This is a genomic window from Erythrobacter sp. NAP1 (genome assembly GCF_000152865.1).
Taxonomy (GTDB): domain Bacteria; phylum Pseudomonadota; class Alphaproteobacteria; order Sphingomonadales; family Sphingomonadaceae; genus Erythrobacter.
In genome coordinates this window covers 3217468-3265065 of the sequence record NZ_CH672390.1, presented here as the reverse complement: position 1 = coordinate 3265065, position 47598 = coordinate 3217468, and the positions used below count along the sequence as shown (strand labels likewise).

At 61.3% G+C, this 47598-nt stretch carries 37 protein-coding genes, 1 tRNA gene, 2 rRNA genes and 1 pseudogene (1 of these 41 only partly in view); 17 read left to right on the top strand and 24 right to left on the bottom strand.

Annotated features, from left to right (window positions below):
* A pseudogene (locus NAP1_RS15700) lies at positions 1 to 331 on the bottom strand (lipoate-protein ligase B); the annotation flags it as partial.
* Positions 332 to 403: 72 nt separating this feature from the next.
* Between NAP1_RS15700 and NAP1_RS15695 the strand changes: the two are divergent.
* Entirely contained in the window at positions 404 to 1234 is an 831-nt protein-coding gene (locus NAP1_RS15695; RefSeq protein WP_007166311.1) for a hypothetical protein, read from the top strand.
* A 56-nt stretch (positions 1235 to 1290) separates the two neighbouring features.
* A complete protein-coding gene (locus NAP1_RS15690) occupies positions 1291 to 2673 on the top strand; it encodes an MFS transporter (protein ID WP_007166310.1) in 1383 nt (460 codons plus the stop codon).
* Between the two features lie 10 nt (positions 2674 to 2683).
* Here the strand turns inward: NAP1_RS15690 and arsC are convergent, their stop codons facing one another.
* A complete protein-coding gene (arsC, locus tag NAP1_RS15685) occupies positions 2684 to 3028 on the bottom strand; it encodes an arsenate reductase (glutaredoxin) (RefSeq protein ID WP_007166309.1) in 345 nt (114 codons plus the stop codon).
* 196 nt (positions 3029 to 3224) lie between these two features.
* Between arsC and NAP1_RS15680 the strand changes: the two genes are divergently transcribed.
* From NAP1_RS15680 to NAP1_RS15670, 3 genes are all read left to right on the top strand, one after another.
* Positions 3225 to 5471, top strand: a complete 2247-nt coding sequence (locus NAP1_RS15680) for a TonB-dependent hemoglobin/transferrin/lactoferrin family receptor (protein ID WP_007166307.1) — start codon at positions 3225 to 3227, stop codon at positions 5469 to 5471.
* A gap of 20 nt (positions 5472 to 5491) precedes the next feature.
* Entirely contained in the window at positions 5492 to 6496 is a 1005-nt protein-coding gene (locus tag NAP1_RS15675) for a DUF6607 family protein (protein WP_007166306.1), read from the top strand.
* A 120-nt stretch (positions 6497 to 6616) separates the two neighbouring features.
* Positions 6617 to 8773, top strand: a complete 2157-nt coding sequence (locus tag NAP1_RS15670; protein ID WP_156777300.1) for a TonB-dependent siderophore receptor — start codon at positions 6617 to 6619, stop codon at positions 8771 to 8773.
* Positions 8774 to 8779: 6 nt separating this feature from the next.
* Here NAP1_RS15670 and NAP1_RS15665 read toward each other — a convergent pair whose 3' ends face one another.
* On the bottom strand, positions 8780 to 9343 hold the full coding sequence (locus NAP1_RS15665; protein WP_007166304.1) for a (2Fe-2S)-binding protein: 564 nt from the start codon (positions 9341 to 9343) through the stop codon (positions 8780 to 8782).
* A gap of 25 nt (positions 9344 to 9368) precedes the next feature.
* Positions 9369 to 10145 carry a class II aldolase/adducin family protein gene (locus NAP1_RS15660; RefSeq protein ID WP_040465169.1) on the bottom strand — a complete coding sequence of 259 codons (777 nt, stop codon included), beginning with the start codon at positions 10143 to 10145 and terminating at the stop codon, positions 9369 to 9371.
* 115 nt (positions 10146 to 10260) lie between these two features.
* Here NAP1_RS15660 and NAP1_RS15655 point away from each other — a divergent pair, with 115 nt between their 5' ends.
* The 8 genes from NAP1_RS15655 to NAP1_RS16155 all read left to right on the top strand — a co-directional run bounded on the left by NAP1_RS15655 (position 10261) and on the right by NAP1_RS16155 (position 20583).
* Positions 10261 to 11646 (top strand): MATE family efflux transporter, encoded by a 1386-nt coding sequence (locus NAP1_RS15655; protein ID WP_007166302.1) that lies wholly within the window; start codon positions 10261 to 10263, stop codon positions 11644 to 11646.
* A gap of 94 nt (positions 11647 to 11740) precedes the next feature.
* A complete protein-coding gene (locus NAP1_RS15650) occupies positions 11741 to 14158 on the top strand; it encodes a chemotaxis protein CheA (RefSeq protein ID WP_007166301.1) in 2418 nt (805 codons plus the stop codon).
* Entirely contained in the window at positions 14158 to 14598 is a 441-nt protein-coding gene (locus NAP1_RS15645) for a chemotaxis protein CheW (RefSeq protein ID WP_007166299.1), read from the top strand. The genes NAP1_RS15650 and NAP1_RS15645 overlap by 1 nt, the downstream gene beginning before the upstream one ends.
* Before the next feature lie 55 nt (positions 14599 to 14653).
* On the top strand, positions 14654 to 15019 hold the full coding sequence (locus NAP1_RS15640) for a response regulator (RefSeq protein WP_007166298.1): 366 nt from the start codon (positions 14654 to 14656) through the stop codon (positions 15017 to 15019).
* A gap of 38 nt (positions 15020 to 15057) precedes the next feature.
* Positions 15058 to 16200 carry a chemotaxis-specific protein-glutamate methyltransferase CheB gene (gene cheB, locus NAP1_RS15635; RefSeq protein ID WP_007166297.1) on the top strand — a complete coding sequence of 381 codons (1143 nt, stop codon included), beginning with the start codon at positions 15058 to 15060 and terminating at the stop codon, positions 16198 to 16200.
* Between the two features lie 6 nt (positions 16201 to 16206).
* On the top strand, positions 16207 to 17070 hold the full coding sequence (locus NAP1_RS15630; protein ID WP_007166296.1) for a protein-glutamate O-methyltransferase CheR: 864 nt from the start codon (positions 16207 to 16209) through the stop codon (positions 17068 to 17070).
* 127 nt (positions 17071 to 17197) lie between these two features.
* Positions 17198 to 18772: a bifunctional diguanylate cyclase/phosphodiesterase gene (locus NAP1_RS15625; protein ID WP_241761232.1), complete on the top strand. Its 1575-nt coding sequence runs from the start codon at positions 17198 to 17200 to the stop codon at positions 18770 to 18772.
* Positions 18772 to 20583 (top strand): methyl-accepting chemotaxis protein, encoded by a 1812-nt coding sequence (locus NAP1_RS16155; protein WP_007166294.1) that lies wholly within the window; start codon positions 18772 to 18774, stop codon positions 20581 to 20583. The genes NAP1_RS15625 and NAP1_RS16155 overlap by 1 nt, the downstream gene beginning before the upstream one ends.
* Positions 20584 to 20587: 4 nt before the next feature.
* Here the strand turns inward: NAP1_RS16155 and hemN are convergent, their stop codons facing one another.
* The 11 genes from hemN to NAP1_RS15565 all read right to left on the bottom strand — a co-directional run bounded on the left by hemN (position 20588) and on the right by NAP1_RS15565 (position 30811).
* The gene (gene hemN, locus NAP1_RS15615) at positions 20588 to 21898 is read right to left on the bottom strand and encodes an oxygen-independent coproporphyrinogen III oxidase (RefSeq protein ID WP_007166293.1); all 1311 of its coding nucleotides are present in this window, start codon (positions 21896 to 21898) and stop codon (positions 20588 to 20590) included.
* Between the two features lie 45 nt (positions 21899 to 21943).
* A complete protein-coding gene (locus NAP1_RS15610; protein WP_007166292.1) occupies positions 21944 to 22156 on the bottom strand; it encodes a hypothetical protein in 213 nt (70 codons plus the stop codon).
* A complete protein-coding gene (gene ccoS, locus NAP1_RS15605; RefSeq protein WP_007166291.1) occupies positions 22153 to 22308 on the bottom strand; it encodes a cbb3-type cytochrome oxidase assembly protein CcoS in 156 nt (51 codons plus the stop codon). The genes NAP1_RS15610 and ccoS overlap by 4 nt, the downstream gene beginning before the upstream one ends.
* Positions 22305 to 24428: a heavy metal translocating P-type ATPase gene (locus tag NAP1_RS15600; RefSeq protein WP_007166290.1), complete on the bottom strand. Its 2124-nt coding sequence runs from the start codon at positions 24426 to 24428 to the stop codon at positions 22305 to 22307. Before NAP1_RS15600 ends, ccoS begins: the two co-directional genes overlap by 4 nt.
* Positions 24425 to 24886 (bottom strand): FixH family protein, encoded by a 462-nt coding sequence (locus NAP1_RS15595; protein WP_007166289.1) that lies wholly within the window; start codon positions 24884 to 24886, stop codon positions 24425 to 24427. Before NAP1_RS15595 ends, NAP1_RS15600 begins: the two co-directional genes overlap by 4 nt.
* 2 nt (positions 24887 to 24888) lie before the next feature.
* Complete coding sequence (gene ccoG / locus NAP1_RS15590; protein WP_007166288.1) at positions 24889 to 26436, bottom strand: cytochrome c oxidase accessory protein CcoG; 1548 nt, start codon at positions 26434 to 26436, stop codon at positions 24889 to 24891.
* Positions 26423 to 27385 (bottom strand): cytochrome-c oxidase, cbb3-type subunit III, encoded by a 963-nt coding sequence (gene ccoP / locus NAP1_RS15585; protein WP_007166287.1) that lies wholly within the window; start codon positions 27383 to 27385, stop codon positions 26423 to 26425. The genes ccoG and ccoP overlap by 14 nt, the downstream gene beginning before the upstream one ends.
* The gene (locus NAP1_RS15580) at positions 27378 to 27539 is read right to left on the bottom strand and encodes a cbb3-type cytochrome c oxidase subunit 3 (protein WP_007166286.1); all 162 of its coding nucleotides are present in this window, start codon (positions 27537 to 27539) and stop codon (positions 27378 to 27380) included. The genes ccoP and NAP1_RS15580 overlap by 8 nt, the downstream gene beginning before the upstream one ends.
* Positions 27536 to 28318 carry a cytochrome-c oxidase, cbb3-type subunit II gene (gene ccoO, locus NAP1_RS15575; RefSeq protein WP_007166285.1) on the bottom strand — a complete coding sequence of 261 codons (783 nt, stop codon included), beginning with the start codon at positions 28316 to 28318 and terminating at the stop codon, positions 27536 to 27538. The genes NAP1_RS15580 and ccoO overlap by 4 nt, the downstream gene beginning before the upstream one ends.
* Before the next feature lie 6 nt (positions 28319 to 28324).
* The gene (gene ccoN / locus NAP1_RS15570) at positions 28325 to 29995 is read right to left on the bottom strand and encodes a cytochrome-c oxidase, cbb3-type subunit I (protein ID WP_007166284.1); all 1671 of its coding nucleotides are present in this window, start codon (positions 29993 to 29995) and stop codon (positions 28325 to 28327) included.
* A gap of 117 nt (positions 29996 to 30112) precedes the next feature.
* A complete protein-coding gene (locus NAP1_RS15565) occupies positions 30113 to 30811 on the bottom strand; it encodes a helix-turn-helix domain-containing protein (protein WP_040465162.1) in 699 nt (232 codons plus the stop codon).
* 299 nt (positions 30812 to 31110) lie between these two features.
* On the opposite strand from NAP1_RS15565, the gene NAP1_RS15560 reads away from it, so the two are divergent.
* Positions 31111 to 31785, top strand: coding sequence for an OmpW family protein (locus NAP1_RS15560; protein ID WP_007166282.1), 675 nt, complete (start codon positions 31111 to 31113; stop codon positions 31783 to 31785).
* A gap of 24 nt (positions 31786 to 31809) precedes the next feature.
* Positions 31810 to 32586 carry a DUF2189 domain-containing protein gene (locus NAP1_RS15555; protein ID WP_156777298.1) on the top strand — a complete coding sequence of 259 codons (777 nt, stop codon included), beginning with the start codon at positions 31810 to 31812 and terminating at the stop codon, positions 32584 to 32586.
* Between the two features lie 83 nt (positions 32587 to 32669).
* Here the strand turns inward: NAP1_RS15555 and NAP1_RS15550 are convergent, their stop codons facing one another.
* A complete protein-coding gene (locus NAP1_RS15550) occupies positions 32670 to 34070 on the bottom strand; it encodes a DcaP family trimeric outer membrane transporter (RefSeq protein WP_241761231.1) in 1401 nt (466 codons plus the stop codon).
* Positions 34071 to 34221: 151 nt separating this feature from the next.
* On the opposite strand from NAP1_RS15550, the gene acs reads away from it, so the two are divergent.
* A complete protein-coding gene (gene acs / locus NAP1_RS15545; protein ID WP_007166279.1) occupies positions 34222 to 36147 on the top strand; it encodes an acetate--CoA ligase in 1926 nt (641 codons plus the stop codon).
* Positions 36148 to 36151: 4 nt separating this feature from the next.
* On the top strand, positions 36152 to 36787 hold the full coding sequence (locus NAP1_RS15540) for a response regulator transcription factor (protein ID WP_007166278.1): 636 nt from the start codon (positions 36152 to 36154) through the stop codon (positions 36785 to 36787).
* On the opposite strand, the gene NAP1_RS15535 is transcribed toward NAP1_RS15540, so the two are convergent.
* The 8 genes from NAP1_RS15535 to NAP1_RS15500 all read right to left on the bottom strand — a co-directional run.
* Positions 36757 to 40140, bottom strand: coding sequence for a PAS domain-containing hybrid sensor histidine kinase/response regulator (locus NAP1_RS15535; protein WP_007166277.1), 3384 nt, complete (start codon positions 40138 to 40140; stop codon positions 36757 to 36759). The genes NAP1_RS15540 and NAP1_RS15535 overlap by 31 nt on opposite strands.
* A 111-nt stretch (positions 40141 to 40251) precedes the next feature.
* The gene (locus NAP1_RS15530; protein WP_007166276.1) at positions 40252 to 42027 is read right to left on the bottom strand and encodes a sodium:solute symporter family protein; all 1776 of its coding nucleotides are present in this window, start codon (positions 42025 to 42027) and stop codon (positions 40252 to 40254) included.
* Positions 42028 to 42040: 13 nt separating this feature from the next.
* Positions 42041 to 42400, bottom strand: a complete 360-nt coding sequence (locus tag NAP1_RS15525) for a DUF4212 domain-containing protein (RefSeq protein ID WP_007166275.1) — start codon at positions 42398 to 42400, stop codon at positions 42041 to 42043.
* Between the two features lie 123 nt (positions 42401 to 42523).
* Positions 42524 to 43195 carry an exonuclease domain-containing protein gene (locus NAP1_RS16150; protein ID WP_007166274.1) on the bottom strand — a complete coding sequence of 224 codons (672 nt, stop codon included), beginning with the start codon at positions 43193 to 43195 and terminating at the stop codon, positions 42524 to 42526.
* Positions 43192 to 45054: a putative nucleotidyltransferase substrate binding domain-containing protein gene (locus NAP1_RS15515; RefSeq protein ID WP_007166273.1), complete on the bottom strand. Its 1863-nt coding sequence runs from the start codon at positions 45052 to 45054 to the stop codon at positions 43192 to 43194. Before NAP1_RS15515 ends, NAP1_RS16150 begins: the two co-directional genes overlap by 4 nt.
* A gap of 134 nt (positions 45055 to 45188) precedes the next feature.
* Positions 45189 to 45265, bottom strand: a tRNA-Met gene (locus tag NAP1_RS15510).
* A gap of 113 nt (positions 45266 to 45378) precedes the next feature.
* A 5S ribosomal RNA gene (gene rrf, locus NAP1_RS15505) occupies positions 45379 to 45493 on the bottom strand.
* 139 nt (positions 45494 to 45632) lie between these two features.
* A 23S ribosomal RNA gene (locus NAP1_RS15500) occupies positions 45633 to 47598 on the bottom strand (it continues 824 nt past the right edge of the window).

The window sequence follows — 47598 nt, the reverse complement described above, 5'->3', positions numbered from 1 at the left end:
GCACGTCCTTCCCGCGCTTGCCGAGGTCAAGCATCAGGTAGCCCACACGCTGGCCGGGCCCGTGATAGGTGTAGCGCCCGCCGCGACCCGCTTCGACAACCTCGAAGCGGGGGTCTGTGAGTTCGGCCGGATCGGCGCTGGTCCCAGCGGTGTAGACCGGCGGATGTTCGAGCAGCCACGCAAGCTCACCTGCCTCGCCTGCGGAAATCGCCTCGTTTCGCGCCTGCATCTCCTTGAGCGCATGCGTGTAGGCCACGGGCGCACTCTCTCGCTGCCATTCAATGCTGGCTGCGGATATGTCGCGCGGGAGATCGGGGGCGATGCTTGCCATAGCTTCCCGGTGGAGGCATTGATCGGCCAGATCAAGAGCCAATCGCTCAAGTGTGGGGCGCGGGGAAGACATATGAATTTCGACATGAATGCCTGCTGGGCCCGTGCAATCGACCTCGTTCGCAGCAATTTCCAGCTCCTCGTGGTGATCGCCGGCGTGTTTGTACTGCTCCCGTCGATTGCGACCTATCTGCTCGTGCCCGATGTCCAGATGTTCCTCGACCCCACCGCCGACCGAGAGGTCATCGCCGAGAAACTCGCCGAGATTGCCGGACCGATGCTCGGCTTCGGGGCGCTTTCGCTTGCGGTGCAGTTCACCGGCTATGGCGCGATGGTCGCCCTGATGGGTGATGGCAGGCCAACCGTTGGCCAGTCGCTGGGCACCGGGATCAAGACTGTCCCGAGCCTGTTTGTGGTCCTCATCCTCTTCATGCTGATGTACCTTGTCGGAGGGTTCCTGATCGCGCTCCCGATTTCGCTCCTGGTCGGTGTTGGCGGCGTCCCAGCTCTTGGGCTTATCGCGATTTTCCCGGTCTTGCTTTTTGTCGTGTGGCTGATGGCGCGCATGTCACTGGTCATGCCAAGCCTGATTTTTGGCGGGACCCTGAACCCGTTCAAAGGCATCGCGGGCAGCTTCCGCCTGACCAAGAAAAGCCAATGGATGATCGTGATCTTCTGGGTGGTACTCGGCGCGATCTTCGTGCTCATCAGCCTGCTTTTTAACGGCGTCTTCAGTCTAATCGCGGCGGTTTTCGGAGGAGGCACGACGAGCCTGCTCATTCTCGGTACCGCAAATGGCGTGCTTGGAATGGTGAGCGGGATCATGCTGTGTGCGGTCGCGGTCGCGATGTATAGCCAGCTTTCCGGCCCGAGCGCGAAGAGCGTTGCCGAGACTTTCGAGTAAGCAATCAGGTCAGTTCGTGATTGAAACCGTAACCGCGCAGGCTTAGCGCGGTTGCGATGGCCGACGCCGATCCCTCTCGCGACTCGATCCCTCGCACTGAAAACGCCTCGGCCTCGGGCGCGATTTCCAATGGGCGGATGGCGCTGCTTTTCACCGTCATGCTGGTGACGGCAGCGGGCAACACCGCGATGCAATCGGTCATGCCTTCGATCGGCACCGCGCTGGAGGTGAGCGACGTCTGGATCAGTCTCGCTTTCAGCTGGTCCGCGCTGTTATGGGTCGTATGCGCGCCGATCTGGGCGAGGCGGTCCGACCGGCGCGGGCGCAAGGCGATGATGTCGCTCGGCCTTGTCGGCTTTGTCGCGTCCATGGTGATTTGCGGGATGGTCTTGTGGGCAGGCCTTGCAGGATGGCTCGGAGCCTTCGCTACTCTGATCCTGTTTGCCGCGGCCCGCAGCCTCTACGGCGGGTTCGGCAGCGCCGCCCCGCCAGCAGTACAGGCCTATGTTGCCTCGCGCACCCCGCGCGCAGAGCGAACCAACGCGCTGTCACTGATCGCGTCGAGCTTTGGACTTGGTACTGTCATTGGCCCTGCGCTGGCTCCCCTCATGGTGTTGCCGTTCATGGGGCTTGGCCTGACGGGGCCGTTCATCGGGTTTGCCCTGCTTGGGATCGTGGTCCTCGTATTGCTCCACCTTCAATTGCCCAATGACCAACCGCAGTTTGCCGCCCGCGGTATGGCGACCAGTTATTCAGGCCCAAGCGAAACGCTTAGCGAGGAAGAACTCGAGGACGAGGCCGAGACCGGCGGAGTGACGGGCGAAATGGTTGGAGAGCCACCGCGCCTCAAATGGACCGACCCGCGAATCCGGGCCTGGATAATAGCGCAGCTTTTGGGCGGGCATGCGCAAGCGATGGTGCTCGGTATCACCGGGTTCCTCGTTCTCGACAGGCTGGCCCTGCGCGACACGCCTGCTGAAGGCGCAGGGCCTGTGGGGCTGGTGCTAATGGCAGGCGCAATTGCCTCACTGCTGGCGCAGTGGGGGATCATCCCGCGCTTCAATCTGGGGCCGCGAGCAGCGACCCTGGCGGGCGTGCTAACCGCTGCTCTGGGGACGGCGCTCCTTGCGGCAGGCACCCAGCTTCACGTCATCGCGCTTGGCTATGCCATCGCCTCGCTAGGCTTTGGCCTGTTCCGGCCCGGCACCACCGCAGGAACGTCGCTCGCCGTGACGCGCGCAGAGCAAGGGCAGGCATCGGGCGTGGTCGCGAGCCTTGCAGGCTTCAGCTACATCTATGCGCCTGCGCTGGGCGTGTGGCTCTACGGCTATTCGGACTGGGGCGCGTTCGGGCTGATCATCGCGCTGTGCCTTGCGGTTGCCGTACATGGCTGGCGCGGGCTGCAGGCCGACGAGGACCTGACCACCGAGCGCCGCTAAGCGGGCGCACTCAAAGCAGCTTCAGCACTTCGTCCTGAGGTCGGCAGATCGCAACGCCCTTCTCGGTCTCGACCAGCGGTCGGTTGATCAGGATCGGGTCGGCCACCATTGCATCGAGCACCGTGTCAGCGTCCGCGTCGGGCAAGCCGCGCTCTTGCGCATCGGTTCCGCGCAGGCGCAGGCCCTCGGCAGGGGTGATTCCGGCATCCTTGTACAGCTGCTCAAGCTTCTCGCGGGTCGGCGGATCCTTGAGATACTCGACGACGGTCACATCGACCTTCGACAGGTTCTCCAGGATCGCGAGCGTCTTGCGAGACGTCCCGCATTTGGGGTTGTGCCAGATCGTCGCCTTCATCGCGTCATCCTTCAATTGTGAGCCACCCGGACGGGGTTTTTCCGCCGAGCACGGCTAACCGATGCGGAAGGGATTCGCCACCCGGTTCATAGGTGATCTTGAGCGGAAACCCATCTTGCGAGTAATTCTCAATTTCCTTGTTGCGTTTGCGAGTCATTGTCATTAGCAGAATCGACCGACGCAAGAGAGGAAACACATGACACGCAACTTCGCCCGCAGCGCTCTGCTCCTTTCAGCTGCGAGTCTCGCCTTTCCCGCCGCCGCTGATGATTCCGAAGCCAGCGCCAAGGCCGAATCCTACGATGGGCTGATCACGGTCACGGCGACGCGCACTCCCGTCCAGGAGGAAGAAGCGCCCGCGACCATCACCATCATCACCGACGAGCAGATCGCGGATGAACTGGCGACCGACGTGCGCGACCTCGTTCGTTACGAGCCCGGCGTCACGGTGCGCCGTGCGCCCGCCCGCTTTGGCGCTGCGCTTGGCTCGACTGGCCGTGCCCGGAACGAGGATTTCGTCATTCGCGGCATCGGCGGCAACCGTGTGCTGATCCAGGTCGACGGCATCCGCTCGCCGCAAGGCTTCAGCTTCGGCGCACAGGAAGCGGGGCGCGGCGGCTTTTCCGATGTGAGCCTTGTGAAGCAGGTCGAGATCCTGCGCGGCCCCGCCTCCGCGCTTTATGGCAGCGACGGGCTTGCGGGCGCGGTCAGCTTCACCACTGCCGACCCGGTCGATGTCCTTCGGGCAGACAAAGTCGGCGGGTTTGTCCGCTCGCACTATTCGAGCGAGGACGAGGAGTTCGCACAGACCGCGACGCTAGCTGCTCAATCAGGCAACTTCTCTGGCATGGTCGCCCACACCCGCCGCGACTTCTCGGAGCTTGAAAACCAGGGTGAGATCGGCGGCGTCGGACAAGCGCGCACCCTGCCCAATCCACAGGACGGCGAATCCAACGCGGTGCTTGGCAAGCTCGTTTGGGACAATGGCGATCATCGCCTGCGCCTGACCGGCGAATGGCTTGAAACCGAAGTCTTTACCAACGCACTCACCGGCCTTGGCCCAGCGTTCCTGTTCGGCCCGGCGCCGGTCTGGACCGTCGACCGCCTTGAAGCCGAGGACACGACCAGCCGCGCGCGCGTTTCTGCAGACTGGACGTATGAAGGCGAGGCCGACGACCTCATCGAATACGCCTTCCTCGCAGCGTATTATCAGGACGCCGAAGACCGCCAATTCACCGAAGAAGACCGCACCGCACTGGGCTTCATTCCCGCGCCCGACCGCACGCGCCTCAACACGTTCGAGAACGAGGTCTACGGCATCAACGCCGAGACGCGCAGCAGCTTTGCAACCGGTCCGCTCTCGCACACGATCGCTTTCGGCGGCGATGTCAACTGGACCCGGCAGGAAGGCGTTCGTGACGGCACCTTCCCCGGCCGCGGCGAGAGTTTCCCAACGCGCGCCTTCCCCGTCACCGACTTCACGCTTGGCGGCGTGTTCATCGCGGATGAGATCACCTTCGGCGACGGAGCTTTCACGCTTTACCCGGCTCTGAGGTTCGACTTCTACGACCTCAACCCGACCGACGACCCACTGCTCACCGTGTTCAACCCACAAGGCCAGTCGGACAGCCGCCTCTCACCCAAGGTCGGCGCGACCTACAAGTTTGCCGACGACTTCCTGATCTTCGCCAATTACGCGCAAGGCTTCCTCGCGCCGACGCCGTCTCAGGTGAACAACTTTTTCGAGTTTATCGCGGGCGGATACACTTCGCTTCCCAACCCTGATCTCGGCCCCGAAACCAGCGAGAGTTGGGAGATTGGCGCGCGTTACATCGGCGATGTCTTCGGCCTCGAAGTCGTGGGCTTCAAGGGCACCTACGACGACTTCATCAGCCAGCAGGTCGTTGGCGGATCGTTCACGCCGCAAGACCCCGCGATCTTCCAGTTCGTGAACTTCACCGAGGTCGAGATCGACGGCTTCGAGGTAAAGGGATCGATGGAGCTCGACAGCGGCGTCAATGCCCGCCTCGCCATCGCCTATGCCAACGGCGACATCATCAACGCCGACGGCAGCCGCACCCCGCTCGACACGGTTGACCCGTTCAACTTGATCGCCGGGCTCGGTTACCGCGACCGGCAAGGTCGCTTCGGCGCGGAACTGATCCTCACCCACAATGCGCGCAAGGACGCGAACGAGCTCGAGCGCGCGGCGGACGGAGCCGACCTCTTCATCCGCCCAGAGGCCTCGACCGTGTTCGACCTCACCGCTTTTGTTGAGGTGACCGAGGCGCTGAAACTGCGCGCCGGGATCTTCAACCTCTTCGATGAACGATACGCCGTGTGGTCCGACGTGCGCGGCCTGCGCGTCGAGGATCGCGGCATCGCCGGTGCCTTCACCCGTCCGGGACGCAACGTGAGCGTTTCGGCGAGCTTCCAATTCTGACGTTGAAAGGGAGATTACCCATGATGAAATTTGCCAAGACCACCCTGCTTGCTAGCCTCGCCAGCGTGGCATTCGCCGCCGCCTCGGCCCCCGCGCTCGCCGACGATCCGATCGAACGCAGTGCGGCTGCCGAACAGGCCGCATTTCAGGCCGACCGCGAAACGATCCTATCCATGGCAGGCGACTTCAAGGTCACTTTCGACATGCGCGAATCCACCGCCTGGATGGAGGGTTACGAAGCGCTCGAGCCAAAGCTGTCGGGCGGCTATGAAAGCGTGCGCGTGATCGAGGATACGGGGACCAAGATCGTGCTCCAGCACCTTCTTGTCGTGGGTGATGAAGAGAGCCCTTACGTCGTCAAGCACTGGCGGCAGGACTGGCAGTACGAGCCCGATACGATTCTTACCTATGAAGGCGGTGACCGCTGGGAGATGACGCCGGTGCCCGAGGCGATGCGCGCTGGCCGCTGGTCGCAAACCGTTTGGCAGGTCGATGACAGCCCGCGCTATGCCGGTTGGGGCCAGTGGGAGACCACCAATGGCGTGAAGCGCTGGCGCTCGAACTGGACCACCCGCCCGCTCGCCCGCCGCGATGCCGTGCGCGATCCCATCTACGACCGTTATGTCGGCATCAACCGCCACCAGATCACGCCCTCGGGCTGGATCCACTGGCAGGACAACACCAAGATGATGCCAGCCGAAGACGGCAGCGGTGAACTGGTCCCGGTCGTGCAGGAATATGTGCTCAACACCTACGAGCGGTTCGACGACTACAATGTCGCAGCTGCCGAAGCCTATTGGGAGCAGACCGCAGATTACTGGGAAGCGGTGCGCGCCGAATGGGACAAGGTTGCCGAGGCCAACGGCGGCATCCGCATAGCACAACAGGCACAGTACGGCACCGAGATCGCGGCGAAGCTGCTCGAACTCGCGGATGCCATCAGGACAGGCGAGGCCGAATCGGATGAGGCAACCGCTGAGGCCGTGGCCCTGATCGAGGCGGGCACCGCCCGCTCGGGTGGCTGAATTGCCACACAAATCCGGCTTCTAGAGGGACAGATCGCGCTTTGAGAACAATTCTCAATTTTCGGGTTGAATATGAGAATAGTTTTCAATAGCGCGATTTTGTCAATCGGAAGGGACATGATGAACCGTACACTTTCGCGCGCCGCGCACCTCCTCTCCTGCGCCGCGCTCGCTTTCCCGGCAGCTGCCGAAGAAACAGCACCGCAAAGCACCGACCTGCTGTCTGAGGCAGGACCAATTCTGGAGACGCAGGGCGACGATATTCTCGTCACCGGAGACGTGCTGCAATCGAGCGTGGTCGCGTCGGTCAAGACCCCCACTCCGATCATCGACGTCCCCCAAAGTCTCACGATCACGACCGAAAAAGAGATCGTCGATCGCGGCTTCACCAGCATCGGCCAGATCGTCGATTACACGCCGGGCGTGAACACCTCACAAGGCGAAGGCCACCGCGATGCCATCGTGTTCCGGGGCGTGCGTTCGACCGCAGACTTCTTCATCGACGGCATCCGCGACGACGTTCAGTATTATCGCGGGCTCTACAACCTCCAGCAGGTCGAGATCCTGCGCGGCCCCAACGCGCTGCTGTTCGGACGCGGCGGTACGGGCGGCGTGCTCAACCGCGTGACCAAGAAGGGCGAGCTTAACGCCAACTTCGCGGGCGGTCAGGTTGCGCTCGACACGTTCGGCGAATTCAGCGTGCAGGGCGACATCAACCTGTCCTCGTCCGAAACCTTCGCCTTCCGGCTCAACGCGTCGTACGAGAACCTGAACAATCACCGCGATTTCTATGACGGCGAGCGCATCGGCATCAACCCGACCGCGCGCATCGCGCTGGGCGAAGACACCACGCTCGACCTCGCTTACGAATATGCGAACCACGACCGTTTCGTCGATCGCGGCATCGTGACCGGCACCGATGGCCGTCCGGTCGAGGCGTTTGAGGAAATCGTCTTCGGCGATCCCGAACTGAACTTCCTCGACCTCGAAGCGCACTTGCTGCGCGCCAACCTCCAGCACAATTTCTCCGACAACTGGAAGGGTGTCGTTAGCGCGTTCTACGGCGATTACGACAAACTCTATTCGAACTTCTACGCATCGGGCTACGATCAGGCGAACACGCCGGGTCAGGTGACGACCGATGGCTATGTCGACACGACGACGCGCGAGAACCTGATCCTATCGGGCAACCTCGTCGGCGAGTTTGAAACCGGCAGCGTCGGGCACACGCTGCTGATCGGCGCGGAATACATCAACACCCAATCGGTGAATGACCGCTTCAACCCCGTCTGGGACCAGACCAATGACGACAACGAAATCTTTGCGGTCCAGCGCCCGCTGGCGCTGCGCGGCGGCGTTGGCGTCAACGCTTCGGGTCAGGTCACGACGGTTGCCTTCAGCGACCTCAACGACTTCACCGACGGCGATCTCGATGTCTTCTCGATCTTCATTCAGGATGAAATCAAGCTGACCGAATGGCTGAACGTCGTAGTCGGTGGCCGCTTCGACAGCTTCGACCTCACCGTCATCGATCTTGCCAATGGCGGCGCGGTTCAAAGCCGCAAGGACGAGGAATTCTCCCCGCGTGGCGGCCTCATCATCAAGCCGCAGGACAACATCTCGATCTATGCGAGCTATTCGGAAAGCTTCCTGCCGCGCTCGGGCGAACAGTTCGCGAGCCTTGGCGGGAACGCCGCAGCGCTTGATCCCGACGAGTTCGTGAACCTCGAAGCCGGGGTGAAGTGGGATATCCTCGACCGCCTCAGCCTGACCGCAGCGGTGTTCGAGATCGAACAGAGCACGCCTGAAGTCGACGACACCGACCCGGCGCTGCTTGTCGTGGTGGATTCGACCATTTCGGGTTTCGAGTTCCAGCTTCAGGGTGAAGTCATGCCTGGCTGGCAGGTTTCGGCTGGCTACAGCTATCTCGACGGCGAGCAGGTCGACCAGACCGGCCCCACTGGCCTTCGCCCGCGGGAGCTCCCTGAAAACATGTTCTCGATCTGGAACCAGATCACCGTCACCGACCGCTTCGGCATCGGCGTTGGCCTGACGCACCAGGACGAGAGCTTCATCAACAACTCGAACAGCGCGATCCTGCCAAGCTACACCCGCATCGACGCGGCAGCTTACTACGAAGTCAGTGAAAACTGGCGCGTACAGGTCAATGTCGAAAACCTGACCGACACGCTGTACTTCCCAAACTCGCACTCGACCCATCAGGCGAGTGTCGGCGCGCCGCTCAATGCGCGCTTTGCGATCAACGGGCGCTTCTAAGCGAAATCAATCCTCGGGTGCTTCGGCATCCGAGGGCGTTCGCAGCGCGGGCACCATCGCGGCGGCGTCTTCGGGCGCAATGCCGGGTGCGGGCGCTGCGCCGATGCTTTCGCCGCGCTGGGCGACGCGCCCCGCTCTCTGGATTGCGCTCACCAGCCGCGGATAGACGCCGCAGCGGCACATGTTCTGGATCGCATCCTCGATCTCCGCGCGAGAGGGAACGGGATTGCGTTGGAGCAGCGCGGCCGCCGCGATCACGATACCCGGAGTGCAATAGCCGCACTGGATCGCCTGTTCGGCCACCATTGCCTGCTGCACCGGATGCGAGCGGTCGCGCGACACGCCTTCGATCGTAGTGATGAAGCGTCCCTCGGCCTCGGCCAGAGTGATCCGGCACGAACGAAGCGCCGCTCCATCCACCAGCACCATGCACGCGCCGCAGTCGCAATTGCCGCCGCCGCCCGCTTTCGTCCCGGTAAGGTTCAACGCCTCACGCAGCGCGTAAAGCAGCGGCATTTCGGCATCGAGGTCGAACTCGACCGGCCGGTCGTTGACGGTCATGCGCGGCATGCGCTGGCCCTATCTCTTGAAAGAATCAGTTGCGCCAGCTGTCGTCGATCTTGTCGATCCGGCGCTTCCACGCCTCGAAATCGAACACGCCTGCGCCGCCCTGGCTCGCCATGACGGAGAGGTCGCGCTGGTGCACGTCGATCACTTCCTGAGGCACGACACGCGGCTCGCCCTGCGAAAGCGTGGCGACCTGGATCTCGCAGGCGCGCTGAAGCGCCCACATCTTCACGAACATGCCCTGGATCGTGCCATCCATGACAACCGGGCCGTGATTGCGCAGCATCAGGATCGAGTGATTACCAAGGTTGCGCACCAACCGCTCGCCTTCCTCGGCGCGAACGGTCACGCCCTCGAAGTCGTGATAGCCGATCTGATCCTGAAAATTGCAGGCGTAGAAGCTGATCGGGAGCAGGCCGTCCTTGTGGCTGCACACCGACATGGTTGCGGTCGTGTGAACATGGCAGATCGCATCAGCTCGGCTGCCAAGATGCTTGTGGAAATAGCCGTGCTGAGTGAAGCCGGCCTTGTTCACCATATATGGCGATCCGCCTACATTATTCCCCTCTACGTCGATCTTCACGAGGTTCGATGCGGTCACTTCGTCATAGAGCAGCCCGAACGGGTTGATGAGGAACGTGTCCTTTTCGCCCGGAACCTTGAGAGAGATGTGATTGTAAATCGATTCCCCCCAGCCAAGATGGTCGAAAATCCGGTAGCACGCCGCAAGGTCGAGCCGCGCCTGCCATTCTTCCTTGCTGACCTTCCCTTCAAGGCTGTTGTCGGGCTTGAGCTGGGTTGCCATGATTTGATGCCTCTCCATGTCTGAGCTTTGGCAACTCTTATCGCATGTCAATTCGCTCAGGCAAAAGGATTTCACTTTGCGCCGGGCCCCTCGCGCGGCTAGGCGCTGATCAGCGATGAGCGACACGGACAATTCAGCGGAGAAATCCGCGAGCGCGAAGCTCACGCAAGGCAGCATCACCGGCCACCTTGTCGGACAGACCTTGCCCGCGATCATCGGGGTCGCGGCGATCATGTCGATCGGCCTCGTGGATGCATACTTCATCGGGCAGCTGGGGTCAGACGCGCTCGCGGCGATCTCGTTCATCTTCCCGATTTCGGTCGCGCTGACCTCGCTCGGCGTCGGCGTCATGGTCGGCATCAATTCGGTCGTTGCACGCGCGCTGGGTGAAGGCGACAGCGAACGCGCTGCGCGAAGGGCCAATTTCGGACTGGTCTTTGCAGTTGGCGCGGGCGGCGTCATCGGCCTTGCCCTGTTCGCTCTGCACGATCCGCTGTTCCGCCTGATGAATGCGCCGGACAACCTGATGCCGCTCATTCGCACCTACATGCAGCCCTTCGCCCTCGGCTTCCCGCTGATCCTCGCGATTATGGGCTTTAACGGCATTCTTCGCGGACAAGGCGAAGCGCGTCGGACTAGCATCGTGAGCATCACCTATGCCGCCGCGAACTGGGTGCTCGATCCGATCCTGATAACCGGCTCACCCGATTTCCTGTTCGGCGGCTTTGAAGGCTTCGGCATTGTCGGCGCAGCCTATGCAACGATCATCGGATGGGGCTGCGGCGCGGCGATGGCGCTGGTTTTGGTGAAGCAGACCGACATACCGCTCAACCCCTCGCTCCTTGCGAAATCGAACCTTGCCGATTCCGCGTCGAGCATTGCCAAGGTCGCAGGACCTGCAGCATTTTCGAACGCGATTAACCCGATCGGCCTTTCGATCCTGACCGCTCTGATCGCCACAGCTGGGCAGGATGCGGTCGCAGGGTTCGGAGCCGCTGGCCGGTTGCAGAGTTTTGCCACAGTGCCCCTGCTCGCGCTTTCGGGAGCGATCGGTTCGATCGTTGGCCAGAACTGGGGTGCAAGAGAGTTCGGACGAGCGCGGAGCGCGGCTCTCTACGCGGGGATTTTCTGCGTTGTCTGGGGCCTTGGCACCGCGGTTCTGCTGACGTCGGCAGGCGAGACATTTGCACGGGCCTTCACCGACGAGCAGCCCGTGATCGAAGAGTTCGCGCTCTACTTGAAGATCGCGGCATGGGGTTATGCGGGCTTTGGCATCCTGATCGTTGCCAATGGCATTCTCAATGCGATCGACAAGGCCTCTTTTGCGCTCGGCCAGTCCGTTGCCCGCGTCTTTCTCGTAATGTTGCCCGTCGCCTGGTTGCTTCAGGAATCGTGGGGCAGTTCTGCGATCTACACCGCCGAACTTGCGGCGAATATCTTTGGCGCCCTGACCGGCGCCGTCCTTGTCTGGCTGGTGCTTGTGCGCCGCGCTCCCAAATAAGGCGAACTCGCCGCGCCAACCGGAGCTTCGGGTAGGCAATCATTAACCATCTGTGTCCATACAGACTTTCAAGTCTAAGAGGGGCACGCGCGTCATGGATGACCTGCTGGCGGATTTCGTCGCAGAGACACGGGAAATGCTGGAAGCCAGCGCAGGCGAGATCGTTGCCTGGGAAGCCGATCCGGCTGACCGCGCGCGGCTCGATACCATCTTCCGTTTCGTACACACGGTTAAAGGCAATTGCGGCTTTTTCGACTTTCCGCGGCTCGCTGGCCTCAGCCACGCAGCCGAAGACGCACTCGCCGATTGCCGCGCCGGACGCCGCACGCCTGATGCGGAATTGGTTACCGCCGTGCTCGCAATCATCGACCGGATTGCGCAGATGGTCGACGTTATTGAAGCGGGCGAAGAGTTTCCCGAAGGCGGCGATGAAGAACTGATCGCAGCGCTTGAGCCGGGCGCCGAAGGCGTGACCGGCGATGCCGTTGCCGCGGAGTTGGAGCCGGAAGTAGGCCCCGCTTCAACAGAGGACGGCAATTCGCCTGCTCCCAAGAAGACCGAAGCACCAGCTGCGCAACGTTCGATCCGTTTGCCGGTTGACCTGCTCGACCGGGTGATGAGCGGCGTTTCAGACATGGTGCTGGCGCGCAACGACCTCGCTCACCGCCTTCGTCAGGCGGGCACACAGCCGACGATCGACGGTCCGTTCGAGCGGCTCACCACCATCCTTTCCGATGTCCGCGACGCGATCACCCGTATGCGCATGCAGCGGATCGAAACCCTATTTAGCGCCCTGCCCCGGCTTGCCCGTGACTTGTCGAATGAACTCGGCAAGCAAGTCCTGATCGACCTTGAAGGTGGGGACGTGGAACTTGATCGCGAGATGATCGAAATGATCCGCGATCCGCTCACGCACATCATCCGCAATGCGATCGATCACGGGATAGAGAAACCGTCCGACCGCCTTGCCATGGACAAGCGCGAAACCGGGCTTCTTTCAATCGCAGCTCGCCAGGCGGGGAACACGATCTCTATCGTGGTCAGCGACGATGGACGCGGGCTCGAAGAGGAAAAGATTGCAGACAAGGCGGTCAAGACCGGACTGATCTCCGCCGCTCACCGGTCAGAAATGAGCCGCGATGCGATCCTGCAACTGGTCTTCGAACCCGGTTTTTCAACTGCCGAGGAAGTGAGCAACGTGTCAGGGCGCGGCGTCGGCCTAGACGTGGTGCGCGACAACCTTGAGCGCGTCGGTGGCTCGATCAAAGTGAGCTCGACGCCGGGGGTCGGCACGCTCTTCACACTCCAGATTCCACTGACGCTCAGCATCATCGCCGGGCTTACCGTCGAGATCGGAGAGCAACGCTTCGCGATCCCGCAAAGCTACGTCGAAGAGATCATCCACGCATCATCCAAGGCGCTCGACTTCACCCGCGCTGGAGAAAACGCGCTCGTCACTTTCCGCGACACGCGCGTTCCGTGCCTTATGCTAACCGACGTGCTCGGTGCCGAAGAGGGTGAAATACCCGCTGAGCAGCGCACGATGGTGATGCTCCGCCTTGCGAGCGGCGACCTGTTCGCGCTCGCGGTCGACCGCATCCATTCGCATGGCGACCTCGTCGTCAAACCGCTTGCACCTGCCGTGATGAAAGCCGGGGTCTATGCGGGCTCTACGTTGCTCGACGACGGCCAGCCGGTTTTGCTGCTGGATGTGACCAATATCGCATCGCAGCACCAGCTTGCCTCCGATGCCCGCAGCCGCGTTTTCCGCGGTGCGGAGGAAGAGAAAGCCAAATCCGAAAAGCCCGCGTCTCGTGCCATGCTGTTCACCGATTTCGATGGCCGCCGCTGCGCTGTGCGCCTTGAATTGGTTCAGCGCATCGAAACGGCGCCTGTGTCCGCCATTGACCTCACCGGCGATCGTCCGCGCGCTGTTATTGACGGGGTCATTCTACCGCTGGTCGGTCTGCCTGACGGGCCGCTTCCGGCAGAAAAGGTACGCTTGCTGCGCCTGACCGATGGCTCAGGGCAACTGGTCCACGCCGTGCGCGAGATCGACGATGCGGTCGAACTGACCGACACGCTCAAGCCGGTCGACACTGACCCGATGATCGAGGCGGTCACTCTGGTCGAAGGCAAGACTGTCACCCTCATCGACGGCCACGCCCTGTTTGCCCGGCACGGAGAGGTTCCGGAAGCAGCGATCAAACCTGTTTGCCGCATCCCTCAGACCGAATGGGCCAGCACCATCCTTGCACCGCTTGTCGCCGCAGCGGGCTACGAAATCGCTGATGACCAGGAAACCGACGAAGACGTCGCTATCCTGTTCGACGATGAATACCAGGCCGCCCTCGCGCTCGACGTTGAATTTGCTGCGCCTGTTATCCGGCTTCGGGACATACCCGAAGGCGCGAACATGGAAGAGACGGTCTATCGCTACGATCGCGAAGGGCTGGTCGCAGCACTACGTTCCGCATCGGGTGCGGCGCGCGCAAGCGGGAGCAATCGCTGATGAACGAGCTGTTGGTCATGTGCCAGATCGCTGGTCGACGCTGTGCCTTCAGGGCCAATGACGTCCAATCCGTAATCGAGATCGGGGCCATCACGCCCGTGCCGCGAACGCCCGATCACATTGCCGGTCTTACAGCCCTGCGCAGTCAGGCGCTGACTGTGATCGATTGTCGCCGCGCCATCGGGTTCGATCCGCAAGCCTATTCTCTCGATCACCGCGCCATCGTGGTAGCGTCCTCGGGCTATTCCTACGCGCTTCGCATCGATTCCATCGAGGACATCACCTCTGCCATTGGCGAGCCCGGCACCGTGCCAGGAGGGTTCGGCGCTGAATGGTCCAATGCGGCAAGCGGTCTTGTTGAAACGCGCACCGGCCCCGCACTGATGATGGACCTCTCTGCGCTGATCGCCGGGCAGGTTTCAATCGAAAATGCCGCTTAATCCAAAACTTACCTTCTGAGCCTATCAAACTGGCGTTCAGAACCGAGGAACCTTCATGAAAAGCTGCCTAGTCGTCGATGATTCCCGCGTAATTCGCAAAGTTTCGAGGCATATCCTCGAAACGCTGGGCTTCGCGGTTGAAGAAGCCGAGAATGGTCGGGAAGGCCTCGAGGCGTGCGAGGCGTCAATGCCTGACGTCGTGCTGCTCGACTGGAATATGCCGGTGATGACCGGGATCGAGTTTATCACTCAGCTGCGCAAACGCCCCGGCGGCGACAAGCCCAAGGTGGTCTTCTGCACGACCGAGAACGATGTCGCTCACATCCGCGAGGCGATCAGTGCTGGCGCCGACGAATACGTGATGAAACCGTTCGATCACGAGACCCTGCAAATCAAACTGCAGTTGGTCGGCTTCGCGTGAACGCAATGTCTTCTTCCCCTTCCCGGATCTTGCGAAAGGTGGCGAATGAGCCATCGGCCCGCGAGAGCGCGCCTTCGTGCGAAAGTGCGAGCGATGCAATCAGGGTGATGATCGTCGACGATTCGCTGACAGTTCGCACGGTTCTGAAACGCATCGTCGAAAGCGATGGCGCGATGGAAGTCATCGCCACCGCATCTTCGGGCGAGCGCGCCATCGCCCAGCTTGGCACGACCGATGTCGATGTCCTTCTGCTCGATCTCGAAATGCCCGGTATGGGCGGTCTCGAAGCGCTGCCAACAATCCTTTCCACCGCGCCCGACCTCCAGGTGCTGGTGGTTTCCTCTCTGACCGACGACGGAGCGGAAGCCACGGTCCAAGCGCTTTCGACCGGCGCTGCCGACACGATGCTCAAGCCTCGGCCGGGCGGTTTCAACGAGGATTATCGCAGCCAGCTCCTTGGCAAAATCCGTGCTCTTGGCACGAAGAGCGATACTCCTGCTGCAAACGCCAATGCGCAAGTCGCCAATCAACACGCCAAACCGGCAGCAACGCCGCGCGTGCCTCAACGTCCCGAGTTGATCGCGATCGGCGCATCGACGGGTGGCATTCACGCGCTCAATCTGATGCTGCGCGAACTTACGCCGGACTTCGACCTGCCGATCCTCATTACCCAGCACCTGCCAAGCTCCTTCATCCCCGTGTTCGCACGTCAGGTTGAGGTTGCGAGCGGCCGTCCGACGCACATTGCCGATGACGGGACCGAAATCCGCAAAGGCGAAATCGCGATTGCGACCGGTCAGGGCCACATGACCGTACGCCGCATGGGCGAGCGTCTGGTGGCGCGCACGTCGAACGAACCTGCGCGCAGCGGCTGCCTGCCCTCGGTCGACCCCATGCTGCGCAGCGCTGCCGACGCCTGCAATGGCCGCGTTCATGCGATCATCCTGTCGGGCATGGGCCGCGATGGCTTCGACGGAGTTCAGCACCTGCGCGAACTGGGCGGGACTGTCTGGACGCAGGACGCGGAAACCAGCGCCGTATGGGGCATGCCGGGAGCCGTCACGAAAGCGGGCCTGAGCGATTATGTCGCAGCGCCTCCCGCTTTGGGCCAAGCGCTCATGACGCAGGTCAGTGGAACCGGCGGCAGGGCAGCGGCGTCACGCGAGAACGCGGCGACCTGACCCGATATGGAAGTTAGCCAGGCCTCTTACCAGATCATCGCCGACCTTTTGGCCGCCCGGACAGGGCAGCATCTCTCCGAGAGTCGTCGATGGCGCGTTGGAACAGCGCTCTCAGGCGTTTTCCGCGAGCACGGGATCAGCAATCTCGACCAACTCGTCTGCCTGCTCGATGAGCCGCGCCGTCGTTCGCATGATCGCGACCTTGCGACCGAGGTGGTCGAAGCGCTCCTCAACAACGAGACATACTTCTTTCGGGACAAGCCGACTTTCGATCAGATACCCGACGATATTCTCCCCGAACTCGCTCAGCGCAGGCGGCATACCAAGCGGCTTTCGATCTGGTGCGCGGGGTGTTCGACAGGGCAGGAAGTGCACAGCCTTGCCATGCTCTTCGAAGACCAGAAGGCCCTGTGGGATGGCTGGACGATCGACATTCTCGGAACCGACGTATCGCACCGCGCAATTCGCACGGCTCGCACCGGGCTTTACAGCCAGTTCGAGGTTCAGCGCGGCCTCGGGGTGACGCAGATGCTACGCCACTTTGAAGAGACGCCCGGCGGCTGGCAAATCCTTGATCATGTGCGACAAATCACTCGGTTTCAGCAGCACAATGTCCTGGCCGAACCGCCCGCCAGAGCGCGCTTCGATCTCGTTCTTTGTCGCAATGTGCTTCTCTATTTCGATGCAGACACCCGCGCCATCGCATTTGAAAGGCTTGCCTCGGCCATGGCGCGCGACGGTTTCCTTATGCTCGGCGCTGGCGAGACGGTGGTGGGCCAGACAAGAGCCTTCTCTCCATCGGGCAAACGCACAAGCATCTACGAATTGCCCGAGCAGGTGGCTCGCAGCGCAGCTCTGAGTGTGGGGTAGGATTAAGCAAAATTTACGCGATTTCCCCCAGTCGGACGATCCGAATTTTACGCTTCGTTAGCCATTCATATTTAGACACCCGGACATCGCTAAGCCCACGTTTTCGAAGCGAATTGAAGGAATTTGCGTGCCCAAGCCGAGCAAACCTCTGCGTCTCACACCCCTCGGGATTGTGCTGGCTCCGCTCGCCACGCTTAGCCTTGTTTTCGGCGGCATCGTCTTTGTCATCAGCTTCAGCAAGACAATCGACATCGTTGATCCCGAACTGCTTTTTATCGCAGGCGCGCTCGTTTACGCCGCCACGATCTTCCTGTTGAGCCGCCACGGCATCAACAATGTTCACGAACTCGAAGAGCTCAGCGAAACGGACACCCTGAGCAAGCTGCCCAATCGGCGCGCACTGCATGGCGATCTCGAGAGCTTCTCAAAAGGTGACGAGGAGGTCGCGATCGCGCTCATCGATCTTGATCGGTTCAAGCAGGTCAACGACCACTTTGGTCATGCGATCGGCGATCGGTTGATTCAGGAATGCGCCGCAATGCTTCAAAACATCTGCGGCGATGAGGCGCGCTGCTACCGGCTGGGCGGCGACGAATTCGCCGTGGCCATGGCTGGTCGTGTTTCAGGCACAATCCTTGAAGGCATGTGCCGGTCGTTGCTTGAACAGCTGCAAGCCCCTGTTCCGGTCGGCAAATACGACATCTCTGTCGGGGCAAGCATCGGACTGTCACGTTCAACCGCCGATCGGCGCCTGCCCTCCTCTGAAATGCTGCGCCGCTCGGACGTCGCTATGTCGGTGTCGAAGCGCGATGGAAAAATGCGCTGCACCTGGTTCAACGAGAGCTTCGACCAACGCCGCGAAGCGGTACGCGAACTCGAAGACGAACTGCGTGCTGGCCTGACTAAAGGCGAATACGAGGTCCAATATCAACCACTCGTCGCTGCCGATTCCGGGTCTGCTGGCCCGCGCATCGTTGCGGTTGAAGCGCTGCTCCGCTGGAACCGTGAGGATGGTCGCAAGGTTGGCCCGCACGTTTTCATTCCGGTCGCGGAAGATTCGGGCATCATCAATCCGATTGGACTGTGGGTCCTGCGCAAATCCATGACGGATGCGCGCCGCTGGAAGGACATCACGCTCTCGGTCAACATCTCCGCAGCGCAGCTCAGGAACCCCGAATTTCCGATCAAGCTTGGTGAAATTCTTGAGGATACCGGCTTCCCGGCAGAGCAGCTTGAGCTTGAAGTCACCGAGACCTGTCTCGTGCTTGATCCAGTGGTTGCCGAGCGCAGCCTGGACGTGATCCGCAAGTTTGGCGTGAGGATTTCGCTCGATGACTTCGGCACCGGCTATGCCTCTATCGGCTTCCTGCGCCAGTTCCGCTTTGAAAAGCTCAAACTCGACCGCAGCCTTGTCGTTAAGGCGGGTGAGGATGAAGGCAGCCGCGCCATGATGCTCTCCAGCATCGCGGTTGCGCGCGCGCTCAAGATGGGTGTGACCGCAGAGGGCGTTGAAACGACCGAACAGGCTGACATGGTCCGGCTTGCCGGTGCAGATCAAATCCAGGGTTGGCTCTACTACAAGGCCATGCCCGCATCCGACATCGATACGCTGATCGATACGCAAGTGAGCGCCACGATCAGTGCTGATGAATTCAGCGAGCCTGCAAGCGCAGCTCGGACAGGGACGAATGGGGACGCATAATGAGCGCTTTGCAGGAAATCGCAGTAGACCTGGAAGCAGAACGGATCACCGCCAACCACACAACCGCCTCCAAACCCCGGACTGTGTTCGGCTCTTTCGGAGAGCGGTTCGAGGCGTTGTCGATAGGCCGCAAAATCTCGACATTCTACGGGTTCAATCTCGTACTCGCCCTGTTTGCGGGATTGGTGCTGATTGGTTTCTTCGTCGAGCTGGGCAACCGCGCCGAACAGATCAACGTCTCGCACGACCTCGCGATCGATGCCGAGCGCCTCGTGACAGACATGTCCGAAGCGCAGCGCCACGCGGAAATGCTGGTTACCACAGGCGATGCTTCGCGGGCCAATGAGTCGCTGGCGCGGATCACGATAGCCGATGCAAAACTTGACGATCTTCGCGATGCCACCGCAGGCCAAGACATGGAAGCGACCGATCGCATCGGGCTTATCGCTGCGTCTATCGAAGATTTCCGCCGCCAGATCGGCCGCTTCAATCCCGATGCCGCGACGGCAAGCCGTGAAGCGCAGGCGAGCGAAGTGACCGCCACCGGAAGCGCCGCTCTGGAGGCCGCTCGCGATCTTGCTGCGCGCATGGGAACCGAAGCCGACCGCATGTCGGATTCGGGAGCAAGCCTGCTTTCGACCCTGCTCCTCATCTGGGTTGCGCTCGCAGTCCTTTTGGTTCTCACAACTCTCATTGCACAGCGCTACTTCGACCGCTCGGTCGGTGGCACTATCAAGCAGCTTGCCAATCAGATGACCCGCCTCGCGAAGGGCGAGAAGGAAATCGACATTCACGGCGAGGACCGCACGGACGAAGTTGGCGACATGGCCCGCGCCATGAGCATCTTCCACAAGGCCGGCATCCGGCTAGAGCGCCTGAGCCGTGAACGCTCCCAAAAGGCAAAGGCCGAGCTTGAAGAGCAGACCCGCCTTCAGATCCAGCAGGAAGAGGCTCGCCTCGAACGCGAACGCACGCTTCAAAGCTTCGCCGACCAGTTCGAACGCACCGTTGGTGACGTCGTGGGCGGCGTTGCGAGCGCATCGAGCCAGCTGCAGACCACATCAACCGCGATGGCTGCGAGTGCGGAGCAATCGTCCAATCGGACCGCCGAAGTGGCAACTGCGATGGAAGAGGCGAACACCGGCGCGACCGCAGCCGCTGCCGCTTCGGACGAGTTTGCCATGTCAATTGGCGAGATCAGCCGTCAGGCCGCTTCGTCTGCCGAACTCGCCCGGAAAGCGACCTTGTCTGCCAACGAAGCGGACTCGACCATTTCAGAGCTCGCCAACAGCGCAGAGCAGGTCGGCCAGATCGTCGAGCTTATCCAGACCATCGCCCAGCGCACCAACCTTCTCGCGCTCAACGCCTCGATCGAAGCCGCTCGTGGCGGTGAAGCGGGTCGTGGTTTCGCCGTGGTCGCAAGCGAGGTAAAAGAACTCGCCATGCAGACCAGCCGCGCCACCGAACAAGTGGCAGAGCAGATTCGCACTATGCAGGATACGACCGGTGCCAGCGTCAACGCGCTGCGCTCAATCGCTAATGAAGTCGCTCAGCTCGAAACAACCGCCGTCTCGATCGCAAGTGCGGTCGATCAGCAATCGGTCGCGGGCCAGGATCTTGCGCGCAGCATCGACCTCGCCGCGCGCGGGACCGAGCAGGTTTCCGGGCACATCAAGGAAGTGCGCGAGCTGTCGATCTCGACCGGCGCCGCCGCCAGCCAGGTGCTCACCAGCGCGACCGCGCTCGAGCAGCAGGCTCAGACCCTGCGAGTGCAGGTCGATGGCTTCCTCGCAAAGGTCCGCGTGGGCTGACCGATCAGATCGCTGAACTGAATTGCGGCTTCGTCTCTGCGCGGAACTGATCGAACTTCGAGGCGATCACGCGCGCATAGGGCAGGCCCTGCGGCGTGATTGACAGGTCGAGACCGCTCAGCGTCATCAGTCCGCGTTCGAGGAATGGTATGAACTCTTCCTCATGCCTCAGCAATAGACACGGCGAAAGTGCCGCCCTGCCCTTGCACAAGAGCTCTTCGATCACGCGCGCTCGCAGCTGATCCTCGGCGCTGCGCGTGATGCCGACCGAGGCGGTTAGGAGCCCTTGCGAGGCCATCATCCGATAGCGGCCATTGTTCTTTTCGTTCTGGGCGATGAGGCCGGGAAATCCACTGATCGCGCTGGATCCTAACCCGATCAGCACCTCCGACTGGTCATCGGTGAAACCCTGGAAGTTGCGCCTAAGCGTGCCAGTGCGCGCAGCCTCGGCCATCGGATCGCCGGGCAAGGCAAAGTGGTCGAAGCCAACCTCCTTGTAGCCCTTGCGAGTGAGGTATTCGAAAGCCTGGTTCGCCATCGCGAAGCGTTCGTCGCGGCCCGGCAAGTCGTCGGCGGGGATCATCTTCTGACGCGGCACGATATGCGGAACATGGGCGTAACCGAACACCGCAATCCGGTCCGCGCCCAGCAAGGCGGTGTAGGAAAGGCTAACGGCAAGGTCCTCGCGCGTTTGGCCCGGCAGACCATACATCAAGTCGAAATTGAGCGATGTGACCCCGGCAGAGCGAAGCCAGTCGATGCTGCGGCAGATCATCTGGTCGTCCTGCACGCGCCCTATGGCCTGCTGACAATGCGCGGCGAAGGTCTGCACGCCCATGCTCGCCCGGGTTACGCCCGCCTCGGCGATGGCCTCTCCCCAGACGCTGTCCATTGAGCGCGGGTCGAGTTCGATGGACCACTCGGTTTTGTCGAGCCAGAAGTTGCGGTGCAGCGCGTCGACCAGGTCGATGAACTCGGCAGGCTCGATCGCGTTGGGACTGCCTCCACCGAATGCAACGCGCCTGACGCGTGCGTCCCGGGGGAGCAGAGTCGCTACGGTTTCAATCTCGGCATGGAGCGCTGCAAGATAGCTCGCCACCCGCTGCCGTCTGCCAGCCGCGCCGGTGTTGCAACCGCAATAGAAGCAGATCTTCTCGCAAAACGGGATGTGGAGATAGAGCGATATGTCGCCGCTCGCCTCCCCAATCGCTTGCGCCAGAGCGGATGTGGGAAGCTCGCCAAAATCGGCAGCGGTCGGATAGCTCGTGTAACGCGGTACGGGCGTTTCGAGCAGGTCTGGATGATAAGGCCACATGCCAAAGCTTAAAGACGCAGGGTTAGCAAGCGTCTTTGCGCCAGATCAAATCGCGCGCTTGGCCCGCTTCGTTTTCTCGCGGCAGGAGCCCGCGTGGCACCCTTCTTGGTGGCAATCGCGCTTTGGGCTCTTTTCCTTGTTGCCCAGCGGAATGATAATCTCCCCGCCGAGGCACAGGGCAATGGTGAGCGAGCGCTCCTCTTGCGGAAGCGGCCCGATCGCAACGGGAATAAGCGCGATGAGAGCGAGAAGCTTCATGGGTTTGCCTCATCCTCTTCGTCGATCAGAATGCGGTGCGCTGCACCGTCCATGTCCTCATACTGGCCAGAGCGCATCGCCCAGAAGAACGCGGCAAGGCCTGCGGCTCCCATTAAGAGCGCGATAGGGATGAGAAAGGTGAGCCCGGTCATTTCGCGCTCCCCGCAAGCCGCAGCGAATTGGCGACCACGACTAGGCTGCTCAGCGACATAGCAATGGCTGCGATGAGCGGGGTGACAAAGCCGAACAGCGCAAGCGGCACGGCAAGCGCGTTGTAGCCAATCGCAAAACCGAAATTCTGGCGCACGATCACCATCGTGCGCTTCGCTACCCGCACCGCCAGCGCAACCGGCATCAGCTTCTCGCCGATGAACACAGCATCTGCCGCCTGCTGGCTTGCGTCACTCGCCGTACCCGGAGCGATGGAGGCGTGCGCTGCGGCAAGCGCGGGGCCATCGTTCAGGCCATCGCCGACCATCAGCGGATAGCGCCCGCTATCGCGCAGAGCTTCGAGCGTCGCGAGCTTGTCATGCGGACTGGCTTCAGCGCGTGCCGGGATGCCGAGTTGGTTTGCGATTTCCTCGACCGGGGCGTTGCGGTCGCCTGAGAGAATGCTGGCTTCGATATTCTCGCCGCGGAGCATTGCGAGGGTGCGAGACGCGTCCGGACGCAACGGATCCTCGAATGTGAGGGTCGTCTGTTCCGTTCCGATCTTGAGCGTGACAGCCAACCTGTCCGTTTCGATCTCCGGACGCTCAAGAGCGACGCGAACACCCGCGCATTCGCCCGAGACACCCTGCCCGCTTATCTCTTCGACGCTGACGATTGCTGCGGGTTCCACACCCTCATCCAAGAGGCGCTTTGCAAGGCCTTGGCTGAGCGGGTGGCGGCTTGATTGGGCAAGGCCGAGCGCCACCTTTCGCTCTGTCGCATTGAGTGCCCCGATATCCGGCCGGGGCTCTCCCAAGGTCAGCGTGCCGGTCTTGTCGAACAGCGCGACGTCCACTTCGGCCAGGCGCTCAAGCGCACTCCCATCCTTCACCAAAAGCCCGCGCTTCAAGAGAGCGCCGGAGGCCACCACCTGCGCAGTCGGCACCGCCAGCCCCATGGCGCAGGGACAAGTGATGATGAGTACCGCAATCGCGATAACGAGCGACTGGTGCCAGCCTGCTCCAGCGATCATCCAGCCCACGAAAGCAAGCGCGGCGAGCGTGTGGACGATCGGCGCGTAGGCCCGGCTCGCCCGGTCGGCAATACGGACATAGGTGCTGCGCGATTGCCCGGCTTCGTCCATCAGTCGCGCGATCTCTGCAATCGCCGTGTCGTCGGCAGTCCGCGTCAGGCGCATGCGAAATGGCGAGCCCAAATTGATCGCGCCCGCATGGACCACAGCGCCCTCACCGACGCTTTCAGGCGCGCTTTCCCCGGTCAGCATCGAGTTGTCGATTGTAGTGCGCCCCTCCTCTATCTCGCCATCGGCGGCGAGCGCTTCTCCGGCAGCGACCAGCACCAGCATTCCCGGCTCGAGCGCGTTGGCGGGCACGCGCCGGGTCGAGCCATCAGGGGCAATGACACTCGCGCTTTTGCCCATCCGGCCCAGCAATGCGCCAATCCCTGCGCGGGTCCGGGTGCGCATTTCGGCATCGAGAGCACGGCCTGCGAGGAGGAAGAAGAGCAGCATGACGGCGCTCTCGAAATAAGCGTGCTCTCCGCCGGTGATCGTCTCGTAAAGGCTGAGCGCGGTCGCGAGGATCACGCCGATGCTGATCGGCACGTCCATGTTGGTGCGGCGATATTTGAGCGCCATCCAGGCGCTGGAGAAAAAGGGCCTGCCCGAATAGGCGATCACCGGCATCGCGATGAGTGCGGAAAGCCAATGAAACAACTCGCGGGTAAAGCCTTCTGCGCCCGACCATATGCTGACCGACAGCAGCATGACGTTCATCATGCCAAACCCCGCGACGCCGAGCGCGCGGGTCAGCTGCTTGCGTTCTGCCGCTTCGGTGCCGAGCGGGTTTTCGTCGATGGGCCGCGCTTCGAAGCCAAGCTTCAGAAGCGCGTCGGTGAGGGCATCCTCACCGATTGCTGGATCGTGCTCGATGGCGACGCGCTTGGAGGAGAAGTTCACCCGCGCTGCGACGATCCCGTCGGTCTTAGGGAGCTCGCGCTCGATCTTCGCGATGCACCCCGCGCAGCGCATGCCGGGCACGGTGAAGCGCGTGCCCTTCGTGGGTGTTTCGCCCCGGTCGATCGAGAGTTGGGGTGCGTTCACCGGGGCAACTCGCTTTCATTCGACCACCGCTTGCCGTCAGCCTCGATGAAGAGGCGCATGGTCCAGCGGCCCGATGCGACCGTCTTTGTCGAACGGTAACGGCCATCGCCGAGCGGCTCGAATGCGAGGTTTGCGTATTCGCGCGTGCCGATCGGGCGGCGCAACTCGGCTTTCAGCGTGGCGCTTGCCGGAACTTCGCGGGTTTCGACGACCACGTATGCCGCTTCGTCGCGCACCGAGACAGCTTCCCAACCAAGCGCTTTTGAGGCCTCCGCTTCGTCGAGCCAATCGTTGAAGTGCTGGCTGGCGATGTAGGAATTATCGACGACGGTACCGTGGAAGCCGCCCACCGCACGGCTCGCCATGTAGAAATTGACGGACATGACGACAGCGAAGCCTGTGACGAGGATCGCTGCGAAGTGTTTTCCGGTGAAGGGCTTTTGTGGTCTGCTCGCCATTTTTAGTCTCCGGGTCCGGAAAAGGTGGTTTCTTCGCTATCGCTTTCGCCCTGCTCGTCGAGCGAGGTGAGGACGAAGCGGAAGCTGTCGATGTCGCTGCCCGCCGGAACGACAACGTAGGCGCGCACCACGCGGGTTTCGTCGGCGGGCACGGTGAGGGTTTGGCTGGGTGCGGCGTCCTCGCGGCCGATCCGGTCGGTCCACATAACCGATCCTTCAGGCAGCCCGGCAAGCGAGACTTCCATCTCGCGCGGCCGCGCTTCCATGTTGCGCAGGCGCAGCGTGTAGGAATTGCGCACCGAACCGTCCTTCATCAGCATGAAGGGCGGGTTGCGATCGGGCGAGACCGTCAAGTCGGTGTGGCTGCGCGTGCCGAGTGCGAAGAGCATGGCGAGCCCGATCGCGCCCCAGATGCCGAAATAGATGAAGGTGCGCGGGCGAACGAGCGCCTTCCACGCCGGCTGTGCGGGTGCGCCTGCCGCTTCGGCTTCGCATTGTTCGAGGGTTGCGTAGTCGATCAGTCCCCGCGGGCGTCCGACCTCCGCCATCACCCTGTCGCAGGCATCAATGCAAAGGGCGCAGGTGATGCAGCCAATCTGCTGGCCCTCGCGGATGTCGATCCCGGTCGGGCACACCGCTACGCATTGGAGGCAGTCGACGCAATCGCCGTACTCGTCCGGGTTCTTGAGCGATTTCTTGAGGCTGCCGCGCTTTTCCCCGCGCCAGTCCTTGTAGGTGACGATCAGCGACTTCTCGTCGAGCATCGCCCCCTGAATGCGCGGCCACGGGCACATGTAGATGCAAACCTGCTCGCGCATGAACCCGCCGAGCCAGAAGGTCGTGCCGGTCAGGATCGCAACGGTCATGTAAGCGACCGGGTCGGCCTCAAGCGTGAAGAAGTCCACGAACAGCGTTGGCGCGTCGGCGAAGTAGAGGATCCAGGCCCCGCCCGTCAGCATGCTGATGAGGAGATAGATTGACCATTTTGCGCCGCGCCTTGCCGCTTTGGCAGGGCCCCATGGCGCCTTGTCCAGCCGGATGCGCGCATTGCGATCGCCGTCGATCAGGCGGTCGACATGCTGGAAAAGGTCGGTCCAAACGGTCTGCGGGCAGGCATAGCCACACCACGCGCGCCCGACTGCGCTGGTCACGAGGAACAGCCCGATCCCCGCCATGATCAGCATGCCGGCAACGAAGTAGAATTCGTGCGGCCAGATCTCGATATCGAACATGTAGAACCGGCGGTTCGCAAGGTCGATCAGCACCGCTTGGTCGGGCGCATAGGGGCCGCGGTCCCAGCGGATCCAGGGCGTCACGTAATAGATCGCGAGCGTGACTACCATCACCAGCCACTTGAAGCGGCGAAACGGCCCGTCGATGCGCTTGTTATGGACCGCCTTGCGCTTCTCGTAGAGCTTGGGCGGCGGCTGGTGCGGCAGACGACGCGCGGCGATGGGGTCGGTCTCTACCTGAGGCAGAGCTGCACCCCAATCGCGCTTGGTCGCATCCCCGTTCTGGGGAGGCCGTTCGAGTTCGTCAGGATCGGCCATCGTCTCCGACCTGCTCCGCAGCGGCGACCTCGTCGGCGCTCTCGGTTTCGATCTCGGGCGCGACCTCTTCGGTTGCATCGCCTTCGAATTCACCGCCACCGCGCGAATGTACATATGCGGCGAGCATCTTGATCGTGACCGGATCGAGTTTGTCGCTCCAGCCCGGCATCGCGCCGTGGCGTGGATAGGCGATCTGCTGGCTCACCTGTGCGCGCTCGCTGCCATAGAGCCAGATCGCATCATTCAATGCAGGCGCGCCAAGATCGCGATTGCCCGCGCCGTTTGCCTCGTGACAGGCGGCGCAATTGTCGGCGTATAACTGCGCGCCAGTCGCGCTGCTTTGCCCCTCGCCGCTCAGCGACAGGACATGGCTCGTCACGGCGTCGAGCTCGGCGCGGCTAAAGATGTCGCCGAAGGCCGGCATGTAGTTCGAGCGCGTCTCGTCCGAGCCTTCCCAACGGATGCCGTGGATGAGCGTGTATTCGATATCAGTGAGCGTACCGCCCCACAACCAGTCATCGTCGTTGAGGTTGGGGTAGCCATATTGCTCGTACCCCGCCGCGCCCGCGCCGTGGCACTGGACGCAGTGCTGTTTGAAGGCAGCCGCGCCGCCCGAGATTGCCTGTCCCATCAGGTCGGCATCGGCGGGCAGCTTGGTGATGTCGGTCGCCGCAATCCGCTCGAACGTACCGGCGCGCGCCATGTCGGCGGCGCTCATTTCTTCGGCAAGGTCACTACGGCTCGACCAGCCAAGCACACCCTCGGTCGCTTGGCTCACCATCGGCCATGCGGGGTAGAGCACCACGTAAACCGCCGCCCAGGCGATCGTCGCATAGAAGGTCCACAGCCACCAGCGGGGAAGCGGTGTATTCAGCTCCTCGATCCCGTCCCATTCGTGGCCGACAAATTCAGTGCCGGTGGGTTCGTCGATACGATATTTGTCAGACATGATCGTCTTCCTTGAAAATCGAGGTCTTGGCCTCCTCCACGCCGTCTCTTGAGCGCGGCAGGAAGTGCCAGCCACACAGGACGAGGTAGAGGCCGAAGATCATCACCAGACCGTAGCTGTCGGCGAAGTGTCGAAAGGCGTCGTAGAAGCTCACCGGCCCTTCTCCTCAGCGAGTTCGGTCTGCGCCGCGGCGCTGTCGACATCGACCAGGGTGCCCAGCATCTGGAGGTACGCGACCAGCGCATCCATCTCGGTCACGCGGGAGGGGTCGCCGTCATAGTCGCGGATCTGCGCTTTGGCGTAACGCGCCTCTAGATCGCCGGGATCCATGTCGGGATTGGCCTGCGCGAAAAGGTCGTTCTCAGCCGCTTCGATGTCGGCGGCCGAGTAAGGCACTCCGACGTTGGAAAGCGCGGTGAGATTGGCCGACACATCGGCGATCTGAAGCTCCGTCTCCGCCAGGAAGGCGTAGCTCGGCATAATGCTCTGCGGCACGACGCTTTGCGGGTCTATCAGGTGCTGGACATGCCATTCATCCGAATAACGCCCGCCCACGCGCGCCAGGTCCGGCCCGGTGCGCTTCGATCCCCATTGAAAGGGATGGTCGTACATGCTCTCCGCCGCGAGGCTATAATGGCCGTAGCGTTCAACCTCGTCACGGAATGGGCGGATCATCTGGCTGTGGCAGGTGTAGCAGCCTTCGCGAATATAGATGTCGCGGCCAACCAGCTCGAGCGGGGTGTAGGGACGCATGCCGTCCACTTCCTCGATCGTGTTCTCGAGATAGAACAGCGGCGTGATCTGGACGAGCCCGCCAATCGCGACCGTGATGAAGGTCGCGATGGCCAGAAGCGTGATATTCTTCTCCAGCCGCTTGTGCCCTTCGAAAACGCCCTGCGGCGGGCTTTCCGGGTGTGTGTCACTCATCGTCATGGATCCCTATTCCGCAGGTTGAGCTTGAGGTTGGATACCGGCCAATGGACGGTCGGTTTCTTCGTCGTATTGGGTGTCGCCCATCGGCGCTTCGTCGCGCTGGTGGCCCGCAATCGTCATCCACATGTTGTAGGACATGATGATCGCGCCAGAGAGGTAGAGGAGGCCGCCAAAGGCGCGCATCCAGTACATCGGCTCCAGCGCTGCGACGGTGTCGACAAAGCTGTTCACGAGGTAACCGTCAGAGCCGTATTCGCGCCACATCAGGCCCTGGGTGATCCCGGCAACCCACATGCTTGCGGCGTAAATCACGATACCCAGCGTCGCGAGCCAGAAGTGCCAGTTGATCATGCGCAGTGAGTACATCCGCTGGCGTTTCCACAAACGCGGCACGAGGAAGTAGACGCAGGCGAATGTGATCAGCCCGTTCCAGCCCAGCGCGCCCGAGTGGACGTGCCCGATGGTCCAGTCAGTGTAGTGCGACAGCGAATTCACCGCCTTGATCGACAGCATCGGCCCTTCGAACGTGCTCATCCCGTAGAAAGCGAGCGCCATCACCATCATGCGGATGATCGGATCGGTGCGGATCTTGTCCCATGCGCCGTTCAGCGTCATCAGGCCGTTGATCATCCCGCCCCAGCTCGGCATCCAAAGCATGATCGAGAAGACCATGCCCAGCGTCTGCGCCCAGTCGGGCAGCGCGGTGTAGTGGAGGTGGTGCGGACCTGCCCAGATGTAGAGGAAGATCAGCGACCAGAAGTGGATGATCGACAGACGGTAGGAGTATACTGGCCGGTTCGCCTGCTTCGGGACGAAGTAATACATCATCGCCAGGAAGCCCGCGGTGAGGAAGAACCCGACCGCGTTGTGGCCGTACCACCACTGGATCAGCGCATCCTGCACTCCTGAGTATGCGGAGTAGCTGCGCGCACCCAAGAGGCTCACCGGGATCGCGATATTGTTGACCACGTGCAGCATCGCCACAGTGACTATGAAGGCGAGGAAGAACCAGTTCGCGACGTAGATGTGCGGCTCTTTGCGCTTGAGGATCGTCGCCACGAAGACCGCGAGATACGCAACCCAGACCACGGTGAGCCAGAGATCAACATACCATTCGGGCTCGGCGTATTCCTTCGATTGGGTGACGCCGAGGAGGTAGCCAGTCGCCGCCAGCACGATGAACAGTTGGTATCCCCAGAACACGAACCGCGCGAGGCCCGGAAGCGCCAGGGTTGTGCGGCAGGTGCGCTGCACGACGTAGAAACTGGTCGCGAGAAGCGCATTGCCGCCAAAGGCGAAGATCACCGCTGAGGTGTGAAGCGGGCGCAGTCGCCCAAAGTTCAGGTAAGGCTCGAAATTGAGCGCAGGATAAGCCAACTGCAGCGCGATGTAGACGCCCGCAAGAAGGCCTGCGAGGCCCCAGAACATCGTCGCAATGACGCCCCAGCGCACAATGTCATCATCGTAGCGGCTCTCGCCCGGTGGCATGCGGAAAATGCTCTGCGCCTTGGCCATCGGGTCAAAGCGCGCGGTCGTCACGATCGCAAGCCCGAAAGCGACGATCGCCACGATAAGCGCGTGAGCGGCAAACCCCGCGTCCTTGGCCCCCACCATCGCGGCGAGCGCCAGAAGCGCGAGAACCAGCCAAAGGCCTGCGCGGCCAACTACAGCTTCCATGATTTCGATCCCTTGTTGTCGTGAACCCGGTTAGGGCCTCGCCGACTTCGTGTGTTTGACTCAGATCAAGTTGGCGCCACTCGGCTTCACTTTTTTCGATTAACAGGCGGCGCTTGCTTATGCCGGCTCAAACAGATGGCCCGCGCGCGCGGCCAGGCCTTGCAGGTCGAGCAGCATCACCTTCGAACGGCCCATGGTTTCAAGGAGGCCCGCATCGCGCAGCTCGCCGAACTGGCGGCTGACTGTCTCGATGGTCAGACCAAGACTGTCGGCAACGTCACGCCGCGACATGGGAAGATCGAGCAAGCGTCCGCCATCGTTGTCGGCGCCGATCCGCTCGTCCATCGTGAGCAGGAAATTCGCGAGCCTTTCCTGCGCGTTCTTTCGTCCGAGCGTGATGGTCTTTTCGCGGCAACGCGCGAGCGCTTTCATGACGCGTTCGAGCACTTCGTCGACCATGCCCGCCTCGAACCGGGCGAGCTTGTAGAATTCCTCCGCCGGGAAATAGATGAGCTCGCAATCTTCGAGCGCGCACAGTGTATATGCATGCGCCGCGCGCGCGGGGACCGAGACGAGATCGCCTGCGAAATGAAACGCCACCACCTGCTCGCGCCCGCCTGAGGCATGCGCGACCAGTTTGGTGCTGCCGCTGGCAACAAAGGCGATTTGATCTGAGCCATTGCCGGTGAACGGCGCATCGCCCGCCCGCGCGCTCGCGTAGCGGGCCACCGCCTGGAAGCGCAGATGAGTCGCATCAGACGTCCCCAGCGGAAGGATCGTCATTGAAAAGCGTTCAAACAGGTCGGGAAAGGTCATGGCCGCAGGCGCTCGTGATTTGATCAGGATGCCAGTCTGATGAGCGCAACCATCTGCCTGCGCATTGACCTGGATCAATGCGCAGGCCCGCCGGGCCGGGCATTTGCCGGTCAGCAGCAAAAATCCTGGGCCGCATCGGGTGGCCACTGCTGCTCTTTGAGAAGGGGCGAATGCTGAGAAAAAGGCCCGGCGGCATAGGCCGCTCGGCTCACCGAGTGGCTGATTTTCCAACGCGCCAAGCGGTTATCGCATCAGGCATTCCTTCGCTTGAAGGACCAACGTTTCAAGGAATACGGACAATGAAAAAGACGAATGCCCTTCTCGGCCTCGCAGCCGCAGCAATGGTAGCTTCGCCCGCCGTGGCACAGGACCGCGCCGGAGATGTACAGTTGAAAGTGCTCGGTACAGCAGTGCTTCCGGATGGCGAAATCGAGGACGTCAATGTCGATCTCGTAGGTCTGCCTGCCGGAACCGACACTCGCGCTACCGACAATTTCGTGCCGACCGTTGCGGTCGAATACTTTTTCACCGACAACTTCTCGCTCGAAACCATCGCCGGTGTGACCCAGCATGATGTCGACACCGTTTCGGGCTTTCCTCCCGGAACCGAGCTCGTTTCCGACGCTCTGCTCTTGCCAGCTACTGTGACCGGCAAAGTCCATTTCGATGCCGCAGGGTTTAAGCCCTATCTTGGCGCGGGCGTCGCCTACTTCATGTGGCTGAGCGATGAGCCGGGTGCTGCAACCCTGCCGCTGGGCGTGACCGACACTGATCTTACCGACGAATTCGGATTTGTCCTGCAAGCCGGTGTCGATGTGCCCGTTGGCAATGACGGGTTTGGCGTGACGCTCGATGCAAAACGCTATTTCATTGGCACCACCGCTCAGTGGTTTGCCGGAAACACCCTGGTGATCGAAACCGACCACAATCTCGACCCGTGGGTCCTGAGTGCCGGTGTTTCTTATCGGTTCTAGGAGCAAGGAGAGGAAGGGGGAGATTTGACGCAAGCGACCAATCCGCCAGAGCAACTCACACCGCCAGTGATTGCGCACGATCTCACGACCGGAGATCTGCGCGCAGCGCTGGCGGCTGGCTGGCGGGATTTCGCGGGCGCTCCCCTTTTCGGTCTCTTCTTTGCAAGCATCTTCGTCATCGGCGGGCTTGCGCTAAGCTATTTCCTCCTCGCGCGCGGGGAGTACACCTGGGCGATCCCCGCAGCCGCCGGTTTTCCGCTGCTTGCGCCCTTCACAGCCGTCGGGCTCTACGAAGTCAGCCGCCGCCGCGAGCTCGGCCTGCCGATGAGCTGGTCAGCGGTCCTTGGCGCGGTCAGGGGGCGCGGGGACGAGCAGATTCTGGCGATGGGCGTCATCATCTTCGTGGCGTTCGGTTTCTGGGTGATCGTTGCCCACGTCATCTTTTCGATCGCGATCGTGGAAGCAGGTGCTGGCTCTGAATCGCTCGCATTTCTCGCGACGCAGACGGGGCTCATCATGCTCGCGGTCGGAAGTGCGGTCGGCGCATTAATGGCGCTCGTGTTCTACGCAGTCACCGTCTTCAGCCTGCCTATGCTGGTCCACCGCGAGATCGATTTCCTGACCGCAGTGATCGCTAGCCTCTCCTGCTTCAAGGCCAATGCCCGCGTGCTCCTGATCTGGGCCGCGATCATTGCGGCCGCGCTCTTCGTGAGCATCCTTGCGGCCTTCCTAGGCCTATTTATCGCACTGCCTTTGTTCGGGCATGCGACCTGGCATCTTTATCGGCGCGCCATACAATAGCCCCGCCGGCACTGGGGACCGGCGGGGCAGAATGGCTGCGCGTATTGGAGAGAGAGACCCGCGCTGCCTGAAAGGTGTTGGTCCTAGAAGTTGTACCGGGTCGAAACCTGCACCCTTTGAAGGTTGCCGCTGCGCCCGTCTTCAAGCGTGCGCTCCGCGTACATCAGCTCGATCCCGATATCGATCGGATCAACCGGGCTCCAGATGAGGTTGGCAAAGGCGTTCCAGCTTTCGTCCGTCACTTGGTTGGTGGTGAGGAGGACCGGGTTGTCGGCCTTGAAATAGGAACCGGCGAGGGTGGAGCGCAGATCATCCGCCCATACATGGCGATAGGCGGCGAAGCCCGAATAGGTGAAGATCGGATCGAGCTCGCCCGCATTAGTGATCGCCGCATCGTTGACGAGGTTGAGGCCGATATAGCGCCCAAGCCCGTCACCCGCTGTCGCCATGAAGCGGAAATCGTCGCGCGGGCCGACTTTGAGCTTGCCCGAGACGCTCAGGCCATAGCCGAACGCGCTGTCATCGACGCCCTGCAAGTCGTCCTTCGAGACGTGTAGCTGGCGAACGATGCCGGTCGCAGTGAGCGAGCCCCAATCGCCGCCCCAATTGTAGCGCGCCACCACGTCGGGCAGTTGGTCATCGCCTGCAAGAACGCGCGAACCGTTCTGGTCGGTCACGACCGTCTCCGGCTGCTCGACGGCAAGCTGCAATCCGCCATTGGTGTAGCGGATCAGCGGCTGGCGGTCGAAGACCGTGCCCGGCGTCACACCGATGAAGTCGAGACTGTCGGGAAGCGCGCCGACATTCTGGAAGGTCGACCAGGCTTGGCCGAACGTCCAGTTGTCATAGGTTATGAATGCCTGCCGGATACGCGGCACGAAGCTGTTCGAAATCCGTTCGTTCCCGCCTTCGGTAACGTTGAAATCGAGCTCGATATGGCTCTTGAGCGTATGCTCGGACCCCACATCGGTTTCGGTCTTGAATAGAAAGCGCGTCTGGCGGGCGCTGAAGTCGGTATCGAAGCCGCTCGCATCACCGCCTACCGGAATCGCCACCGGAATGAGGAAGTCGCGCAGGATCGAGTTATTCGGCAATTGACCGCCGCTGGTGCGCTGGCTGATCGCGTCGAGTTTGACGTAGCCGCCATAGCTGAAAGTCGTCTTGCCGGGGCTTGAACCGCCGCCCGACGGCGGAGCGGCTGCGATCTGCTGCGCAAGATCGTTCTGCCGGGTCTGGAGGTCCTGGGTCGCTGCGAGCAGCGCCTGGCTTTGTGCGCGCATCTGTTCGCGCTCTGCCATCAAGGCATTTTGCTGCTGCTCGCTCGCGCCCTGCTGCGCATCGAGGCGCTGGATCAGGCCCTCGACCAGCGCTTCGAGCCGGTCCAGCCGTTCCTCGACGTTGCCATCCTGCGCGAGCGCTGGCGATGCTGCCATCATGGTGCTGGCAAGCAATGCTGTTCGAAAGGCTAGCTTCCCCATTGTCATCTTATCCCCTCCCGATCCTTTTTGGATTTGTCGGATCAGAATGACGCGGAGCATCGCGGGCGCACAGCTAGCGGATAGTCGTACGACCTTTGTCGCACAGCGCTGTGCCCTCGCCTTGCGGTAAAAGCGCCGGCGTGAAGGGAGAATCGACATGATCCACGCCGTCCAACGCCCGCTATCGAGCAACGCCACGCATTGTGTGACCGAGCAATATGGCGAGCTCTACCGCCGTTCGGTGGAAACGCCCGATGCGTTCTGGCTCGAACAGGCAGAGCGGCTCGACTGGTTCACCAAGCCAGCCAAGGGCGGCGAGTGGTCGTATGATCCGGTCGACATTCAGTGGTTTGCCGATGGAACTCTCAACCTTTGCTACAATGCAGTGGACCGTCATCTGGAGACGCGCGGGGACGACACCGCGATCATCTTCGAGCCAGACGATCCCGCATCCCCCTCGCGCACGCTGACCTATCGCGATTTGCACGGCGAGGTCGTGCGGATGGCGAATGCGCTGATGGCGATGGGCGTCAAGAAAGGCGACCGCGTTACGCTCTACATGCCGATGGTAGTCGAAGGCGTGACGGCAATGCTCGCCTGCGCCCGGATCGGCGCGATCCACTCGGTGGTGTTTGGCGGCTTCTCGCCCGAAGCGCTCGCAGGCAGGATCGAGGATTGCGGCAGCCGCTTCGTCGTTACCGCCGACCAGGGGCTGCGCGGCTCGAAGCGCGTCCCGCTCAAAGCCAACGTCGATGCCGCGCTCCAGATCGAAGGCGCAGAGGTCGACGGCGTTCTGGTCGTCGCGCATACCGGTGCCGACGTCGCTATGACTGAAGGCCGCGATCACTGGTTTAGCGATCTAGCCTCCGATACGGACGTGCCATGCGAGGTGATGCAGGCCGAAGACCCGCTCTTCATCCTTTACACCTCAGGATCCACCGGAAAGCCCAAGGGCGTGCTTCATACGACCGGCGGATATGGCGTGTGGACTGCGACGACGTTCAACTACGTCTTCGATTACCAGCCGGGCGAGGTTTACTGGTGCACTGCCGATATCGGCTGGGTCACGGGGCACAGTTATATCGTCTACGGCCCCCTGATGAACGGCGCGACGAGCGTCGTTTTCGAAGGCGTGCCCAACTATCCCGATCATGGGCGCTTCTGGGACGTGGTGGACAAGCACCAGGTCAATATCCTCTACACTGCCCCCACCGCAATCCGCGCCCTCATGCGCGAGGGTGATGAGTTCGTGACGAGCCGGGATCGCTCGTCACTGCGCCTGCTCGGGTCGGTCGGCGAACCGATCAATCCGGAGGCATGGCGCTGGTATTTCGACGTTGTCGGCGAAGGGCGCTGCCCGATTGTCGACACATGGTGGCAGACCGAAACGGGCGGCGTGATGATCACTACGCTTCCTGCCGCACACGACATGAAGCCGGGCAGCGCAGGCCTCCCCTTCTTCGGCATTCAGCCGCAGTTGGTCGATAATGATGGCGGCGTTCTCGACGGAGCGGTCGAAGGCAATCTCTGCATCACCGCCAGCTGGCCCGGCCAGGCGCGCAGCGTCTATGGCGATCACGAACGCTTCGAGCAGACGTATTTCTCGACCTATCGTGGCAAGTATTTCACCGGCGACGGCTGCCGGCGCGACGAGGACGGGTACTACTGGATCACCGGCCGCGTTGACGACGTCATCAACGTCTCGGGCCACCGCATGGGCACTGCCGAGGTCGAAAGCGCCTTGGTATTGCACGACAAGGTCGCCGAGGCCGCTGTTGTCGGATACCCGCACGACATCAAGGGCCAGGGCATCTATTGCTACGTCACCCTGAATGCAGGCGAGGAAGGCTCCGAGGAACTGTTCAGGGACCTGCGCATGCATGTCCGCAAAGAGATCGGTCCGATCGCAACGCCCGATCATATCCAGTTCACAGATGGACTGCCCAAGACACGCTCGGGCAAGATTATGCGACGCATCCTGCGGAAGGTCGCGGAGAACGACTATGGATCGCTTGGCGATACATCCACACTGGCAGATCCATCTCTGGTTGATCGTTTGATCGAAGGTCGGCAGAATCGCTGAGACCATGGCCCAGCGGATCATCATCGCCGACGATCACCCCCTCTTTCGCACCGCGCTTAGCCACGCGGTCGCGAAAGTGTGGCCCGAAGCCGAGGTGGTCGAGGCAAACACGGCTGGTGCTGCGAAGACCGAGCTTGAGGGCGGTGCTGAGGCGCTGTTGCTCGATCTGCACATGGAAGATTCCAACGGATTGTCGGTGCTGATGGACCTTCGCCAAGAGTTTCCGGCCCTGCCCATCGCCATCGTCTCAGCGAGCGAGGAGCCGCGTGTTTATGCCGCGGCTCAGCAGCTGGGGGCCGCGGCTTTCATTCCGAAATCCTCCGGTCTCGACGAGATGCGCGATGCCTTGAGCGCAGTGCGCGAAGGGGACGCATGGTTCCCCGAAAACAGCGTGGAAGAGGACGACGATCTTGCGCGCATGGCAAGCCTAACGCCTGCACAGCGCCGCATCCTCGAAGCGATGCGCAAGGGCCTGCTCAACAAGCAGATCGCCTACGAACTTGACGTGAGCGAGGCGACCGTGAAAGCGCATATCACTGCGATCTTCCGTAAGCTGGGTGTCAACAACCGCACGCAGGCCGTGCTGGTCGCAGGCAAGCTCGACGTCGATCAGCCGGTCGCGGACTCCGTCCCCGACTGATCGGCTTCACTCGCTTTGGCCCGGGCCAGGCAATCCGAAATCAGCGCCCTGAGCGCTCCGGGCGAAGACGGTTTGAGAAGGCGATTCGCCCCGATTGAACGCGCAGCCTGCGAGGTCTCTTCGCTTCCTTCTGCGGTCAGCAGGATGACCGGCGGCTCGGCCTTCCATTGCGCGCAAAGCGCCCGGTAAACGCCGTCGCCACGCTCGTCGCCATCGAGCCGGTAATCCATGATCACAAGCTCGGGACAAGCGGGCATGCGCGAAGCGGCTTGTGCGAGCGAGCCAGCGCATGTCGTACGCAACCCCCACTTCTCAAGTAGCGCTGAAGTTGCATTGAGAGCAGCCTCATCATTATCGACGACAAGGACCGCAGCCTGATCCATTTGCCGCGCGTTACGCTGAGGCTTTGCGCGCTGCGGCACCACGCTCCAACGCATCAGGGGCATGTGGAGCGCAAAGCAGCTGCCCCTGCCCGGCTCGCTCGAGGTCTCGACATGCACGTCGAGCAGATGCGTGATCCGGCGCACGATAGCGAGACCCAGTCCGAGCCCTTCGCGATCCTTGGAAGACGCACGCTGAAACTCATCGAAAATGCGCTCGACGTCCGCTGCTGCGATACCGCGCCCAGTGTCATGAACCTTGATGCGAATATCATCGCCGGCGCGCCGCACACCCAGCAGCACCCCACCTTTCTCGGTGTAACGGATCGCATTGCTGACAAGATTGCGCAGCACGCTGGCCAGCAGGGCGCGGTCGGTTTCGACCCAGGCGCTGGTATGGACACGGCGAAGCGACAGACCCTTGGCTTCGGCCTGAACGCTGAATTCGCGCACGATCTCGTCGAAAACGCGGTCGATGGCGACCAATTCGGGCTTTGGCTCGATACCGCCGCCGTCGAGCTTCGAGATGTCGAGGAGCGCGCGGATCAATCGGTCGGCAGAAGCAATCGACCCATCGAGATCCTTGACCAATTGCTCAAGCTGAGGCGTGCCGCTCACTTCTTCGTCGAGGGCAGATGCGAACAGTCGAGCCGCGTTCAGGGGCTGGATCAGATCGTGGCTGGCCGCAGCAAGAAAGCGTGTCTTGGAACGGGTCGCAGCCTCCAGCGCGGTGTTCGCCTCGCTGAGCTGGACGGTGCGCTCGGCCACCTTTTCTTCCAGCGCCTGTTCAGCGCGGCGGTCGGCGGTGATGTCGGTGTAGGAGGTGACATAGCCGCCCTGAGGCGCGGGCGACCCCACGATCCTCATGATCCGCCCATCATGCTGCTCACGCTCGATCCGGTGTTCGGCACCTGACCGCATATACTCAAGGCGGCGTTCGACCTGCTCCTCGATATTGTAATCATCGAGCCCGATACGCACCAGATTGAACCGGATGAGCTTGGCAATTGGCGTGCCCACGGTGACGAGATGATCCGGCAGCGCGAACATTTCCTGATAGCGCGTATTCCAGGCGACGAGGTTCATCTCGGCATCGACCACGGCAATCCCTTGGTCGATATTCTCAATCGCGATCTGGAGGAGTTCGCCGCTGAACGACAGGCGCCGGTTGGTCTCGTCGAACATGGCGACGATGTCGGGAAGGGGAACCGGATCGCCGCCAGCCCAGGAATTGACCAGCATCCGCGCAGAAGAACTTCCCACCACGCCCGAGATCGTTCGCTCAGCCATCGATATGACTTGGGCATCGGCCGGGTCGCGGTCGCGATAGGCAAGTGGCATGGCGGCAATGGCTTCGTCTGCACGGCTGCTTCCGACAAACTGGCCGAGCAGCAGGCGAATGTCGGCGACACGCTTGTTGGTCACGCGCGGCTGCGTGCCTCCTGCCGCTCCGCTTCCTGCAAAGGCGGCGGCCTGTGCTGCATCGATGAGCGAGGGATATGCGAGCGTGGAGCCGAGCCAATATGCCGCACAATTCGCGCCGAGACTTATCAGAACGCCGGAGACCAGCGGGTCGGAATGGATCGCGAAAATGGGAGCAGCGCCCGTCGCTGCGGGCAGGACAAGCAATGCGAACCAGGTCACGAAGCCGGTCACCAGACCCGCAATCATGCCGCCGCGATTTCCCGCACGCGTCAGCATTCCAAGCACGAGGCCGGGCGCGAATTGCGCCACAGCGGCGAAGGCCAGGGTGCCGAGCCCTGCAAGCGCAGTCAGGCCTGAAAAGCTCTGATTGACCACGAATGCGAGCGCCAGGACCGCAGCGATAACGAAGCGCCGCACTCTCAGAAGCTTGCGGGCGATTTCGCTCCGGTCGCCCTTTCCGCTCAGTTCTCGCCTGAAAGCGACCGGCGCGATAAGATCGTTGGTGATCATCATCGACAAGGCCACACTGGCGACCACGATCATGCCAGCCGATGCAGCAAAACCGCCGATGAACACCAGCAGCGCGAGCGCTTCGTTGCCGGTGGAAAGCGGGAGAGCCATCACAATTGTGTCAGGGTCAGTTCCGGCTGGTAAAGCGCTCAAACCGGCGAGCACGATGGGGACGATCACCGCTGAGGTGATGGCGAGGTAAATCGGGAACACCCAGCGCATCGCGCGGCTTGCTTTATCGCTCTCGGCTTCCACGAACGTCATGTGAAACTGGCGGGGCAGGCACAGGGCCGCGCAGGCCGCAATCAAGGTTAGGACTGCAAAACGCGCATCGATCTGGCCGAGATTGAAGACCTCGCTGACCGAAGCGGCTGCTGCGGCATCGGAAGAAGGCTGCCCCAGCAAGATTGCGATCGCGAGCGCCGCCAGAGCGAGCAGCGCGACCAGTTTGACCACCGATTCAAACGCGATGGTCAGCACCAGGCCCGCATTGTCGCCCGGATGGTCGGCGCGGCGCGATCCGAACAGGATTGCGAACAGCGCCATCAGCGCGGCCACCATCAACACGATCTCGTCAAGCGCGACGCTCGTTTCGAGCTCGGGATCGAGCACAAGCAACGAGTTGCCGACCGAGCGCAATTGCAGCGCCATATACGGGAGCGAACCGAGCGTCGCTATGATCGTCACCAGGGCGGCAACGGCCGCGCTCTTGCCATATCGTGCAGAGAGAAAGTCGGCGATTGAGGTTGAATGCTGCGCCTTGGCCTGAGCGAGAACACGGCGCACGAATGTGAAGCCCAGCGTGAACACAAGGATCGGGCCAAGGTAGATCGGCAGGAAATCAAGCCCTGCGCTAGCTGCTGTCCCAACCCCTCCGAAGAACGTCCAGCTGGTGCAGTAAACCGCGAGGCTGAGGCCATAGACAACGCCCGACTGGCGTGTGAGCCAAACAGGTGCGCTCCGGTCGCGTTTCGCCGCAAGCCAGAACAGAAAAACCACATAGGTGGCAGCAGCAGCAATGGCCGCACCTAGAAGCATGATCCCAATCCTCTCCCGAAAGAAAGGCTAGACCAAAGCACCGATAAGGCAAGAAAAAGGGGCGGCGCCGCTACGGCACCGCCCCTCTTGTGCGACCCTTTGCAGGGCCGATTAGTGTGCGTGGGCTTCTCCGGCTCCGCGCGGGACGCGGATCGAGTCCACCAGCTTGCGAATCTCGACCGGTGTGCCCTTGGTCACGCTGGCTACCGCGATCGCCACGCCGAAGTTGATCAGCATGCCGATCACTCCGATGCCTTCAGGCGAAATCCCAAACAGCCAGTTCTCCGCGACGTTTGCCGCCGGGTTCATCAGCTTGAAGTACAGGATGTAGCTGAAGGTGAAGACCAGGCCCGAGACCATTCCTGCAATCGCGCCTTCTTTGTTCATCGCCTTGAAGAAGATGCCCATGAAGATCGCCGGGAACAGGCTCGATGCCGCGAGCCCGAAGGCAAACGCCACCACCTGCGCCACCCATCCCGGAGGATAGATGCCGAGATAGCCCGCCACCATGATCGCAGCGGTCGCCGCAGCGCGCGCTGCGAACAGCTCTCCCTTGGCCGAAATGTTCGGCGCAAAGGTGCTCTTGAGCAGATCGTGGCTGATCGAGCTCGAGATGACGAGCAACAGACCCGCTGCCGTCGACAAAGCTGCCGCAAGGCCACCCGCCGCCATCAACGCCACCACCCAGCCGGGCAGATTGGCAATCTCAGGATTGGCCAGGACCAACGTGTCGCGATCGACATAGACCTCGTTCTCGCTGTCCATGTTCGGAGCATTCGCCACCAGACGCTCACCCGAAGGACCGGTTTCGCCGGTGAATTCAGGCTTGCCCTCGAACGCGGTTCCGGGGCGATATTGCATCACACCGTCGCCGTTCTTGTCCTGCCAGGCGTAGAGGTCCGCATCTTCCCAGTTGGTGAAGAACGGCTCGACTTCGGTGTATGCGACATCGTCAACCTTGTTGATGAGGTTGTACATGCCGAATGCGCCGATGGCAGGAGCGGTGGTGTAAAGCAGAGCGATGAAGACCAGCGCCCAGCCTGCCGATTTGCGCGCATCCGATGCCTTGGGCACCGTAAAGAAGCGCACGATCACGTGAGGCAGACCGGCGGTGCCGACCATCAAAGCCATGGTGATGCAGAACATGTCGATCGTCGACTTGCTGCCCGCCGTATACTGGTTGAAGCCCAGATCGACGAGCACGTTATCGAGCCGCTCGAGCATGTACATGCCGGACCCGTCCTGCACTTCCGAACCCAGTCCGATCTGGGGGATCGGATTGCCTGTCAGCATGAAACTGATGAAGAAGGCAGGGACCATGTAAGCGAAGATCAGCACGCAATATTGCGCAACCTGAGTGTAAGTGATCCCCTTCATTCCGCCCAGAACAGCGTAGATGAAGACGATGCCCATCCCGATGATAACGCCCGCGGTGATGCCAACGTCGAGGAACTGCGAGAACACGATTCCCACGCCGCGCATCTGACCTGCGATATATGTGAAGCTGATGAAGATCAGGCAGATGACCGCCACGACGCGCGCCGCTTTCGAATAGTACCGCGTTCCGATGAAATCGGGCACGGTGAACTGTCCGAACTTGCGCAGATAAGGCGCAAGCAACAGCGCGAGCATGACGTATCCGCCCGTCCACCCCATCAGGTAAACAGACGCGTCATAGCCCATGAAGGCAATGAGCCCGGCCATGGAAAGAAAGCTTGCCGCGCTCATCCAGTCGGCAGCCGTGGCCATTCCATTGACGACCGGGTTGACCCCGCCGCCGGCGACATAGAACTCTTTCGTCGAACCCGCGCGGCTCCAGATGGCGATGCCGATATAGAGCGCGAAGCTGGCTCCGACGAAGAGATAGATCAGGGTTTGCGTTTCCATTTTTTCAGCCCCCTCAATCGTCGAGATCGTACTTGCGCTCGATCTGCTTCATACGAACGACGTAGAAGAAGATGAGTGCGATGAAGACGTAGATGGAGCCCTGCTGCGCGAACCAGAAGCCGAGCGGATAACCGCCGAGCATGAACTGGTCGAGGAAGTCACGGAACAGGATCCCGGCGCCGTAGGATACGGCAAACCAGATCACCATCAGCGACACGAGCAGGCGGATATTCTCCCGCCAATAAGCCCCTTCGGCTGCGCTTGTTTCTGCGGCAGGCTTATCGACGGATGCTTCACTTGCGGGCGCATTGTAGCCAGCATCGTGAGTGTCGTCGAAATCACCGGAGTCCGCTGTAGACGCTGTGTCGTCCATAACTCTCCCCTCCTTCTCTTCCCATGGGTTCGACAGACTCTTCCTCGAACCTTCCCGAGCAGGCTATGGGCTTGGGAGCGGGTTAGGGAGATGGACTTTAGTCTTACACCCGGATTGTCGGGGCTAGATCGCCTCCAGCCATCCCAACGTCACGTCGGGGGAAAGCCGGGTCAGCTGTGCCTGGAACAATTCCGCAGCAGCGATTGCATCAGTAAGCGCGTCGTGCGCGCGGTATTCAGGCAGACCATAGCGTTCCCGCGTGGGCCCGAGCCGATATGCGTCAGCTCCAAAGTTTCCGGGATGGATATGCTTCTCCAGCCTCAGCGTGCAGATCGAACGTACCGGCAGGTTCACATTGTAGAGCGATTTCGCGGCCTCTTTTATCGCGGTGACCTCGATCGCTGCGGCGTGTGCGACGATCACACGACCAGCGAGGGCCGTGAGCAATTCCTCGGCAACTTTCCCTATCGGCAATCCGGCACTCGCTCGGTCTTCACCGATCCCGTGCACCGTCACCGCCTCGCGGTTGAGCGTCGCATCGCTGCGTATGTCGAGTGAACGCGCATTCTGGAAAGTGATCCCTCCTGCGGTGAACGGCGTCCACCCCGCCTGCAGGAGATGGGCTCCTTTGCGCAGCCCATCCAGCTCAAAGTCGAGCGCGAGGAAGTGAGCTTCGCTTGCGGGTGTGTTTGCTGAAGGCCAGGCAGCATTCGCATAGTCTTGAAGAAGAGAAAGGTCTGATTGGCGCAGCGCCGCGAGTGCTCGCTCAATTCGCCAGCGCGCGAGCATGTTCATGCAATGCCGCCAGCAAAATTGCGCCTGATCGCATCGAGCCCGTCGCGGATCACCTTGAGCGCATCTTTGAGATAATCCCTTTCCAGCGAAGAGAGGTCCGCTGGCGCAATGGCGTTGTCCGGGCTCTCACCGCGCTCAATCTGGCGCGCCTGATGCGCAACGCGCAGGGCGTTCACGAAAGCAAAGGCATCCTCAAGACTGTCGGCATCGTCCGGGTGCATTCGCCCTTCCTCAACCAGAGCGGCAAGGCGTTCAGACGTCCCTACCGCGCTGACCCCAGCGGACAGCGCGCGCGTTCGGGCGATGTCGATAATCGGGAGGATCGCCTGTGCCTTGGCGTTGAAGGTTTTTTGCCCGTCCTTGCCTTTGTCGAGGACAAGATTTCTGAAGACGCCGAGAGGCACCTTCGAACGCAGCGCATCGCGCGCAAGAAAGCTGATAAAGAGCGGATTGTCCTTGAACCGGGCAAGCACATCGCGCCGCAAATCAGCGACGAGAGACATCTCGCCATGTACGCTTCGCATGTCGAAAAAGATCGTTGCGCGCAGAACGCGGTCTTCACTCGGATTGGTGATCCAGCTGGTGTAACGGTCGCACCAGTCCTTGAAACGCAGGCGCTGCTGCGCGTTCTTGGCCATGATCCCGCCCTTGCAATAGACAAAGCCGCTTTCGTGCAGGAGATCGGAGATGCGCGTTCCGAGCTTTTCGAAATATTGCTCGTCTTCGGCTGTCGCCTCGTCAGCGATCACTAGTCCGTTATCTTGGTCCGACCCGACCAGTTGCTCCCCCCGCGCGAGCGAACCGAACACGACCAGCGCATAGGGGCACGGCGGCGGGCCGAGTTCCGTCTCGGCCAGTTCCGCAGCCCTTCGATGTGCCGCTTCGCCCAGCGCGGAGGTAAAGCGCATGACGTGGGCTGCATCGACCCCGCTAGTCACCATTGAGGAGAAGCTTTCAGGGATAAGTCTGCATGCCTCGATCAACTGACTGGCGGTCTTGGCCTTGGCGATCATCATGCCCGCGTCGATCGCGTTACTTCCGATGGCGGCGAGAATGTCGGTGGCCGACACGATCCCCATCAAGGCACCGCTGTCATCGAGGATCGGCAGATGCCGGAAACCGCCGCTCGCCATAAGCGCCATCGCCTCTGCTATCGGGCTATGCTGCGGCAAGGTCCGCGGATTTGCGGTCATCACGGCAGAGATCGGGTGGTCGAAGGGAACAGCGTCCGCGACCACTCGTTTGCGTATATCCTTGTCAGTGAAAATTCCTGCGAGTGCTCCATTGTCACAGATCGCAAGAGTCGAAACATCATGCTCGACCATGATTGCAACCGCGCTCGAAATGGGCGCATCCAGAGGACAGGTGACAGGCGCCGCGCGCGCTATGAGTTCACCGACTTGGCGGCTCTTGATCGAAAAGGCGCTGCCTTCGCGGCGTTGCTCAAGAGCGTGCTTGAGCCGAGCGGCCTGATCGTCATCGAAGAAACTGGCAAAGCCCGGCGAGCCTTCCCGAAGCGCGTGGAATTGCTGAGCCGGGAGGGCGTAGAGCAACGTATCCTCGATCGCGGTGGTCGTGTTGCGAACCTCACCTCCGCGAAGAAGCGAAGGGTAAGCAAAGCACGAGCCTGCCTCGAGGCGTGCGGTCAGTTCTTCGCCCGCAAGCATCAATTCCACAGCCCCTGATCGGACGATAAAGAGCCTGTTGTTATGCGCTCCTGCCTCGATCACGGTTTCGCCACGCTTGCGATAGCTGACTTCGATCGAACGGCTTAGCGAGCCGAGCGTCTCCTCCCCCAGCGCACCGAAAGGCGGTGTCGCTCGCAGGAACCGGGCAATCTCATTAATCTCGCTCGCCATATGTTGCGAGCATAACGCGCTAGCCCCATCGTGGCGATGCGACTTTCGGCTGAATTCGCCCGGCAACAGCGCGCACACACCATGAAGGCGATCAATACGCCCAACTGGTACTCGCAAGTTGTTGGAGAAAATGCTGGTTGCGGGAGTTGGATTTGAACCAACGACCTTCAGGTTATGAGCCTGACGAGCTACCGGACTGCTCCATCCCGCGCTACCTAGCTGGGCGCTCCGAGACGAGGTCCGCAGAGACGCCAAAAGGGCCAGCCCGGAGGCAAGCCCTTTGACAAGTGAATGGGTTTTTTCCGCGCTATCGCTGGCTGCAATGCCTGGCGGCGACCTACTCTTCCGTGCCTTAAGACACAGTACCATCGGCGCTATCTGGTTTCACGGCCGAGTTCGAGATGGGATCGGGTGGGTCACAGACGCTATGACCACCAAGCAATGGAGCCAGCGAAAGCGGGTTTAAATCGATGCACTCTACAAGAGAGTGGTTTTTCAAAGGGCGTTTATCTGGCTGGAGAACTCCTCCATCGCAGACGGACACTGCATAAGCAGGTTTGTCATTGACAGTGCAGACTCTCAAGCGCGATCAGAACTATTAGGACTGGTTAGCTTCACACATTACTGCGCTTCCACACCCAGCCTATCAACGTCATGGTCTATGACGGTTCGAAGATACCTTATCTTTAGGGAGGCTTCCCGCTTAGATGCTTTCAGCGGTTATCCCGTCCATGCATAGCTACCCAGCGGCACCCTTGGCAGGATGACTGGTACACCAGAGGCATGTTCACCCCGGTCCTCTCGTACTAGGGGCAACTCCTATCAAGTATCGACGCCCACGGCAGATAGGGACCAAACTGTCTCGCGACGTTCTGAACCCAGCTCACGTACCACTTTAATTGGCGAACAGCCAAACCCTTGGGACCTGCTCCAGCCCCAGGATGTGATGAGCCGACATCGAGGTGCCAAACGATTCCGTCGATATGAGCTCTTGGGAATCATCAGCCTGTTATCCCCGGCGTACCTTTTATCCGTTGAGCGATGGCCCTTCCACGAGGGACCACCGGATCACTATGACCGACTTTCGTCTCTGCTCGACTCGTCAGTCTCGCAGTCAGGCAGGCTTATGCCATTGCACTCTCGCAGCCGGTTTCCAACCGGCCTGAGCCTACCATCGCGCGCCTCCGTTACTCTTTAGGAGGCGACCGCCCCAGTCAAACTACCCGCCACAGAGGGTCCCACTACCGGATAACGGTAGTTGGTTAGACATCAGAAAACAGCAGGGTGGTATTTCACCTATGGCTCCACTTGGACTGGCGCCCAAGTTTCAAAGCCTCCCACCTATGCTACACAACTCTTTCCTAATGCCACTCTGAAGCTGCAGTAAAGGTGCACGGGGTCTTTCCGTCTAACCGCGGGTACTCCGCATCTTCACGGAGAATTCAATTTCGCTGAGCATATCCTGGAGACAGTGGGGAAGTCGTTACGCCATTCGTGCAGGTCGGAACTTACCCGACAAGGAATTTCGCTACCTTAGGACCGTTATAGTTACGGCCGCCGTTTACTGGGGCTTCAATTCGGAGCTTGCACTCCTCCTCTTAACCTTCCAGCACCGGGCAGGCGTCAGACCCTATACGTCGTCTTGAAGCCGACTTAGCAGAGTCCTGTGTTTTTGATAAACAGTCGCTACCCCCTGGCCTGTGCCCCCCGCTAAAAGTTGCCTTCTAACGGGGCCTCCTTCTTCCGAAGGTACGGAGGCAATTTGCCGAGTTCCTTCAGGATACTTCTCTCAAGCGCCTTGGTATACTCTACCTGACCACCTGTGTCGGTTTCGGGTACGGTCTATATGAAGAGGCTATTTCCTGGAACGACTTGGCAGCCCGACCAATCCAATAAGGTCGAACTACTTCCGCCATCCGTCACACATCTTCAGGCCCACGAATATTAACGTGGTTCCCATCGACTACCCCCTTCGGGCTCGTCTTAGGGGCCGGCTTACCCTGCGCCGATTAGCGTTGCGCAGGAACCCTTGGTCTTTCGGCGAAAGGGCATCTCACCCTTTTTATCGCTACTCATGTCAGCATTCGCACTTCCGATATGTCCACCGTCGGTTACCCTTCGGCTTCAACCACTTACGGAACGCTCCGCTACCGCTCATAGTAAACTATGAACCCTAAGCTTCGGTGCATATCTTTAGCCCCGTTACATCTTCGCCGCAGGAACCCTTATTTAGACCAGTGAGCTGTTACGCTTTCTTTAAAGGATGGCTGCTTCTAAGCCAACCTCCTGGTTGTTTTGGGATTCCCACATGCTTTCCCACTTAGATATGACTTGGGGACCTTAGCTGTAGGTTAGGGCTGTTTCCCTTTTGACGACGGACCTTAGCACCCGCCGTCTGTCTGCCAGACAAGACTCGATGGTATTCGGAGTTTGGTTAGGTTTGGTACCGCTCGCGCAGCCCTAGCCCATCCAGTGCTCTACCCCCATCGGCATACATCTGACGCTCTACCTCAATAGATTTCGCGGAGAACCAGCTATTTCCCG

Excerpts from the sequence above, each read along its gene's own strand:
- NAP1_RS15695 (WP_007166311.1), top strand. The coding sequence starts at position 404 with ATGAATTTCGACATGAATGCCTGCTGGGCCCGTGCAATCGACCTCGTT.
- NAP1_RS15690 (WP_007166310.1), top strand. The coding sequence starts at position 1,291 with ATGGCCGACGCCGATCCCTCTCGCGACTCGATCCCTCGCACTGAAAAC.
- arsC (WP_007166309.1), bottom strand. The coding sequence starts at position 3,028 with ATGAAGGCGACGATCTGGCACAACCCCAAATGCGGGACGTCTCGCAAG.
- NAP1_RS15680 (WP_007166307.1), top strand. The coding sequence starts at position 3,225 with ATGACACGCAACTTCGCCCGCAGCGCTCTGCTCCTTTCAGCTGCGAGT.
- NAP1_RS15675 (WP_007166306.1), top strand. The coding sequence starts at position 5,492 with ATGATGAAATTTGCCAAGACCACCCTGCTTGCTAGCCTCGCCAGCGTG.
- NAP1_RS15670 (WP_156777300.1), top strand. The coding sequence starts at position 6,617 with ATGAACCGTACACTTTCGCGCGCCGCGCACCTCCTCTCCTGCGCCGCG.
- NAP1_RS15665 (WP_007166304.1), bottom strand. The coding sequence starts at position 9,343 with ATGCCGCGCATGACCGTCAACGACCGGCCGGTCGAGTTCGACCTCGAT.
- NAP1_RS15660 (WP_040465169.1), bottom strand. The coding sequence starts at position 10,145 with ATGGCAACCCAGCTCAAGCCCGACAACAGCCTTGAAGGGAAGGTCAGC.
- NAP1_RS15655 (WP_007166302.1), top strand. The coding sequence starts at position 10,261 with ATGAGCGACACGGACAATTCAGCGGAGAAATCCGCGAGCGCGAAGCTC.
- NAP1_RS15650 (WP_007166301.1), top strand. The coding sequence starts at position 11,741 with ATGGATGACCTGCTGGCGGATTTCGTCGCAGAGACACGGGAAATGCTG.
- NAP1_RS15645 (WP_007166299.1), top strand. The coding sequence starts at position 14,158 with ATGAACGAGCTGTTGGTCATGTGCCAGATCGCTGGTCGACGCTGTGCC.
- NAP1_RS15640 (WP_007166298.1), top strand. The coding sequence starts at position 14,654 with ATGAAAAGCTGCCTAGTCGTCGATGATTCCCGCGTAATTCGCAAAGTT.
- NAP1_RS15630 (WP_007166296.1), top strand. The coding sequence starts at position 16,207 with ATGGAAGTTAGCCAGGCCTCTTACCAGATCATCGCCGACCTTTTGGCC.
- NAP1_RS16155 (WP_007166294.1), top strand. The coding sequence starts at position 18,772 with ATGAGCGCTTTGCAGGAAATCGCAGTAGACCTGGAAGCAGAACGGATC.
- hemN (WP_007166293.1), bottom strand. The coding sequence starts at position 21,898 with ATGTGGCCTTATCATCCAGACCTGCTCGAAACGCCCGTACCGCGTTAC.
- NAP1_RS15610 (WP_007166292.1), bottom strand. The coding sequence starts at position 22,156 with ATGAAGCTTCTCGCTCTCATCGCGCTTATTCCCGTTGCGATCGGGCCG.
- ccoS (WP_007166291.1), bottom strand. The coding sequence starts at position 22,308 with ATGACCGGGCTCACCTTTCTCATCCCTATCGCGCTCTTAATGGGAGCC.
- NAP1_RS15595 (WP_007166289.1), bottom strand. The coding sequence starts at position 24,886 with ATGGCGAGCAGACCACAAAAGCCCTTCACCGGAAAACACTTCGCAGCG.
- ccoG (WP_007166288.1), bottom strand. The coding sequence starts at position 26,436 with ATGGCCGATCCTGACGAACTCGAACGGCCTCCCCAGAACGGGGATGCG.
- ccoP (WP_007166287.1), bottom strand. The coding sequence starts at position 27,385 with ATGTCTGACAAATATCGTATCGACGAACCCACCGGCACTGAATTTGTC.
- ccoO (WP_007166285.1), bottom strand. The coding sequence starts at position 28,318 with ATGACGATGAGTGACACACACCCGGAAAGCCCGCCGCAGGGCGTTTTC.
- ccoN (WP_007166284.1), bottom strand. The coding sequence starts at position 29,995 with ATGGAAGCTGTAGTTGGCCGCGCAGGCCTTTGGCTGGTTCTCGCGCTT.
- NAP1_RS15565 (WP_040465162.1), bottom strand. The coding sequence starts at position 30,811 with ATGACCTTTCCCGACCTGTTTGAACGCTTTTCAATGACGATCCTTCCG.
- NAP1_RS15560 (WP_007166282.1), top strand. The coding sequence starts at position 31,111 with ATGAAAAAGACGAATGCCCTTCTCGGCCTCGCAGCCGCAGCAATGGTA.
- NAP1_RS15550 (WP_241761231.1), bottom strand. The coding sequence starts at position 34,070 with ATGACAATGGGGAAGCTAGCCTTTCGAACAGCATTGCTTGCCAGCACC.
- acs (WP_007166279.1), top strand. The coding sequence starts at position 34,222 with ATGATCCACGCCGTCCAACGCCCGCTATCGAGCAACGCCACGCATTGT.
- NAP1_RS15540 (WP_007166278.1), top strand. The coding sequence starts at position 36,152 with ATGGCCCAGCGGATCATCATCGCCGACGATCACCCCCTCTTTCGCACC.
- NAP1_RS15535 (WP_007166277.1), bottom strand. The coding sequence starts at position 40,140 with ATGCTTCTAGGTGCGGCCATTGCTGCTGCTGCCACCTATGTGGTTTTT.
- NAP1_RS15530 (WP_007166276.1), bottom strand. The coding sequence starts at position 42,027 with ATGGAAACGCAAACCCTGATCTATCTCTTCGTCGGAGCCAGCTTCGCG.
- NAP1_RS15525 (WP_007166275.1), bottom strand. The coding sequence starts at position 42,400 with ATGGACGACACAGCGTCTACAGCGGACTCCGGTGATTTCGACGACACT.
- NAP1_RS16150 (WP_007166274.1), bottom strand. The coding sequence starts at position 43,195 with ATGAACATGCTCGCGCGCTGGCGAATTGAGCGAGCACTCGCGGCGCTG.
- NAP1_RS15515 (WP_007166273.1), bottom strand. The coding sequence starts at position 45,054 with ATGGCGAGCGAGATTAATGAGATTGCCCGGTTCCTGCGAGCGACACCG.